The sequence below is a fragment of the Pseudomonas sp. NKUCC02_KPG genome (assembly GCF_019345465.1).
In the GTDB taxonomy this organism is placed as follows: Bacteria; Pseudomonadota; Gammaproteobacteria; order Pseudomonadales; family Pseudomonadaceae; genus Aquipseudomonas.
The window spans coordinates 1-55,040 of the sequence record NZ_JAHKRC010000004.1; the positions used below are offsets into that span (position 1 = coordinate 1).

Annotated in this window: 60 protein-coding genes, 5 tRNA genes and 1 pseudogene (1 of these 66 running past the window's edge); 34 read left to right on the plus strand and 32 right to left on the minus strand. The window is 56.7% G+C overall.

Annotated elements, in window-relative coordinates; all coding sequences use genetic code 11:
* The first annotated feature begins 409 nt into the window (after positions 1 to 409).
* Positions 410 to 691 (plus strand): hypothetical protein, encoded by a 282-nt coding sequence (locus tag KO536_RS06265; RefSeq protein ID WP_133077248.1) that lies wholly within the window; start codon positions 410 to 412, stop codon positions 689 to 691.
* An 18-nt stretch (positions 692 to 709) separates the two neighbouring features.
* On the opposite strand, the pseudogene KO536_RS24505 reads toward KO536_RS06265, so the two are convergent.
* Positions 710 to 846, minus strand: a pseudogene (locus KO536_RS24505) (LysR family transcriptional regulator); the annotation flags it as partial.
* Positions 847 to 922: 76 nt separating this feature from the next.
* On the opposite strand from KO536_RS24505, the gene KO536_RS06270 reads away from it, so the two are divergent.
* From KO536_RS06270 to KO536_RS06290, 5 genes are all read left to right on the plus strand, one after another.
* The gene (locus tag KO536_RS06270; protein WP_133077247.1) at positions 923 to 1,384 is read left to right on the plus strand and encodes a GNAT family N-acetyltransferase; all 462 of its coding nucleotides are present in this window, start codon (positions 923 to 925) and stop codon (positions 1,382 to 1,384) included.
* A 55-nt stretch (positions 1,385 to 1,439) separates the two neighbouring features.
* Positions 1,440 to 2,375, plus strand: a complete 936-nt coding sequence (locus tag KO536_RS06275) for a LysR substrate-binding domain-containing protein (protein ID WP_133077246.1) — start codon at positions 1,440 to 1,442, stop codon at positions 2,373 to 2,375.
* Positions 2,376 to 2,543: 168 nt separating this feature from the next.
* On the plus strand, positions 2,544 to 3,998 hold the full coding sequence (tcuA, locus tag KO536_RS06280) for an FAD-dependent tricarballylate dehydrogenase TcuA (protein ID WP_133077245.1): 1,455 nt from the start codon (positions 2,544 to 2,546) through the stop codon (positions 3,996 to 3,998).
* Positions 3,985 to 5,142: a tricarballylate utilization 4Fe-4S protein TcuB gene (gene tcuB / locus KO536_RS06285; RefSeq protein WP_219261475.1), complete on the plus strand. Its 1,158-nt coding sequence runs from the start codon at positions 3,985 to 3,987 to the stop codon at positions 5,140 to 5,142. The genes tcuA and tcuB overlap by 14 nt, the downstream gene beginning before the upstream one ends.
* 47 nt (positions 5,143 to 5,189) lie before the next feature.
* Positions 5,190 to 6,491, plus strand: a complete 1,302-nt coding sequence (locus KO536_RS06290) for an MFS transporter (RefSeq protein WP_133077243.1) — start codon at positions 5,190 to 5,192, stop codon at positions 6,489 to 6,491.
* Positions 6,492 to 6,516: 25 nt separating this feature from the next.
* Here the strand turns inward: KO536_RS06290 and KO536_RS06295 are convergent, their stop codons facing one another.
* Positions 6,517 to 7,014, minus strand: a complete 498-nt coding sequence (locus KO536_RS06295) for a GNAT family N-acetyltransferase (protein ID WP_219261476.1) — start codon at positions 7,012 to 7,014, stop codon at positions 6,517 to 6,519.
* A 38-nt stretch (positions 7,015 to 7,052) separates the two neighbouring features.
* Positions 7,053 to 7,826 carry a ParA family protein gene (locus tag KO536_RS06300; RefSeq protein ID WP_133077241.1) on the minus strand — a complete coding sequence of 258 codons (774 nt, stop codon included), beginning with the start codon at positions 7,824 to 7,826 and terminating at the stop codon, positions 7,053 to 7,055.
* 216 nt (positions 7,827 to 8,042) lie between these two features.
* Between KO536_RS06300 and KO536_RS06305 the strand changes: the two genes are divergently transcribed.
* Positions 8,043 to 8,789 (plus strand): outer membrane beta-barrel protein, encoded by a 747-nt coding sequence (locus tag KO536_RS06305; RefSeq protein ID WP_133077240.1) that lies wholly within the window; start codon positions 8,043 to 8,045, stop codon positions 8,787 to 8,789.
* Positions 8,790 to 8,945: 156 nt separating this feature from the next.
* Positions 8,946 to 9,608: a hypothetical protein gene (locus KO536_RS06310; protein WP_133077239.1), complete on the plus strand. Its 663-nt coding sequence runs from the start codon at positions 8,946 to 8,948 to the stop codon at positions 9,606 to 9,608.
* A 173-nt stretch (positions 9,609 to 9,781) separates the two neighbouring features.
* Here KO536_RS06310 and KO536_RS06315 read toward each other — a convergent pair whose 3' ends face one another.
* Complete coding sequence (locus tag KO536_RS06315) at positions 9,782 to 10,210, minus strand: MarR family winged helix-turn-helix transcriptional regulator (RefSeq protein ID WP_133077238.1); 429 nt, start codon at positions 10,208 to 10,210, stop codon at positions 9,782 to 9,784.
* A complete protein-coding gene (locus tag KO536_RS06320; protein ID WP_133077237.1) occupies positions 10,200 to 10,631 on the minus strand; it encodes an SRPBCC family protein in 432 nt (143 codons plus the stop codon). The genes KO536_RS06315 and KO536_RS06320 overlap by 11 nt, the downstream gene beginning before the upstream one ends.
* A gap of 503 nt (positions 10,632 to 11,134) precedes the next feature.
* Between KO536_RS06320 and KO536_RS06325 the strand changes: the two genes are divergently transcribed.
* The 6 genes from KO536_RS06325 (at position 11,135) to KO536_RS06350 (ending at position 15,981) form a co-directional block, all read left to right on the plus strand.
* Positions 11,135 to 12,091 carry a site-specific integrase gene (locus KO536_RS06325; RefSeq protein WP_219261477.1) on the plus strand — a complete coding sequence of 319 codons (957 nt, stop codon included), beginning with the start codon at positions 11,135 to 11,137 and terminating at the stop codon, positions 12,089 to 12,091.
* A 253-nt stretch (positions 12,092 to 12,344) separates the two neighbouring features.
* Complete coding sequence (locus KO536_RS06330; RefSeq protein WP_219261478.1) at positions 12,345 to 13,124, plus strand: hypothetical protein; 780 nt, start codon at positions 12,345 to 12,347, stop codon at positions 13,122 to 13,124.
* A gap of 943 nt (positions 13,125 to 14,067) precedes the next feature.
* Positions 14,068 to 14,319 (plus strand): hypothetical protein, encoded by a 252-nt coding sequence (locus tag KO536_RS06335; protein ID WP_219261479.1) that lies wholly within the window; start codon positions 14,068 to 14,070, stop codon positions 14,317 to 14,319.
* Positions 14,316 to 14,462: a hypothetical protein gene (locus KO536_RS06340; RefSeq protein ID WP_219261480.1), complete on the plus strand. Its 147-nt coding sequence runs from the start codon at positions 14,316 to 14,318 to the stop codon at positions 14,460 to 14,462. Before KO536_RS06335 ends, KO536_RS06340 begins: the two co-directional genes overlap by 4 nt.
* Positions 14,463 to 14,620: 158 nt before the next feature.
* Positions 14,621 to 15,109, plus strand: coding sequence for a hypothetical protein (locus KO536_RS06345; protein ID WP_219261481.1), 489 nt, complete (start codon positions 14,621 to 14,623; stop codon positions 15,107 to 15,109).
* 305 nt (positions 15,110 to 15,414) lie between these two features.
* Complete coding sequence (locus KO536_RS06350) at positions 15,415 to 15,981, plus strand: hypothetical protein (RefSeq protein ID WP_219261482.1); 567 nt, start codon at positions 15,415 to 15,417, stop codon at positions 15,979 to 15,981.
* Positions 15,982 to 16,298: 317 nt separating this feature from the next.
* Here the strand turns inward: KO536_RS06350 and KO536_RS06355 are convergent, their stop codons facing one another.
* Together KO536_RS06355 and KO536_RS06360 are read right to left on the minus strand one after the other, a co-directional pair.
* A complete protein-coding gene (locus KO536_RS06355) occupies positions 16,299 to 16,505 on the minus strand; it encodes a hypothetical protein (RefSeq protein WP_219261483.1) in 207 nt (68 codons plus the stop codon).
* Entirely contained in the window at positions 16,502 to 17,185 is a 684-nt protein-coding gene (locus KO536_RS06360; protein WP_219261484.1) for a hypothetical protein, read from the minus strand. Before KO536_RS06360 ends, KO536_RS06355 begins: the two co-directional genes overlap by 4 nt.
* 245 nt (positions 17,186 to 17,430) lie before the next feature.
* Between KO536_RS06360 and KO536_RS06365 the strand changes: the two genes are divergently transcribed.
* Positions 17,431 to 18,000 (plus strand): recombinase family protein, encoded by a 570-nt coding sequence (locus KO536_RS06365; RefSeq protein ID WP_219261485.1) that lies wholly within the window; start codon positions 17,431 to 17,433, stop codon positions 17,998 to 18,000.
* Positions 18,001 to 18,305: 305 nt separating this feature from the next.
* On the opposite strand, the gene KO536_RS06370 is transcribed toward KO536_RS06365, so the two are convergent.
* Together KO536_RS06370 and KO536_RS06375 are read right to left on the minus strand one after the other, a co-directional pair.
* Positions 18,306 to 19,343, minus strand: a complete 1,038-nt coding sequence (locus KO536_RS06370) for a DUF4238 domain-containing protein (RefSeq protein WP_219261486.1) — start codon at positions 19,341 to 19,343, stop codon at positions 18,306 to 18,308.
* A 237-nt stretch (positions 19,344 to 19,580) separates the two neighbouring features.
* Positions 19,581 to 19,657: transfer RNA gene (locus KO536_RS06375), tRNA-Val, on the minus strand.
* Between the two features lie 184 nt (positions 19,658 to 19,841).
* Here KO536_RS06375 and KO536_RS06380 point away from each other — a divergent pair.
* The gene (locus tag KO536_RS06380) at positions 19,842 to 21,125 is read left to right on the plus strand and encodes an FAD-binding oxidoreductase (protein WP_133077231.1); all 1,284 of its coding nucleotides are present in this window, start codon (positions 19,842 to 19,844) and stop codon (positions 21,123 to 21,125) included.
* On the opposite strand, the gene KO536_RS06385 is transcribed toward KO536_RS06380, so the two are convergent.
* Positions 21,126 to 21,809, minus strand: a complete 684-nt coding sequence (locus KO536_RS06385; protein ID WP_133077230.1) for a peptidase C39 family protein — start codon at positions 21,807 to 21,809, stop codon at positions 21,126 to 21,128.
* Between the two features lie 224 nt (positions 21,810 to 22,033).
* Here KO536_RS06385 and KO536_RS06390 point away from each other — a divergent pair, with 224 nt between their 5' ends.
* Positions 22,034 to 22,201, plus strand: coding sequence for a hypothetical protein (locus KO536_RS06390; protein ID WP_219261487.1), 168 nt, complete (start codon positions 22,034 to 22,036; stop codon positions 22,199 to 22,201).
* A 60-nt stretch (positions 22,202 to 22,261) separates the two neighbouring features.
* Here the strand turns inward: KO536_RS06390 and KO536_RS06395 are convergent, their stop codons facing one another.
* Together KO536_RS06395 and KO536_RS06400 are read right to left on the minus strand one after the other, a co-directional pair.
* Complete coding sequence (locus tag KO536_RS06395) at positions 22,262 to 23,017, minus strand: TerC family protein (RefSeq protein WP_133077229.1); 756 nt, start codon at positions 23,015 to 23,017, stop codon at positions 22,262 to 22,264.
* Between the two features lie 30 nt (positions 23,018 to 23,047).
* Positions 23,048 to 23,287: a hypothetical protein gene (locus tag KO536_RS06400; protein ID WP_133077252.1), complete on the minus strand. Its 240-nt coding sequence runs from the start codon at positions 23,285 to 23,287 to the stop codon at positions 23,048 to 23,050.
* Between the two features lie 135 nt (positions 23,288 to 23,422).
* On the opposite strand from KO536_RS06400, the gene nhaR reads away from it, so the two are divergent.
* Complete coding sequence (gene nhaR, locus KO536_RS06405) at positions 23,423 to 24,322, plus strand: transcriptional activator NhaR (RefSeq protein WP_219261488.1); 900 nt, start codon at positions 23,423 to 23,425, stop codon at positions 24,320 to 24,322.
* Here the strand turns inward: nhaR and KO536_RS06410 are convergent.
* Positions 24,309 to 25,472 (minus strand): MFS transporter, encoded by a 1,164-nt coding sequence (locus tag KO536_RS06410; protein WP_133077227.1) that lies wholly within the window; start codon positions 25,470 to 25,472, stop codon positions 24,309 to 24,311. The two genes, nhaR and KO536_RS06410, sit on opposite strands and share 14 nt — an antisense overlap.
* Before the next feature lie 266 nt (positions 25,473 to 25,738).
* Here KO536_RS06410 and sstT point away from each other — a divergent pair, with 266 nt between their 5' ends.
* Positions 25,739 to 26,971, plus strand: a complete 1,233-nt coding sequence (gene sstT / locus KO536_RS06415; protein WP_133077226.1) for a serine/threonine transporter SstT — start codon at positions 25,739 to 25,741, stop codon at positions 26,969 to 26,971.
* A 56-nt stretch (positions 26,972 to 27,027) separates the two neighbouring features.
* Here sstT and KO536_RS06420 read toward each other — a convergent pair whose 3' ends face one another.
* Genes KO536_RS06420 through KO536_RS06430 form a run of 3 tightly spaced genes read right to left on the minus strand, consistent with a single transcriptional unit; the run spans position 27,028 to position 29,362 of the window.
* Positions 27,028 to 27,537 carry a DUF1993 family protein gene (locus KO536_RS06420; RefSeq protein WP_133077225.1) on the minus strand — a complete coding sequence of 170 codons (510 nt, stop codon included), beginning with the start codon at positions 27,535 to 27,537 and terminating at the stop codon, positions 27,028 to 27,030.
* Complete coding sequence (locus KO536_RS06425) at positions 27,534 to 28,178, minus strand: NTP transferase domain-containing protein (protein ID WP_219261489.1); 645 nt, start codon at positions 28,176 to 28,178, stop codon at positions 27,534 to 27,536. The genes KO536_RS06420 and KO536_RS06425 overlap by 4 nt, the downstream gene beginning before the upstream one ends.
* Positions 28,175 to 29,362, minus strand: a complete 1,188-nt coding sequence (locus KO536_RS06430; protein WP_219261490.1) for an XdhC family protein — start codon at positions 29,360 to 29,362, stop codon at positions 28,175 to 28,177. The genes KO536_RS06425 and KO536_RS06430 overlap by 4 nt, the downstream gene beginning before the upstream one ends.
* A 96-nt stretch (positions 29,363 to 29,458) precedes the next feature.
* Between KO536_RS06430 and KO536_RS06435 the strand changes: the two genes are divergently transcribed.
* Positions 29,459 to 30,118 carry a TetR/AcrR family transcriptional regulator gene (locus KO536_RS06435; protein ID WP_219261491.1) on the plus strand — a complete coding sequence of 220 codons (660 nt, stop codon included), beginning with the start codon at positions 29,459 to 29,461 and terminating at the stop codon, positions 30,116 to 30,118.
* On the opposite strand, the gene KO536_RS06440 is transcribed toward KO536_RS06435, so the two are convergent.
* From KO536_RS06440 to KO536_RS06455, 4 genes are all read right to left on the minus strand, one after another.
* A complete protein-coding gene (locus KO536_RS06440) occupies positions 30,112 to 33,672 on the minus strand; it encodes a molybdopterin cofactor-binding domain-containing protein (RefSeq protein ID WP_219261492.1) in 3,561 nt (1,186 codons plus the stop codon). The genes KO536_RS06435 and KO536_RS06440 overlap by 7 nt on opposite strands.
* A gap of 14 nt (positions 33,673 to 33,686) precedes the next feature.
* Complete coding sequence (locus KO536_RS06445; RefSeq protein ID WP_133077220.1) at positions 33,687 to 34,175, minus strand: (2Fe-2S)-binding protein; 489 nt, start codon at positions 34,173 to 34,175, stop codon at positions 33,687 to 33,689.
* A 176-nt stretch (positions 34,176 to 34,351) separates the two neighbouring features.
* On the minus strand, positions 34,352 to 34,816 hold the full coding sequence (locus KO536_RS06450) for a MarR family winged helix-turn-helix transcriptional regulator (RefSeq protein ID WP_219261493.1): 465 nt from the start codon (positions 34,814 to 34,816) through the stop codon (positions 34,352 to 34,354).
* Between the two features lie 150 nt (positions 34,817 to 34,966).
* Complete coding sequence (locus KO536_RS06455; protein ID WP_219261494.1) at positions 34,967 to 36,004, minus strand: 2,5-dihydroxypyridine 5,6-dioxygenase; 1,038 nt, start codon at positions 36,002 to 36,004, stop codon at positions 34,967 to 34,969.
* A gap of 338 nt (positions 36,005 to 36,342) precedes the next feature.
* Between KO536_RS06455 and KO536_RS06460 the strand changes: the two genes are divergently transcribed.
* The 6 genes from KO536_RS06460 (at position 36,343) to KO536_RS06485 (ending at position 42,101) form a co-directional block, all read left to right on the plus strand.
* A complete protein-coding gene (locus tag KO536_RS06460) occupies positions 36,343 to 37,491 on the plus strand; it encodes an FAD-dependent monooxygenase (RefSeq protein WP_219261495.1) in 1,149 nt (382 codons plus the stop codon).
* Complete coding sequence (locus tag KO536_RS06465; RefSeq protein WP_219261496.1) at positions 37,488 to 38,324, plus strand: alpha/beta fold hydrolase; 837 nt, start codon at positions 37,488 to 37,490, stop codon at positions 38,322 to 38,324. Before KO536_RS06460 ends, KO536_RS06465 begins: the two co-directional genes overlap by 4 nt.
* An 11-nt stretch (positions 38,325 to 38,335) precedes the next feature.
* Positions 38,336 to 39,091, plus strand: a complete 756-nt coding sequence (locus KO536_RS06470) for an Asp/Glu racemase (RefSeq protein WP_133077215.1) — start codon at positions 38,336 to 38,338, stop codon at positions 39,089 to 39,091.
* Between the two features lie 9 nt (positions 39,092 to 39,100).
* The gene (locus KO536_RS06475; RefSeq protein ID WP_133077214.1) at positions 39,101 to 39,751 is read left to right on the plus strand and encodes an N-carbamoylsarcosine amidohydrolase; all 651 of its coding nucleotides are present in this window, start codon (positions 39,101 to 39,103) and stop codon (positions 39,749 to 39,751) included.
* Positions 39,752 to 39,941: 190 nt separating this feature from the next.
* Positions 39,942 to 41,258 (plus strand): MFS transporter, encoded by a 1,317-nt coding sequence (locus tag KO536_RS06480; protein WP_133077213.1) that lies wholly within the window; start codon positions 39,942 to 39,944, stop codon positions 41,256 to 41,258.
* Between the two features lie 171 nt (positions 41,259 to 41,429).
* On the plus strand, positions 41,430 to 42,101 hold the full coding sequence (locus KO536_RS06485; protein ID WP_257622832.1) for a YceH family protein: 672 nt from the start codon (positions 41,430 to 41,432) through the stop codon (positions 42,099 to 42,101).
* A gap of 38 nt (positions 42,102 to 42,139) precedes the next feature.
* Here the strand turns inward: KO536_RS06485 and KO536_RS06490 are convergent, their stop codons facing one another.
* The gene (locus KO536_RS06490; protein ID WP_219261497.1) at positions 42,140 to 42,958 is read right to left on the minus strand and encodes a shikimate 5-dehydrogenase; all 819 of its coding nucleotides are present in this window, start codon (positions 42,956 to 42,958) and stop codon (positions 42,140 to 42,142) included.
* A 231-nt stretch (positions 42,959 to 43,189) separates the two neighbouring features.
* On the opposite strand from KO536_RS06490, the gene KO536_RS06495 reads away from it, so the two are divergent.
* The 3 genes from KO536_RS06495 (at position 43,190) to KO536_RS24245 (ending at position 44,184) form a co-directional block, all read left to right on the plus strand.
* Entirely contained in the window at positions 43,190 to 43,540 is a 351-nt protein-coding gene (locus KO536_RS06495; protein ID WP_133077210.1) for a hypothetical protein, read from the plus strand.
* A gap of 159 nt (positions 43,541 to 43,699) precedes the next feature.
* A complete protein-coding gene (locus tag KO536_RS06500; RefSeq protein ID WP_019826144.1) occupies positions 43,700 to 43,894 on the plus strand; it encodes a hypothetical protein in 195 nt (64 codons plus the stop codon).
* A gap of 95 nt (positions 43,895 to 43,989) precedes the next feature.
* Complete coding sequence (locus tag KO536_RS24245; protein WP_257622833.1) at positions 43,990 to 44,184, plus strand: hypothetical protein; 195 nt, start codon at positions 43,990 to 43,992, stop codon at positions 44,182 to 44,184.
* Here the strand turns inward: KO536_RS24245 and KO536_RS06505 are convergent.
* Positions 44,132 to 44,443: an AzlD domain-containing protein gene (locus tag KO536_RS06505; protein ID WP_133077208.1), complete on the minus strand. Its 312-nt coding sequence runs from the start codon at positions 44,441 to 44,443 to the stop codon at positions 44,132 to 44,134. The two genes, KO536_RS24245 and KO536_RS06505, sit on opposite strands and share 53 nt — an antisense overlap.
* A complete protein-coding gene (locus KO536_RS06510) occupies positions 44,440 to 45,135 on the minus strand; it encodes an AzlC family ABC transporter permease (protein ID WP_133077207.1) in 696 nt (231 codons plus the stop codon). The genes KO536_RS06505 and KO536_RS06510 overlap by 4 nt, the downstream gene beginning before the upstream one ends.
* Positions 45,136 to 45,338: 203 nt before the next feature.
* Here KO536_RS06510 and KO536_RS06515 point away from each other — a divergent pair, with 203 nt between their 5' ends.
* Complete coding sequence (locus KO536_RS06515) at positions 45,339 to 45,857, plus strand: Dps family protein (protein WP_133077206.1); 519 nt, start codon at positions 45,339 to 45,341, stop codon at positions 45,855 to 45,857.
* A gap of 216 nt (positions 45,858 to 46,073) precedes the next feature.
* Here the strand turns inward: KO536_RS06515 and KO536_RS06520 are convergent, their stop codons facing one another.
* Positions 46,074 to 47,015 (minus strand): class I SAM-dependent methyltransferase, encoded by a 942-nt coding sequence (locus tag KO536_RS06520; RefSeq protein WP_133077205.1) that lies wholly within the window; start codon positions 47,013 to 47,015, stop codon positions 46,074 to 46,076.
* 229 nt (positions 47,016 to 47,244) lie between these two features.
* On the opposite strand from KO536_RS06520, the gene KO536_RS06525 reads away from it, so the two are divergent.
* The 3 genes from KO536_RS06525 (at position 47,245) to pbpG (ending at position 49,316) form a co-directional block, all read left to right on the plus strand.
* On the plus strand, positions 47,245 to 47,796 hold the full coding sequence (locus KO536_RS06525; protein WP_133077204.1) for a DUF2975 domain-containing protein: 552 nt from the start codon (positions 47,245 to 47,247) through the stop codon (positions 47,794 to 47,796).
* A gap of 9 nt (positions 47,797 to 47,805) precedes the next feature.
* Positions 47,806 to 48,015 carry a helix-turn-helix transcriptional regulator gene (locus KO536_RS06530; protein WP_095036595.1) on the plus strand — a complete coding sequence of 70 codons (210 nt, stop codon included), beginning with the start codon at positions 47,806 to 47,808 and terminating at the stop codon, positions 48,013 to 48,015.
* 362 nt (positions 48,016 to 48,377) lie between these two features.
* A complete protein-coding gene (gene pbpG, locus KO536_RS06535) occupies positions 48,378 to 49,316 on the plus strand; it encodes a D-alanyl-D-alanine endopeptidase (RefSeq protein ID WP_133077203.1) in 939 nt (312 codons plus the stop codon).
* Between the two features lie 134 nt (positions 49,317 to 49,450).
* Here pbpG and KO536_RS06540 read toward each other — a convergent pair whose 3' ends face one another.
* The 8 genes from KO536_RS06540 to gltX all read right to left on the minus strand — a co-directional run bounded on the left by KO536_RS06540 (position 49,451) and on the right by gltX (position 53,916).
* Positions 49,451 to 49,903, minus strand: a complete 453-nt coding sequence (locus KO536_RS06540) for an Hsp20 family protein (RefSeq protein WP_133077202.1) — start codon at positions 49,901 to 49,903, stop codon at positions 49,451 to 49,453.
* Positions 49,904 to 50,026: 123 nt separating this feature from the next.
* The gene (locus tag KO536_RS06545; RefSeq protein WP_219261498.1) at positions 50,027 to 50,986 is read right to left on the minus strand and encodes a tRNA-dihydrouridine synthase; all 960 of its coding nucleotides are present in this window, start codon (positions 50,984 to 50,986) and stop codon (positions 50,027 to 50,029) included.
* A 73-nt stretch (positions 50,987 to 51,059) separates the two neighbouring features.
* Positions 51,060 to 51,494, minus strand: a complete 435-nt coding sequence (locus tag KO536_RS06550) for a thioesterase family protein (RefSeq protein WP_133077200.1) — start codon at positions 51,492 to 51,494, stop codon at positions 51,060 to 51,062.
* Between the two features lie 151 nt (positions 51,495 to 51,645).
* A tRNA-Glu gene (locus KO536_RS06555) sits at positions 51,646 to 51,721 on the minus strand.
* Between the two features lie 77 nt (positions 51,722 to 51,798).
* Positions 51,799 to 51,874, minus strand: a tRNA-Ala gene (locus tag KO536_RS06560).
* Between the two features lie 50 nt (positions 51,875 to 51,924).
* Positions 51,925 to 52,000 (minus strand) — tRNA-Glu (locus KO536_RS06565).
* A gap of 75 nt (positions 52,001 to 52,075) precedes the next feature.
* Positions 52,076 to 52,151 (minus strand) — tRNA-Ala (locus KO536_RS06570).
* A 283-nt stretch (positions 52,152 to 52,434) separates the two neighbouring features.
* Positions 52,435 to 53,916: a glutamate--tRNA ligase gene (gene gltX / locus KO536_RS06575; RefSeq protein WP_219261499.1), complete on the minus strand. Its 1,482-nt coding sequence runs from the start codon at positions 53,914 to 53,916 to the stop codon at positions 52,435 to 52,437.
* Between the two features lie 202 nt (positions 53,917 to 54,118).
* Between gltX and KO536_RS06580 the strand changes: the two genes are divergently transcribed.
* On the plus strand, positions 54,119 to 55,040 hold the 5' portion of the coding sequence (locus KO536_RS06580) for a 2-hydroxyacid dehydrogenase (RefSeq protein WP_219261500.1). 29 nt of this gene lie beyond the right edge of the window; only the first 922 of its 951 coding nucleotides appear in the window; its start codon is at positions 54,119 to 54,121; its stop codon lies off the right edge, out of view.

The following is a 55,040-nucleotide window of genomic DNA, read 5'->3' on the forward strand; positions in this document are numbered from 1 at the left end:
GCCCGCAAAAGCCGTTGCACAGGTCGCGAGCAGAGCGAGGCCGAAAGGTAAGAGCGCCGATGTTTTCAAAGACCAATACTCCAATCATTTCAAAGTCATTTGAATAGATTAAAACGTACTATAAATCTCATTTGTACTTGTTTTATGGAATAAAAACCTCGCTTCGAGCTATATCGAATGACACTGAAACCTCACCAGACAGGCTGCTCGCTTCGACGCAGGTTTGAGCGGTTAAACAGGGTTGGCGCTGAGCCCTCCCCTGGCTTGCCAGCGCGATACGTGTCACACGGATTTTATTTCCATGGCCAGGTGCTATTGCATAACCGCCAGAGTCCGGTAGAACCTTGGTGATCAGCGCAAGAATGTGCAGAGACTTGCCATCGATTTCGGCAATTGAAGGAAAAGCATCATGGATACGGAAAAACTCAAGACGTTGTTGAAACCCTGGCTCTCAGCAGAGACATGGCACAGCGGAGATCAAGTGGACGATCAACGCTTTCACCTGGCGTTAAAAAGCGCATTCGATGAATTTGGCGTACACATCAGCTCAGATGACTTTCAGCAGGCCATTGTGCTTTGCCTGCATGAGTACCGACCGAGGGACGTCACGTCATACGAAAACGATGTCGAAGAGTTCGCGCAGCGCGGCGAAGACATCGCCAGCTATCTGACCGACCTCAAGCCACATTGATTCTCCCGCCGCTTCACTGCGCCAGTCGCTCCCGGCCTGGCGAAAGTGCTCATCGAGGGTCTGACGATAGATGTCCTGACCCGCGAGGTTGAGAAGGCCACGCCGCGAAAATCCTCCATGGCCGCCAGCGGGTGGCCATGGGGCAGGATAACGACCCTGGAAGTAGGCTAACGTGTTGCGACACAGATGCCCGTCGGGAAGTATCAGATTCCGGCAACCAGAGAGACCGCCATGATCCGGCTAGCTGAAGCACACGATGAACCCAACATCCGGGACTGCGCCGAACAGGCTTACGCGCGCTATGTACCAGCTATTGGGCGCAAACCTGCGCCCATGGTTGCTGATTTTGCCGCGCAGATTGCAGCTGGCGCTGTCTACGTCGCGACGGATGAGCACTGCACCTTTCAAGGGTTCGTTGTGTTTCATGCCAGGGAGGAGCATATCCTTCTGGAGAATGTGGCCGTCCTGCCCAGCGCAACCGGACGCGGCGTGGGCAAATCGCTCATTGCCTTTTGTGAAAGCGCCGGCCGCGAGCGCGGCATGCAGGCCGTGCAGCTTTATACCAATGTGATGATGGCCGACAATCTCCTGATCTACCCCAAGCTCGGGTATGTAAACGTTGGGCAACGCACTGAAGACGGATTCAAGCGCGTCTATTTCGAAAAGCTGCTCACGCTTCCAGACTCGATCTGACCTGTGCGCCAGCAAACGATCAGGATTCAAATAACTGTTTCGCGGGACTCTGACATTGGAATTAAGACAGCTGCGCTATTTCGTCAAAATCATCGAGCATGGCAGCCTCGGGCGGGCGGCACTGGAACTGGACGTTGGGGTGTCAGCCCTCAGCCAGCAGATCTCCAAGCTGGAAAGCGAGCTGTGCACCCGCCTTCTGAATCGCACCACCACTGGCGTGACGCCGACAAGCGCCGGCCTCGGGTTTTTACACCACGCCCAACTGACACTGCGCCAAGCGCAAAACGCCATCATGGCCGCCCATCGCGGGCGAATGAGTGGCTACGTGAGCGTGGGCCTGCCGCCCACCACCGCAACCGTTCTTGCCTTGCCGTTGATCAACGCAATGCGTGCCCGGTATCCGGACATACAGCTGCATCTGGTAGAAATGCTATCCGGGCACCTGGCTGCACAGCTCAACGCCAGACAAATCGACCTGGCCATTCTGTTCCAGCTCGAAGGCGGGAAACGCTGGAGTGTCACACCCCTTCTGGACGAAAAGCTGTTCGTCATTGCCTCCCCCACTCTGCCCCAGGCTCCGTGTGGTGACAGCGTGCAGTTGGCAGACCTCGGTAGCTTGCCGCTGGTAATGCCCAGTGCACAGCACGGCTTGCGTTCAGGCTTGGTGAACGCGTTCGAGCGGCTCGGGCTAACACCCAATGTCATCATGGAAGTGGACGGTCTTGCCGTCCTGATGAACGCCGTCCGGGCCGGTCATGCTGCAACCATACAACCGGGCGCCGCCGCCGCATTGAAAGACGAGTCTGGACTCTCACTGGTCAGAATTTCCGATCCCCATGTGGGGCGACGCAACCTTCTGGCCACACTGGCTGAAGACGAATTGTCCCCAGCCGCGCTGGCAACCCGGTTGGTCATCGTCGACGTGGCGCGACAACTGGTGGTCGACAAACAGTGGCCAGGCGCAACGTGGATTGAGGAACAGGACCCTTGATTCCCCGTTCAACCTCGAGCTGAGCGGCATCGTGCACCGGTAAGTCTTTAGAAAAACTGAACACCCCGCGCCAAAAGCAGCCTTTCGGCCCTCCACCCTCGCCTCTATCGTGCCCTCAACTCGCAAGGAGCACCTCGTTCCCGCTTCCTTGCAAATCGAGGAGCGATAATGATCGATGTATTAATCGTGGGGGGTGGTAACGCAGCCTTGTGCGCCGCTCTGATGGCGCGAGAAGCTGGCGCCAGCGTGATGCTGCTGGAAGCCTCGGCGAAAATCTGGCGCGGGGGCAACTCCCAACACACCCGCAACCTGCGCTGCATGCACGACGAGCCTCAGGACGTGCTGATCGATGCCTATCCGGAAGAAGAGTACTGGCAAGATCTTTTGAAGGTCACCGGCGGCATTACGGATGAGAAACTCGCGCGCATCGCTATCCGTGCATCATCCACCTGCCGCGACTGGATGCGCTCCCACGGCGTGCATTTTCAGCCCCCCCTGTCCGGCGCACTGCACGTGGCGCGGACCAATGCTTTTTTCATGGGTGGTGGCAAAGCATTGATCAATGCGTATTACCGCAGCGCCGAACGCCTCGGTGTAAAAATCCGCTACAACGCCCAAGTCACCGACATTGAGCTGGACGACGATAAATTCGTCGCCGCCCACATTGGCGAGCACGAAGTGGATGGCCAGCCTGTGGCGGCTGAACGTATTGAAGCCCGGGCCTGCGTGTTGGCCAGCGGCGGTTTCGAGTCCAACCGTGAGTGGCTCCGCGAAGCGTGGGGGCAGAACGAACGCGGTGAATGGCCGTCCGATAACTTCCTGATCCGCGGGACCCGATTCAATACCGGCATTGTGCTGCGGCGCATGCTTGATCTCGGCGCCGATGTCATCGGTGATCCGACCCAGGCCCACATGGTGGCAATTGATGCCCGCGCGCCCCTGTATGACGGCGGCATCTGCACACGCATCGACTGCGTTTCGCTGGGGGTGGTGGTCAATCGCGAGGGCGAACGCTTCTATGACGAGGGCGAGGATTTCTGGCCCAAGCGCTATGCGATCTGGGGGCGCCTGGTCGCCGGACAACCGGGTCAGCAGGCGTACTCCATCATCGATCAGCAGGCCATCGGACGCTTCATGCCGCCCGTCTTCCCCGGAACCACGGCCAATACCCTGCAGGACCTGGCCCGCCAGCTGAAACTGCCTCAGGATCAATTCGTCAAGACCGTCGAGGACTACAACAACGCCTGTCGCGTCGGCACTTTCGACCACACCGCGCTGGACGACTGTCACACCCAGGGGCTGACACCTGCCAAGACCCATTGGGCCCGGCCGCTGGTCAAACCCCCTTTTTATGCCTACCCGCTGAAACCGGGTGTCACGTTCACCTACCTGGGCCTTGCAACCGACCACACCGCCGCCGTGCATTTCAACGGCAAGGCGAGCCCCAACCTGTTCGTGGCCGGAGAAATGATGGCCGGCAATGTACTGGGCAAGGGATACACCGCCGGCATAGGCATGGCCATTGGCACTGCATTCGGCCGTATAGCCGGTGCACAAGCGGCTGCCTCGGTGGGCTTTGGCGCTTTATCTGCGAACACGGAGTCTCGACATGCAACTGTTTGATCCCACGGCGTCGGGCGGTCTGATCCCGGTCCTGAACCTTGACGAAAGTGAAGTCCAGCGGCAGATGAGCATTTGTAATGCCTGTCGTTATTGCGAGGGCTTCTGCGCGGTTTTCCCGGCAATGACACGCCGCCTGGAGTTCACCCAGGCAGACATCCATTATCTGGCGAACCTGTGCCATAACTGCGGCGCATGCCTGCACGCCTGTCAGTACGCTGCCCCCCATGAATTCGAGGTCAATGTCCCGAAAGCCATGGCCAAGGTACGCCTTGATACCTACGCCGAATACGCGTGGCCACGCGCGATGGGCAAGTTGTATCAGCGCAACGGTCTGACACTGGCACTGGCGTCGGGAGCGGGCCTGGCACTCTTTCTATGCCTGACCCTGATGCTCATGGGCAACCTGTTCACCGCCATTCCTGGAGGTAACTTCTACGGGATTTTCCCGCACAACACCCTGGCGTTGATGTTTGGCGCGGTGTTCGGCTTTGCGGTACTTGCGCTGACCCTGGGTGTAAGGCGCTTCTGGCACAACATCTCACCACCCGCAGCCTCCCTGCCGTTAAAAACCTCTGCGGCGCTGGAGGCGACGGCCAACGTTGCACAACTCAAATACCTGGACGGCGGCCATGGCCAAGGCTGCAACAACGCCGACGATAAATTCACCCTGTGGCGCCGCCGGTTTCACCACCTCACTTTCTACGGCTTCCTGCTGTGCTTCGCAGCAACCGGTGTCGCCACGCTTTATCACTATCTGCTGAAGTGGTCGGCGCCTTATCCGGTGTCCAGCCTGCCCGTGATGCTGGGCATTGCCGGCGGCATAGGCCTGCTGATTGGCCCCGCAGGCCTGCTTTGGTTGAACCTGCGCCGCAATCCGGCCCACGGCGACGTGAATCAAAAACCCATGGACCTGGGCTTCATCGCCCTGCTGTTTCTGGTCAGCGCAAGCGGCCTGGCGCTCCTGGCGTTGCGCGAAACCAGCGCACTGGGCTTGACGCTGGCTATCCATCTCGGACTGGTCATGGCGTTTTTCCTGACCATGCCCTACAGCAAGTTCGCCCATGGAATTTTCCGCAGCGCAGCACTGCTCAAACACGCCATCGAAAAGCGTCAACCCAACCCGATTAACGCCGGCAGCGACTGACGGTCAGGTCACTCATTCCAATAACAATAGTGAGCACAACGGTAGCCATGATGAAAACTACAACGACAACACCCCGCGCCAAGGGGTCCAAACTGGGCGCCATCTTGCGGGTCACCAGCGGCAACTTTCTCGAACAGTTCGACTTCTTCTTGTTCGGGTTTTATGCGACCTACATCTCCCGGACGTTCTTTCCCGCCACCAGCGAATTCGCCTCGCTCATGATGACTTTTGCCGTGTTCGGCTCCGGCTTCCTGATGCGTCCGCTGGGTGCGATTGTGCTGGGGGCTTACATCGACAAGGTTGGCCGGCGCAAAGGGCTCATCGTGACGTTGTCGATCATGGCAGCCGGTACCGTATTGATCGCCCTGGTGCCGGGCTATGCCAGCATTGGCATAGCGGCACCGATTCTGGTGCTGTTGGGCAGGCTGCTGCAGGGCTTCTCCGCCGGTGCGGAAATGGGTGGCGTTTCTGTGTACCTCGCGGAAATTGCCACACCCGGTCACACCGGTTTTTACACCAGTTGGCAATCCGCCAGTCAGCAAGTTGCAATCGTCGTCGCAGCTGCGTTGGGCTACACCATCAACGCCACCATGCAAGCCGCTGAAATCGCCGACTGGGGCTGGCGTATTCCGTTCTTCATTGGCTGCGTGATCATCCCGTTCATTTTCATTATTCGCCGCTCACTGGAAGAAACCGAAGCCTTCACGGCACGCCACCATCGTCCAACGACCCGCGAGGTTTTTCGCTCGATGCGTGATAACTGGCGCACCGTGCTGGCAGGCGGTTTGCTGGCGTCCATGACCACAACCACGTTCTACCTGATCACGGTTTACACCCCTACGTTTGGCAGAACCGTACTGAACCTGAGCACCACTGACAGCCTGGTGGTGACTCTGCTGGTCGGCATCAGCAACTTCTTCTGGCTGCCTATCGGTGGCGCACTGTCTGACCGTATCGGTCGTCGGCCTCTGTTGCTGGCGATTTCCTTACTGTGCATCTTCACCGCCTACCCGGCCATGCACTGGCTGGCAGAAGCCGCCAGCTTCGAACGACTGCTTGCCGTTCTGCTGTACTTCTCATTCTTCTTCGGTATTTACAACGGCGCCATGGTCGCGGCACTGACCGAAGTGATGCCACAAAATGTGCGTGTGGTGGGGTTCTCGCTGGCCTTCAGTCTGGCGACTGCGGTATTTGGCGGCTTCACCCCGGCAATCTCGACCCTGCTTGTCCAGGCCACCGGGGATAAAGCTTCGCCTGCGTACTGGCTGATGTTCGCGGCAGTGTGCGGATTTACCGCGACAACGATTCTGTATCGTCGGCAAAAAACCCTAGCGGTCAGCGCCGTATAACAGAGGCTCGCTACATGTCACTCATTCACGGCGTGAGTTGGGTCTGAGTGACACAGGGGCGGTTAGCACTTTTCGTTTCGGGCAGGCGCTTCTCCATCGGCTGATAGACCAGCCCGGCAAACTCACCCACGTCCCCTGCGAGGCTGAATCCGTAGCTTTCGTAGGCGGTTACCGAAGACAGCGATGCACTGACGGTCACGGCTTCACCTCTGGCCTGCTCCAGTGCCGCGCTCATCAGGCGCATGCCGATGCCCCGACGCTGCCATCCCGGCGCGACAAACAGCATCGCCACGTGGCGTCCTTCCTTCAGCTCGATCAGCCCCGCTATCGCTCCATCAGCGACACAGACAAGCATCAGGTTGTCGCCCTCCATGCGGTCGGAAAACGCCTGCACTGCGGCCACCCTGACGAAGGTTTCAACACCCTGTGCCGACAACGAAGGCGCAACTGCCAACATGAACGCGTCCAGGCACAGGGCGCTGACGCGAGGCAGGTCATCGTGGGTCAGTTTGCGTATCTGCATAGTTGCTCATCCGGGACAGTATCAACCTTGCTCTTGGGTTAACCCGCCCGCTCCAACGCTGAAAAAAGGCTTACATATTCCAGTGACAGTTTATGCCGCGGCGCCAGATGAATCATAGGCACGGACGCCTCATGGGATTCACGCATTTTGATGGTGCTGCTCAAGTAGTTGGGCAACACAGGCATGCCCTCGGCGATCAATTCGTCAATAAGCATCCGGTGCAAGCTGGCGCGCCCTACGAACTGGTTGACCACCACGCCCTCGACGACCAGCGACTCATTATGGTCCGCCTGAAGCTCGGCCACTTGAGCGATGACGCTGTAGAGCGCCTGCCGGGAAAATTTGTCGCAATCGAAAGGAATCAACACCCGGTCGGCGGCGATCAGCGCACTGTATGAATAGAAGTTGAGAGTCGGCGGCGTATCGATATAAATACGCTCGTAATCCTGCGAAAGCTCCACCAACAAGCGGCGCAGTTTGTTGACCTTGAATTTCGACTCGAGTTTTGACTGGAGCTCAGCAAGCTCACTGTTCGCGGTGACCAGATGCAGGTTGTCATAGTGCGTTTCAGTGATGGCGACTCGATTCTTTTTGCTGGCCGGGCCGCTGGAGAGGGTTTGCTTGAAAAAATCAGCGATCCCCACAGGGATATCATCACCTGCCAGCCCCGTCAGATACTGGGTGGCGTTAGCCTGATGATCGAGATCCACCAGAAGTGTGCGATAGCCTTCAGCAGCACTCACAGCGGCTAGATTGCAGGCAATGCTGGATTTCCCAACGCCCCCTTTCAGATTGAATACAGCTCGGCGCATGAGACAGATACCTTGAGAAAATCCTCCCCTGATAATAAGAATGAAATATTTCAGTAATGTTTCTGCGCGACAAAATGTTTCAAGTATAAGACAGGCATCGCCACGACTTCCGACCTCGGGGTTTGGCTTTCTGGTTTGTGTTTTTGAACTTTTTCAGGAGTGCTATACCTAATCGCTCGCTCAATATTTTTATCAACGTCATGGAGACACTCGCTAATGCTTACTGCAAAACTGCTGCGTCACACCTGTGCCCTAGCGCTGTTCAGCGCACCACTGGCAGTGACGGCCGCCCCAAGCACCGACCCTCTCTTCACCATCGGTTTACTGGGTTCCTACAGCACGTTCGAGTTCGAAGGCGGTAGCAAGTCCGACAAGGAACATTTGGCCCAGGGTGGCGTGTTCGCCAACTATGGCAACAAGATGACCGCCGAATCCGGCTTCATTTACCAGCTCGGTGGTGAAGTCAAATACAGCAAGAAAAATGACGACAAGCTCAAGGAAGCCCAGGCCGATCTCGACCTTGGCTGGCGCGCCGCGCTGGATGCACGCAACTTCGTCGACGTGATTGTCGGCGGCGGTTACAACTGGACCCGTTTCGAGCCCGAAATCAACAATCTCGACACAAAGCTGACCCTTAAATCGCCATTTGCCAAGGTTGCACTGGGTTACAACCACCAGTTCGACACCTCGACCCTGCGCGCAGAAGTGGGTGTCCGCCGCTCGATCGATGGCCGCGCACGCCTGAAAGTCGACAACTTCGGCAGTGACAGCGTCGACATGAAAGACCGTACCAACCCGTACGCAGAAGTGTCGCTGCTGATGAACCAGAACGGTGACATGCCGATCAACGCGGGCGTGTACTACACCCGTACCGAGTACAAGATCGACGAAGATTCGCCGGTTGCCGACAACACCAAACTCAAGCGTGACGAGTTCGGCGTGAAGGTCGGTCTGGCGTTCTGATCCAACCCGGCAGGCCCCGTCGCTGACGGGGCCTGTACCAGCCGCAGCGCCCTCGCCGCTGTGTGCGTGACACCTTTTCGGACCGAGCATTCTTCCTGGTCAATGCGCCCAAAGACTTAACAGCATTCGCCTCGACCGACATAAGTAAGGATCACTATGTTCCGTAACGGTCAGATCATCACCTTCCCTGCCCTGGTCGCAACGGTATTGTTGCTTACCGGTTGCCCGCCTTCAGCCGAGTTCACACAGTGGCAACGCACTTCTACTTCCGTAGACGGCGTTAAAGCGGCCATGGCAGAGTGTGGGAACCCTGTAGGACGCTCATTGGACCGTTTACCGACAAACGAACGGGTGCTTCAATTCCAGTGCATGCAACGCCTGGGTTTTACGCGCAAAGACGGGTTTGAATTTTGTGAAGTCATGAGCGATGTTCCAGCCTGCGTGGAAGAAAGAAATGGTCATCCACTTGGCTTGTCCCAACTTGAAGCATTGCCGTTCGAAGCCGATGAAGGCTTTTATCCAATAAAACCCGATTCTGGCCGGTATGAAGACATGCAAGTCTCCTGGCGAAAAGCCGGCGCGTCACTCCACTTCTCGATGCAACACGCCAATAATCAGGAAGCACTACCCGTTATGTACGCCTGCGGATATCCGAAACCACTCGGGTCGAACCGTGAAGTTGCCAGCATCGGACGCACTGCCAAAGTGCAACGCTGCATGATTGATCACGGATTCGAACCGAAGGACAAAATGATGCTGGTGTGTCGGCCATATCCCACTGTGACGGGTTGTAAAAACAACGTTGAGAACAGTGGCTGATTTTATGATGCCTTCTATCCCGCCCCTTCTGGCTTGATCCGGATTATCCATTGGCGCGCTCAGCACCGGTGTCAGATTCAGTTGTTGCCATGGAGTCGACATATGCGTCCCTTACGAACAGGCCCGCACAAGGCGGGCCCGGGGGCATCACGTGATGATTGTCAAACAGGCATTCAAACGCTGGGTTTTAGAAAAAACTCACTGTCGAAGGCTTCAACAACAGGTATCGCAACACGCAATCGACGATGGCCCTCTTCGCTAAGTGAAACCAGGTTTGCGCGCTGGTCGTGCGGGTTTGTTTGCTTTTCAATAAGCCCGTCCTTTTCCAGACGAGAAATGATTTGCGAAATATGCATGCGATCCATGCCGGTAAAACTGGCAATGCCATGTTGAGTAATCGGCTCGCCCTCTCTTGTCAGCCAGCCACTTACAGCCAGGATGGCGAACTGTGGCTGGGTAAGACCCAAAGGTTTCAAGCGAGCGTTGAGTTGACGCTGCCAGTCTAAAAAGTCACGCCAAAGCCGGAATCCAGGGCTGTCGTTTGGTCCTGCAAAGACGGAACCACTCCAGCGCCCCTCGACACCATCCTGATTAGCACTCACGGGAACGTGCCTGGGCTTCACAAGACTTCTTGAGCCCCTGCATCGTGTTGGGCATCGATGCCTGGATTGATCTACCGACCAGGTATCGAAACAGAAAACTCAGCGGCCCGCAGAATTCAACCCAGTGGGTTGCGACAGTGCCCCCCTCCACTTCGGTAAGCAGGTGCCCGAATTCCATGCGGCATAAAGGCAAACGGCTTTGCACCGAAAACGACTTGCCCTCGGTCATTTCGACAATCTGAATGTTGGCCTTGGGTCCCACCTTTGGCTTAAGCCAGCCTTTGGCGCCCAACTCAAGACCGCCGGGCAAGCTTGCATTGCTCACCTCTGGGTCCCAATCGGCCCAGCCCGCCGCATCTTTATACAAACGGAACACTTGCGCGGGGGTCGATCTAATCTCAATAGACTCTTTGATTTCCATGGCCTTTGCCTTGCGTCAGTCACATTAGAATAATTGTAAATGCATTTACAATCAAACACCATAGGCCTTGATCTGGCATAGAGAACGCTGTCGAAATTCTCAAAGTTCAGTACAAAGCTGGACTGCATGCTCATCGCTGACCCGAGTACGATCAGCACACCCTTGCGGTACGAATAAGGCTCGACCAAAGAACAATGGGTCACGCGGACGCGAAGATGACCAAACACTATCAGGACGGGCACACAGAGAAAGGTATCGAGTACCTGGAGGCGGGAGCTGATTTGGCGTTCTGAGGTGGGGGGTTTTGCAAATCGAAGACAACAAAAAAGGGCCCACCTTTCGGTGAGCCCTTCTAGACCGCCCAGCAGAGCGGATTTTGTTTGGTAGGCGCGATTGGACTCGAACCAACGACCCCCACCATGTCAATGTCTGCTTGCGCAAGCTGCAAGCCTTGCTGCTCTTGGATTTCACAGAACGCCCATTCACATTATGAGGCGTCAAAAATGGCCAACATTCGCTTACTTCCATCAGGCAACTGGAACGCTCAGGTACGAGTCAAAGGCAAATCTCCCCAATCCAAAACCTTCAGCACCAAAGCAGCGGCAGAGTCATGGGCCAGCCAGATTGAAGCCGTGACAATGGATCACAAGCACCACACCATCTATACGTTGGGCATGACCTACTGCGAAACCATGCTCAGAGGCAAAGGCAGCTATCAACACGCTCTAAAGGTTGTTGAGCACCTTGGTAGACAATTCACCCAGCCAATCCAAGACATCACTCCGAAGATGATCAACGACTTCAAAATCATGCGACTGAAGACGGTGAAACCTTCAACGTGCAGGATACAGCTCGCTTTCATGTCTCGATTTTACCGATTCGCAAAGCGCGAATTGCTGATCAACATTCACAACCCGGTGAGTGACATTGCGCTGCCAAAGCCAGACAGATCCTCTGACAAGGTGATTCGTGCAAGCGAGCTTGAGCGGTTGCTGGCAAAGCTATCTCCCACCATGCAGCTCATTGTTGAACTGGCGTATGAAACTGCCATGCGGCGATCTGAAATCTTGAAGCTGACGAAAGACTGCCTACATCTACAAGATCGCATTGCCGATGTAATCGACGGGAAGAACGGCACTCGCTCAGTCCCCCTCACCCACCGCGCTGTAGAAATACTTCGGCTAGCCCAGCTATGTGCAGCAGTCGGAGGCCACCCGCACAACCTGATCTTCACAGTCACCCCTCACGCAGTATCTCAGGCTGTGAGGCTGGCACGGGTTAAGGCTGGCTTGGATAGCAGCGTCAAACTTCACCAGCTTAGGCATACGCGCATCACTAACGTAGCCAAGAAAGGATTCAACAATGCTCAGATCATGATCGTCTCAGGACACAGGGACACACGATCTGTTGCACGCTACTCACACCTCAATGTCAGGGACGTTTTGCACCTGATTGACTGAAATTTGAGCAGTACTTTGCAAGTGGCTCTCCAACACATCAGATAGCATCAAGAATCACTTGCATAACAGCGAGGGCTGTGTATAATCCCTCCCTCGCATCAAACTGCGACAGACATCCGAAACCCCCAGCGCGACCACTGCGAAATCAGTGCATTGCAGATGGGGGTTTTTTGTGTCTGCTATTTACCCAAAACCTAACCGGCAGAACCCTAGAGGATTGCCTATGAACTGAACTTGAACAGGAGATATTCCAATGCAGCACGCACTCGCCTCAAATTTGACATCCGATACAAACGACCAGCCCCGCCTTAAAGACTCAAACATTCTTGAGTTCCCTCGCCCCCCTGCCAACGACGACTCACAAGCAGAGCAGCTCCAGAAAGACCGAGTAGTCCGCCTCCGCATGGAAGGCATGTCATATGCCAACATCATGCAAGAGACCGGCTTGCCCGAGCGCAAGATTAAAGGCTACTGCAAGGATGTCGCGAAGGGTAAGGCTGTAACCACACCCTTTGAAAGATCCGTAGAACGCGCCCTACCACTTGCCATCAGGCCATACGGTATTCGCGACTATGAACTACGTGACATCCTTCACCGAGAGTATGGAACCATTTGGGATGACGACAAAAAGAAGCATGTCAGCAACTACGATAGCAACGTCGTTAAGCGCGTCAAAGATAGGGTGCGGACTCGTGCAGAACTAGATTCTCGCAACGCGCTTTTCGTGATGGACTGGGTTAACGAGGATGCACCCAGTGCTTCGAGGCAGTATCTGGAAGCTTGCGCTATCGAACTGAAGAGCCAGATTGAAGCCTGTCTAAGCCGGTTTATGGAAAGTCATGCAAGCCAGTGGAGAGAAGACACTGAAGCAGCCGATTATGCCCAAGAAAAACAACGGTATGCGGCGGAGAATTACCTACTTAAGCTGGCAATCCCAAGCTACGGGCAAGGTGAGCCAGTGAGCAAGCTACTGAAGCGCTCGACAACCCTCACTGACACACTGGAGGAACGACTAAATGTCGAGATGAGCTAAATAGAGGCAGAAGACAGGCATCTGAAATTCAGAACTGATATCACTTGTCCGGCACGCGACCACCATACTATAAGAGTCGGACAAGCCTCCCCTTACAGCATCTGCTGTGAATAATACCTTGTCCGGCTTGCGACCACTATGTAATACATAATACTGCTTCCACAGCAGACGCTGTGAATACTGTGGCATTTGATCTTAGCGATCCACCCACCACCGACCTGACGGTCGAACACTGCACCAATCAATGATTACCACAATCAAAGCTGTCGCTTTTTATCTTGACTCTGTTTATGTGCAATGCACATGGTATGCCATACACTAACAATCAAGATCAAAAGCTTACAAGCCTTTCTGCCTATATGGCAGATGACCGGCAAAGCGTAAAGCGAAAGCCTTGTGGTGGTAGTGCTGACGGCAACGTCAAAAGCATACTCAGCCCTGTGCATCAGCACAGAATATACACATACGCGACTCAATCAACTTAAGTGCATCGCAGTTGATCCGGATTAATGTGTCCCGGCAAGCTCTTTCATCATTTCCAGTGATCCTCACTGAGAGTTACCGTTATCACTTTCACAACCAAAGCTGCCAACTTATCAGATAGAGTAAGACAATGAAATTTATCATAGTCTTTAGCTATTGAGCAATGCAGGTCTATTGACAACAGCTATCAATTGTAGTATACTTGTTTCATAAGGAAGAAACACGTTCCGACCCTCCCGTATTCCCTTCTAGCTGTGCGTGAGTCGGTCTGAAAGTTATGGCCCACCGCATGCGGTCATTGCTGTTAGTTGGCACTCCCTCTTTTGCCAGCTACAGCCTTCCTTCCCAATCTATCAATACATAAGACACCACATGCGCAATGCTGTGGTGTTTTTCTGTGCACCATCTAAAACATCCGTACACCAACCCCATACCTATAACCTAGAAAGGAGGATGACACATGTCCAACAACAAACTGTGCTTGCACTGTGGAAAACCACTGATCAACAAACGAGTTGATACCAAGTACTGCAATGCAGTCCATAGGGTTGCGCAATGGCGCATCAATCAAGAGCGCAGTGTTTCAATCAAAATAGCCGTGCCGAACGCCCAGTTCATTCAGTGGAAAGCTGAGGCTGATGTTAGCGGGCTTTTGATAAACGCCTTCTTGCTGAGCAAGATCATTAACACCAATCAAGGAGCAACAGCATGAACATCAAGCTTTCTGATAAGGCTTCTGAGCAACTCAGCAACATCATGTACTTGCTTGGCAAGCAGAATGCCAACTACGTAGTATCCCAGATGATCAATATCTTTGAACTCGATCTATCGAAGTCCAAGCCAAAGACAAAGTGATATCGGCAACAGGTCGCATATAAGCCGCACAGAGCGACGACATATCAAAATCCAACCCAACTTACCAGTAGAGTCGCAAGAGTCCTCACGAGGCCTCTCAGGAGCTTGTACGCCATGCCACTGGCAACTATTCAAACATCTAACATACGGAGTTATCAATGACCAACACCAATACAGACAAGATTGTAATCAAAGGCATCCCAGCGAAGTTTGATCCAAACGAGCTGGAACGTCGCCAGCAACAACATAAATTTGCATATCAACAAACGCAACAATGCTGCGAGATGGTTAGAGGAGCAATTCCCCAGCTATTCCTGCAAGCAGTTTCTGATAAAATTGCAGCAGGGTACAGCTTCTCAAAATACCCCATCAATATGGAGTCTTTGAATTATTTCGCGCACTTAGTGAAGCCACCAGCAATGCAGGAAGTTGATATTGCAACCATCAATAATGACGTTCGCGACGCTTACAAGGCTGAACTTGAGGCCGATCACGCCAAGTATCAAAACCTCCTGCTTGAGCAGCTACTCCAAGTTGAGGAGCAGAAACAGGTGAAAGCGGCAGCATCTGCCAAAGAGAAGCTAATGGCACGTTTACAGAAAGAAGTGGCTGATTGTTATGCACCATTGGTCTTCCCTGACGCCTGATCGTAATCACGGTGGAATCACGGCGCTAACTACCCTGCCAATCGCTCAGATTTCAACGTAGAGCCCGCCATGTGCCGATTTCTATTGGCCATTACCATGCTAATGTTAAGTGCACCCGGTGCGAAAGCCTTTTCTTGACGTAATACCATCTGCCATCGAATTAAGTCTGAAATACATCACCAGAAATTCCTACAAGGGCTTATGTGGTAGCAACCCTGTACGATCTCTCACAAGATAGGATTTCACACCTACAACTGTTTCTGCTTAGGTGGTAGCCTGCATGGCAGTCCACATGGAGATTAGAGATGAGTTTTGACTGGAACCTGTTATGGGAGGGAGCACCTGCATGGATTCAGGCAATTGGCTCAGTAGCAGCAATAGTATATGCAGTCAGGATCTCGAGAAGTTCGATCAATCATGCTGCATCGGCAAAGCGTAAAACCATCTTTGCCATTGCGGAGGCTGCCCATACGCATGCGTGTAACATTCGCAAAGCGATAGACGTTATGGGGTTTAACTCAGGCAACAATATTCAAATCTACGCGGTATATGACAAAACCATTATTGAGGGCGTGGTCAAGGCTCTCCAAGGAGTTCCCATGCATGAGCTAGGCTCAAGCAAGGCAGTGATTGCAATGCTTAGTCTTACCGATCAGATGGTGTTTCTTGGCTCCGCAGTCGAAACCCTTATACAGGGCCCATATAAACACCCAGTACTGGGCAAGACATTAGAAGACAACTACAGAGACGATTATGAAAAGCGTCAAGAGCTAGCCGCTTCGGGGTTCTCCGTTTTACAACAGAACGTCAGAGTACACTTGACCAAAATTGATCAGGACTACGAGGCACTAAAGGAGTCATTAAGGGGTTAAGATCATTTATCCACTCGCCGCGAACGCTCAGCTGAAGTAAACCTCTATTGGGCGTCAGGCAGATCACTCGCGGTCGTGGCTTGCCTGATAGTCGCAGTGATGGCGCTGCTGCCACAGTCAAACGTGAACATGCTCACAACCTTGCAGAGTTCTTTGAGAAGCCTTCAGTGCGCCGCTGGAGCGTGCTTAACAAGCCACTGATTGAGCCAAACCTTCAGTACAAGCACAAAACGCCGATCACAGATGCACCAGACGACTTCTGACCTCCGCTATACGCTTCAGCTACACCACGTTAATCACAGATCCTCCAAGGCTGATCAGGATTGGCCTTCAGTGCCCGGCAGCTTTTGCCGTTGCTCTTTAGCCAGTGAGCGATAAGCGAGAAAGCTCTTGATGCTTTTGCCGTCATGCCCGCACACCCCCTTCCCGTATACGCCAATCACAACATTGGCAATCAGCCCTCCCTGAACTCCTAATTGATCAACACAAGCTTTCAGTACAAAGCCGATTGAACCACCGCTCATTGTGTGGGATCAATCCCTAACGAATACAGTTGCTCTTTGAATTGCGGCACTACTGCTTGGCAATAGACATTGCCGCCAGTATTCCGAAACAAATTCAGGGAATATCGATAGGTAATAGCATTCGTTACTGGACCAACATAATCATGCCTCATTGCTCTTAGATCATCAATGTGCGAAGCATTGCCTGTAGCGTCCTTCAATAACTCGCAATACTTTACAAAAAGCTCTATTGAATCCTCGGTTGCTGCAGCCTTCGGATTGTCAGCTCTTCGCTGCTCTGCCTGCTCTCTCTTTCTGTTGCCTTCTATGGCCTTGGCTTCGGCTACCGACTTCTGCCGTCCAATGTGATGTTCAACTTCTGCTCTGATGATGTCGTAGTTGATGTCACAACGAGCCATAGAAGGGCCACCGTTATAGACCAAGTAAACAACACCATCCTTTTCGTCATACCGCAAATAACCTTGCAGGCGTTTAGCGGGCGTTAATGGTCCTGAAGCAACGCAGTTGTCAAGGTACTGTAGGCCAGTTGAGTGAAAGCCTTTCAGATATATGCCATCCCATCGCTGATATCCAGCTTCAGGTGTGTAAACGACATAACCCTTTGTAGGATTGTCGTAAGGCTTGGCAGCTATCTTTTCTTGAGCGACACACCCAACGACAATCAGGGTTAGAGGCAGCATTAGAATCTTGTGCAATTGTCGTTATCCCAGTCATCAGAGTCACGACCTCATAGTGCAGTACAACGCTATGAATGTCACCACAGGCACTCTCAAGCCAAGGGAGTGCCCAGTATCAACAAACGACCGTTTAACGACACCAGTGAAACAGGGTGCATTCTGGTATCGCAAAATAAGGGTTGCCAGTACTTTACGATACCTATATCGTGATACCACTTTAAGCGATACCACTTTTCAAGGAGATAACCATGTCACGCACCTTCCTGTACTGCCGAGTCAGCACCGCAACACAGTTCACCGAAAACCAAGTGCAGGAAGTGAAAGCCGCAGGTTTCGACGTACAACCCGGTCGAGTGATTGAGGAAACTGTGTCAGGCAGTGTTGCCGCTAAGGAGCGTGCTGGCTTCCAAAAGCTGCTTGAGCGCATGGAAAATGGAGACGTGCTGATCGTCACCAAGCTTGACCGCTTAGGTCGCAACGCTATGGACGTGCGCCAGACAGTTGAAAGCCTTGAAGCCACTGGTATCCGTGTTCACTGTCTCGCACTCGGCGGTGTAGACCTCACCAGCCCAGCGGGCAAGATGACCATGCAGGTGCTGGGTGCAGTGGCTGAGTTTGAACGTGACCTGCTGATCGAGCGCACACAGTCCGGTTTGAAGCGTGCCAAGGCCGAAGGTAAGACGTTGGGTCGCCCCAAAGCTAACGACACCACAGCCGCCGTACAGGGCCTCAAAGTCGATGGCATGTCACAGTCAGAAGTGGCATCAGAACTTGGAATCGGCATTGCCACAGTTAAACGCCACTGGAACAGAACATAACCCACCTTTGGGCCAATCAGACGCGCCAGCACCGAAGCAATGGGTGAGCCAGGGTTAGGTGCTTAACGTCGGTTACACGATGCTGTAGCCGTTGAAACAATGGCGATTGATCGACCCCCTGATGGTGCAACTGGGTAGCGCAGGGGGATTTTGTTTTCATAAGAGTGGGTGTTCAGCTCAGGATGTCCGAGTGGTCGAGCCATGATCCTATCCCTACCGGATTTACAAATGCGGTTTGCGAAACTGATCAGTTTGAGACAGCACAAAGGACTTAAGGACTCAGGTAAGAGCTCGACCACAGACCACTAACACCAAAAAGGTAAGCGTCCATCTATTGATGGCAATTGCTTATGCGCCAGATCCGGATGAGCTTTTTGGTAGCGCCGTCCAATATATTTTTGGAAGGGCAGAATGGCATTCTCGGAATCACCGATGATGTGCGTCTTTGCCTGAGCCGCAACTTTTGTATTGAGCTCCACCACTGTGACCTCATCAACCACATTCCGCCCCCGAGCAAACCGGTCGGAATCGCAGATGATGTAAGCGACTCGCGGCGAAATCGCGTAGTAGAGGTCGGAGTACTCAGGCGCGGCGAACTCAGTCTCAGATACACACGAATGCACGTTGACGACAGGTTGGTCGGACGTGATGAAAGGCACCCGAGTATCATTTATCAACAACGCATGCTTAGCATAATTACGACCCACGTATAGGTCATACCCGATATTCATCCCGAACATGTAGCTCAAGAACCACCACGCATGCGCCATAGCCTCGACCATATCAATCTCTATGGCATTGCGCCGAGGCAGAGCTTGGATGACGCTATCACGGAAAGTTTTCGTGCGGGATATCTGGTGTCCGAAAAACACCATGAACTCAATCATATGTGTCTTATCCAATAGCACATCGAGTTGCTCATCGGCCAAAGCAGCTAATACTGGCCCTGCCTTACTTTCATGGGAGGCGTGAAGGTTTTCCAACAGGTTGCATTTCAGCGCATGGAGGTGCTGCTCCACTTCCTGTATCCGAATACCAGACTTACGGTAAACAGCTTCATCATGCTGCATTTTCAGAAAGTCATTAAGGTACGACACGTGATGGCGCTGGAGATGATCTGGGCTTAGCTGTGAATAACCCTTGATCACCTCGATTTGCTTGTGGTTAAGCGGGGTGATTTTGTAGAAGAAATCTTCAACAACTATGCCGCGCACGCTGTCGTGCGCAATCCTACCAGTCTTGGTGGTGTAGAAAACATTCCTAGTACCACTACCCCAGCGAGTCAGATAGTTTGCCCAGACATAATGGTGCCGCTTCTTGGCGTCAAATTCATTGCGAGGCATGAGCGTCCATTCCGTAGTGTGCCACTTCCTAAACTCTCAACCTGCGATCCTCGCGTCAAGCTCAGGGGGCTCTTACACAGAGGAGCAAGCTCAAAAACAGCCACCGACAGGCATTCACATTGCCCCGTGTGAACGAACCCGATATTTTGTGAACGTTCTGCATGAAATTCAAGACAACAAAAAAGGGCCCACCTTTCGGTGAGCCCTTCTAGACCGCCCAGCAGAGCGGATTTTGTTTGGTAGGCGCGATTGGACTCGAACCAACGACCCCCACCATGTCAAGGTGGTGCTCTAACCAACTGAGCTACGTGCCTGCTGTGGGGTCGCATTCTATAGATTTGCGGAGGGGTGTCAACACCTTTTTTGCAGCTAACCCTATGAATAGTCGAATTTTTTATTTTTCCCGCAAAAAAGCTCATTCGCCAGTGGCTGGCGGGGGGATTTCAACTCAGGTAGCATCGGTTTCACTCGTAAAAAATATAAAACAGAGGCTGCAGAATGTCGAACACTCACTATCCCCAGTCCTACTATGCGGCTTCAGCTAATCCGACTCCTGAGCGCCCTGCCCTGCAGGGCGAGGTTGAGGTGGACGTCTGTGTAATCGGCGCCGGCTACACCGGGCTGTCGAGTGCGCTGTTTTTGCTGGAGGCCGGTTTCTCGGTCGCCGTGCTGGAGGCCGCGAAGGTGGGGTTCGGTGCCTCGGGGCGCAATGGCGGCCAGATCGTTAACAGCTACAGCCGCGATATCGATGTGATCGAGCGCACGGTGGGAGCCAAGCAGGCACAACTGCTGGGGAATATGGCCTTCGAAGGCAGCAAGATTATTCGTGAACGCGTGGCCAAGTATCAGATCCAGTGCGATTTGAAAGACGGCGGTGTGTTTGCTGCGATTACTGGCAAGCAGATGGGTCATCTGGAAGCTCAAAAGAAGCTCTGGGAACGCTATGGCAATACGTCCCTGGAACTGCTGGATCAGCGCCGGATTCGTGAAGTGGTTGCCTGCGACCAGTATCAGGGCGGGCTGCTGGACATGAGCGGCGGGCATATCCACCCGCTCAACCTGGCGCTGGGTGAAGCGGCCGCGGTCGAGTCCCTGGGCGGCAAGATTTACGAGCAGTCACCTGCGATTCGCATAGAGCGCGGCGCCAATCCTGTGGTGCATACGCCCCAAGGCAAGGTCCGGGCCAAGTTCATCATCGTTGCGGGCAATGCCTACCTGGGCAATCTGGTGCCCGAACTGGCGTCCAAATCCATGCCCTGCGGCACGCAGGTAATCACGACCGAGCCGCTGAGCGAAGAGCTGGCAAAAACGCTGCTGCCCCAGGACTACTGCGTCGAAGACTGCAATTACCTGCTCGACTACTATCGCCTGTCCGGTGACAAGCGCCTGATCTTTGGTGGTGGCGTGGTGTATGGCGCGCGGGACCCCGCCAATATCGAGGCGATTATCCGGCCAAAAATGCTCAAGGCCTTCCCGCAACTCAAGGACGTAAAAATTGATTACGCCTGGACGGGTAACTTCCTGCTGACGCTGTCGCGCCTGCCTCAGGTCGGCCGCATCGGTGACAACATTTATTACTCGCAAGGTTGCAGTGGCCACGGAGTGACGTATACCCACCTGGCCGGCAAGGTACTGGCCGAAGCCCTGCGCGGCCAGGCCGAGCGCTTTGACGCTTTTGCCGACTTGCCTCACTACCCGTTCCCCGGCGGGCAACTGCTGCGTACGCCGCTGACCGCTTTGGGTGCGTGGTACTACAGCCTGCGGGACAAGTTCGGCTTCTAACTAGTTGTGCGACCCCAGAGTCTTGATGGCCGTGGCCCCTGCCTGCTCCTGACCGGAGCGGGACAGGTCATTGGCCACTTTCAACCAGCGCGCCTTGTCTACATTGGCTGGCAATTGTGTCGGCGACAGGATCAACACTGCCCAGCCCCCGGCATCCTTCCAGGCTGACTCGAATGCCTTGAAGTCCATCACGCGTCGACGCTCCATGCCTGCCCGCAACAACACCGTACCCTTGGCGCGGTTGTAACCCACCAGCATTGCATAGCGCGGCTCTGACCAGAGCATTCCGTCGCTGAAGCGCACCATGACCGGATAACCGGCCGCTACTTGGGCCAATAACGCCGACAGGGATGTATCCAGCGGGTACACCATCAACCCGTAGCCAGCGGCCAGTTGTTCTATGTTGCCTTGCAACGACGCCTCGCCGCCCGGCAGTTTCAGCGGCTTGACCAAAAGGCCCGGGGTGATTCTGATCCGTTGCTCACCGAGCATCCCGGCCAGTGTCTGCGGAGCGCCTTGATTGGCGTTACCGCGAAAAAAGGGAACGCCATTGAGCTCGACGCGTTCCGGCAAACGCCGAAACTCGGGCGACTCGACACTGGCACACCCCGCCATCGCCAACACAAACACAAACAACGCTGCCAGCCACATTCGTGCTGATCTCAATCCAGTCACAGCCTGCATATTCCCTCGCCTTGAATGAACGCCAGACCGCAAGGCCTGCCACGGCCGTCGATCATAGGGCGCCAATAAGGCAAGGTATAGCCTTAAGCCACAGCCCAATCGACGTGATAGAGCAAATCGGTTAGTCCAGCACGACCTTCGGTCAATAGACTGCAACACTGCACAGACTAGACTGTCCCTTGCTTAGTGTGTGTTTGAGCCCGTAGGGGACAAAGGAGGCACTGATGAGCCCGATAATCACTATTTTCCTGCTGATCACAGGCTGGCTGGCCGTTGCCGGCGCCATGCTATGGGGCCTGATGCGCATCAGCCGCCATCACCATCCGCAGGTGCAGGCCAAACCGCAAGACACCCCTGAAAAACCGGTAACTGGCGCAGCAAGCGCACATTGACTCCACAAAAAAGCCGTCCACCCCATACAGGGTGGACGGCTTTTTAACAGCAATGTGCGTTTATTTCACCAGGGCTGCCTGACGTTTTTCCCGTACCCGCCGCGCCAGAATGTTAAGTGTCTCAACAGTGGCCGAGAACGCCATCGCCGCATACACGTAACCCTTGGGCACATGAGCACCGAAGCCTTCGGCGATCAGGGTCATGCCGATCATGATAAGGAAGGCCAGCGCCAGCATTACCACAGTCGGGTTGTCATTGATGAACTTGGCCAGGGGCTCCGAAGCCAGCAACATCACCATCACCGCCACCACCACTGCAATCACCATGATCGGCAAGTGCTCGGTCATGCCTACTGCGGTAATGATGCTGTCGATGGAGAACACCAGGTCCAGCATCAAAATCTGACCGATAGCCGCGGCAAAACCCAAGGTCACTTTCGATGACACGCTCTCGGTTTTTTCTTCCTCCTGCGGGGTCATGCTGTGATGGATTTCGCTGGTGGCTTTCCACACCAGGAACAGACCACCGGCAATCAGGATCATGTCCTTCCACGAGAAGGCCTTGCCCAACACTTCAAACACCGGCGTAGTCAGTTGAACGATGTAGGCAATGGTACCCAGCAAGCCCAGACGCAGAATCAACGCCATGCCGATACCGATACGACGGGCCTTGGTGCGGTACTGCTCAGGCAGTTTGTTGGTCAAAATCGAGATAAAGATCAGGTTATCGATGCCCAGCACGATTTCCATCACGATCAACGTGGCTAAAGCGACCCAGGCTGCGGGGCTGGCAGCCAGTTGTAAAAGATATTCCATAGGTGTGCTCGGACTCTGCAGTAAGACTGGTTAGATAGCTTTGGACGATTTTTCGTTTTCTTGCTCAGGCTTTTCTTTTTCAATCAGTCCACCCGTGGCATCGCTGAGCGCTTGCTCAGCAGCCTTGTGGGTGTCATCAATGGCCTGCTTGGCGGATTCAGCCGTTTTGCTCAACATCTGTTGCGCCGCTTTTTCTGCCTGATCGCAACCGGTCATGAGCAACAAGCCTGCCGACAACAGTAGTGCAACACCTGATTGTTTAATGTTCATGATCATTTTCCTCTCTAAATCGGCGGCCACCTGAGTGGCTTGCGCATGACGCGGGATTCTAGAGGGTTGAACACTTCAGGAAAATTCGTATTTATAAGCGCTATACTTCGATTTTTACGAAGTGTTGCAGCGCTGATGCTAAATTACCGTCAACTTCATTACTTCTGGGTCGTCGCCAAAACCGGCAGCATTGTTCGCGCCTGTGAGCAACTGAACCTCACCCCGCAGACCATCAGCGGGCAAATCAGCCTGCTGGAGGACACCTATGGCCTGCCCTTGTTTCGACGGGTCGGGCGCCAACTGGAGCTGACCGAGACCGGCCGCCAGGTATTGCCCTATGCAGAACAGATCTTTCAGCTCGGCAGCGAACTGGAAAGCATGCTGCGCATGGCGCCTAAAGAGCAGCAGATTCTGTTTCGGGTAGGCGTGGCCGATGTGGTGCCCAAATCGATCGTGTATCGCCTGATCTCGCCGACCATGGAACTGGATGAGCCGATCCGTATCACCTGCCGCGAAGACAAACTTGATCGGCTGCTGGCAGACCTGGCCATTCAACGTCTCGATCTGGTTATTTCAGACAGCCCGATGCCCTCCCACCTGGACATCAAGGGTTTTAGCCAGAAACTGGGGGAATGCGGTATCAGCTTTTTTGCCACCCCGGCCCTTGCCAGAGATTACTCAGAGAACTTTCCCCATTGCCTGCAAGGCGCTCCGCTGCTGATTCCAGGACCCGAAACCGTGTTGCGAAGCCGCTTGTTGCGCTGGCTGGCCGAGCAGCAGATACAGCCGCGGATTGTCGGTGAATTCGATGACAGCGCGTTGATGCAGGCCTTTGGCCAGTCCGGAATTGGCGTATTTATTGCGCCGAGCGTGATTGCCCAGGAAGTGATACGCCAGTTTGACGTCGAGTTGATCGGCCACACCGAAGCCGTGACCGAATCGTTTTACGCCATCACCGTCGAGCGAAAAATCCGTCATCCCGGCATCGTTGCAATCACCGAGGGGGCCCGACGCGAATTGTTTACCCCGCGCTAGCGCACACGGGGCGCACCTTGGCGGTCATCAGCAACATGGCCAGCAGAATCGAGATCAAGATAAACCCGGCAGCCGCATACCCCAGGCTGCCCAGGCCATAGTTATCGATGACCCGCCCACCTACCATCGCGCCCAGGCCGATCCCCAGATTGGCCCCCGCAATATTCAGCGACGCGGCAAATGCCGGCGCATGGGGTGCAACTTTCATCAGGCGCACATGGCTGACCAAGAACATGGCCGCCTGCGTCACACCCCAGATACCCATCGCCGCCGCAAGGCCCAGGGTTGAATGAATGCTCGGCACCAGCGCCACCAGCCCGCCGATCATGAAGGCACAAAACACCATCGAGGCAATCAGCGGGTGGCGATCCACCATCCGTCCGCCCAACGAGTTGCCGAGCAGGCCTACGGCGCCAAAGCCCATCAGGCACCAGCCCACCAGCGTGCCGTCGAAACCTGCCAGACGCTCAAGGATATCGGCCAGATAGGTGTAGGCCGTGAACATGCCGCTGAACACCAGCACTGAGAGCACGATGTGACCCATCATGAGCGGGCTGCGCAGCAGGGCAAATTGCGATCGCAGGGTGACGCTTTCTTTTACGCCATGGGTAGCCGGCAAATACATCCACAGCAACAGCGCCTTGGCCAGTGCGACAACGGCCAGAATGCCGAAGGCACTGCGCCAGCCCCAGGCATCCGAGATCAGGGTGCCTACCGGGATGCCGAACACTGTCGCACAGACGATTCCGAACCCGATTTTGGCAATCGCCCGCCCGGCGTAATCCGGGCCTACGATGTCCACTGCCGTTTCGCTGGCCAGGGCCCAGAACACCGGCAAACCCAGTGCCGGTAACAGTCGCGCAAATGCCATCACCCAAATATTCGGCGCCAGTGCCGCCACGGTGTTGGCGAAGGCGAACATCAGCAAAATCGAGATAAACAGGCGTTTGCGCTCAAAGCGCGCGCAGTAAGCAGTCAAAAACGGGCCAAAGGCCGCAACCGTAAAGGCAAACAGGGTCACCAGCAAACCGGCCTGGGGCACGGTGACCTCAAGGTCGCGGGCAATCGAAGGCAGCAGGCCAACGATGACAAACTCGGTAGTAAGCACAGTAAAGCCGGCCGCAGACAGCAGCAGGATGGGCAACAGCATGAATAACTCCAGAGACAACGAGACCAGCGAAAGCCCGAAAGGCCCGCTGATTTGAAGAAAAGTGTGGGGATGCACAATGTTAACAGAATGATTCAACGTGAAGCCATGCTACTCCGGACACGTTCTATCTCTGATGTGGCAGATCGCCCCTACGTAGGAAAGCACCTACATCTCTATGATAAAGTTCGCCCCCCGCCGACTGCGTCGATCAGCCTGCCCGTTTGCCGCTGATCGCCCCACAGTTTTCAATGACTAGAGAACCCCTTATGACTGCCGCTCCACCCACCCTGCTGCAAAAGCTCAAGAGCACCAGCCTGGTCACTCAGATTGTCATCGGGCTGATTGCCGGTATTTTGCTGGCCTGGCTTGCGCCTTCCGCAGCCCTTTCGGTGGCCTTCATCGGCAAGGTGTTCGTCAGTGCCTTGAAAGCCGTGGCGCCTATCCTGGTGTTTGTGCTGGTCATGGCCTCGATTGCCAACCACAAGCACGGCCAGGAAACCCATATTCGCCCGATCCTTGTTTTGTACCTGTTCGGCACGTTTGCTGCCGCAGTCGTGGCCGTTATCGCCAGCATGATGTTCCCGTCGACCCTGGTTCTGGCCACTGAAAACATCGCCATTGCCGCCCCGGGCGGTATCAGCGAAGTGCTGCAAAGCCTGCTGTTGAGCGTGGTCGACAACCCGGTCAACGCGCTGGTCAATGCCAACTTTATCGGCATCCTGGCGTGGGCCATCGGCATGGGCATAGCCATTCGTCATGCTGGCGACACTACCCGCACCGTGCTTAACGACCTGTCCAACGGCGTCACCCTGATCGTGCGCGTGGTTATCCGTTTTGCACCGCTGGGGATTTTCGGCCTGGTGTCTGCCACCCTCGCCTCTTCAGGCTTCGGCGCATTGCTGGGCTACCTGCACCTGCTCACGGTACTGATGGGTTGCATGCTGTTTGTGGCGCTGGTGGTCAACCCGCTGATCGTGTTCTGGAAGCTGCGTCGCAATCCCTATCCGCTGGTGTTCCTGTGCCTGCGCGAAAGCGGGATTACCGCGTTTTTCACCCGCAGTTCGGCGGCCAACATTCCAGTGAACATGGCATTGAGTGAGCGCCTGGGCCTGCACGAAGACACCTATTCGGTATCGATCCCGCTGGGTGCCACCATCAATATGGCGGGCGCAGCGATCACCATCACCGTGTTGAGTCTGGCAGCCGTGCATACGCTGGGGATTGCGGTGGATATTCCGACAGCCATCCTGCTGAGCGTGGTGGCCGCCATTTGCGCCTGCGGCGCGTCGGGTGTGGCGGGAGGCTCGCTGCTGTTGATTCCGTTGGCGTGCAGCCTGTTCGGCATTCCGAGCGAGATTGCGATGCAAGTCGTGGCGGTGGGCTTCATCATCGGCATCCTGCAGGATTCGGCAGAAACCGCGCTCAACTCGTCCACTGACGTACTGTTTACGGCTGCGGCCTGCATGGCCAAGGAAGACTCAACCCTGCAGCAGGGCTGAGTCAATCAGCAAAACCTGTGGGAGCCGGGTTTGCCCCGCCTCCACAGGAGATTTGCTTAGAACGCGCCCATGTAATCGCGCTTGCCGATTTCAACGCCGTTGTGGCGCAGGATCGCGTAAGCAGTGGTCACATGGAAGAAGAACTGCGGCAGGCCGTAGGTCAGCAGATAAGCCTGGCCGGTGAAGCGTTTTTCTTTCGGCGTGCCCTGACGGGTGATGATTTCGATGCCTTCCTTGCCGTCGATTTGCTCGGGCTTGATCCCGTCAACAAAGGCCAGCACTTTGCTGATCAGCGCCTGCAGGTCAGCAAAGGTCACTTCGCTGTCGTCGTACTTCGGCAATTCGATTTCAGCCAGACGGCCCGAAACACCCTTGGTGAAATCAACGGCGATTTGAACCTGACGCACCAGCGGGAACATGTCCGGTGCAAGGCGCGCCTGCAAGAATACGCTCGGGTCGATGTTCTTGGCCGTTGCGTGAGCTTCAGCCTTGGTCAGAACACCGCTCAGGGCGTTGAGCATTTGTTTGAACACGGGAACGGAAGCGGCGTACAGAGAGATAGTCATGAAAGTCTCGACAGTCTGTGGGCGGGATTGGATGTGCGGCGATTATAGACACGCCAGAAGTCATCTGGTGTATCAAGATCAACCATCACCCACTCACTGGCGACTTCTACCGCCATGACCCTGTCACGGCACTGACTCAAGAGCCCCCACGCCCCTTCATCGCCTGCAGCTTCCCTGAGCCGCGACACACAGCCCGGCACCCAGAGCACGGGATTGCCGCGCTTTCCGTTGAAAACCGGCGCAAAACCCATAAACCCCCGGTTTGTCTCAAAGGCGTCAACCAACCGATCGATCACCCTGGCGCTGACTCCTGGCATGTCGGCCAGGCAAAAAAGCACGGCCTGCTGGCGGCTGACTGCCTGCGCCCCCGCACGCACCGACGCGCCAATCCCTTCAGCAAAGGCTGGATTGAGCACAAACTCCACAGGCAGGTCGCACAGCACCTGCCGAACGCATTCGGCTTCATGACCCACAACCACCAGCACCTTGTGGCAGCGGGACGCCAGTGCGGCCAGCACAACATGCCTGACCATTGGTTGACCCTCGATTGTCAGGAGCAATTTGTTCTGAGCACCCATCCTCCGACTCATGCCTGCCGCCAGTATCACCGCCACCACCGGCGTGCTCGTCAACCCGATCATTTGCAGCCGCCTCCTGCGACCTGCAACGACTCAGGCAACACAGTGAGATGAACCTGTGTGGCCTCATGAATCGTGGTCTTGCGGTGTTTCAACATCCCTCCCTGGCGCCGGTTCAGGCAGGCGCTGATTTCACTGACAATGGCCAGGGCAACACTCTCTGGTGTATCGCCGCCCAGATCCAGCCCCATGGGGTAATGAACGTTCGCCCCTGCGGACCCGGCCCCCATCTCGTGAAGCAGGCGCTCAGTGCGATCTTTAGGCCCCAACTGGCCGACATAAGCCGGCGCACAGGCCAGGACGTTTTTGAGCCAGTGCCTGTCCTGCCGATAGCTGTGGGTCATGATCACCACCGCCGCGCCGTCCACCACTGCCTGTAAATCGAACGCCTGATCGATGGGCGCGACCAGAACGTGCCTGGCACCGGGGAAACGCTCGGCGCGGGCGAAATTCGCCCGCCCGTCCACCACATGCACCTGCCAGTTCAACTCACTGGCAAAGCGCACCAACGGCTGGGCGTCGTTGCCTGCGCCAAAAATCACCAGCCGGCGCTGGGGCGCGATGTACTCAAGCAACACCTCAATGGCGCCCGTACCGCTGTCATAGATCATCCGCGACGACTTCTTGCACCCAAGGGTCGCGAGCAAATCCGCCTGAACCTTGCTTGCGAGGACCTCACAATGAAACCCCTCGCGAAGTTGCGACTGGGCGCTCAGCCCCAACCGGGCACCCATTTTGACCCGACGCCTGTCTTCTGCCGACAACACGGTCGCCAGCGCGGCGGGCTGACCGCTTGTGCGTACACCGTGCAGCAGTTGGTGCAACAACGATGGCTTGCCCGCTTCACAGCGTTCAAGCAGTACATGCACCGTGCCGTTGCAGCCCAGGCCAAATGTCAGCTCCGCGCCCTCTTCATCGAGGTCATCATCGTCCTGCGCCGCCGTGCTGTAGCAGCGAATCACCGGCTCCCCAGACTCGGTCAACCACCAGGCCTTCCTGACCAGTTCCTGCTCAAGGCACCCCCCGCTGACCGTACCCACGGCCTGGCCGAAACGCGGTATGAGCATCCTTGCACCGGGCCGCCGATAAGCCGAACCTTCTACCTTGACCACCGTGGCCAGCACCACATCGACATTGCCTCTGTCGGCCTCATCCAGCGCATCAAGCAAGCAATACAAATCAGACATCACCGCCGCCCCCAGCCTTATTCAGTTAATTGCCGTACCATCGCCGCAGTTTCTTCGTTAAAAACAGCGCCACACGTCATCGTGGAGGACAACAGCGTGAACAAAAAAACCGGTGTCCGGGCCCACCAGGCCGACCAGACCAAAGCGCGCATTCTCAAGGCCGCCATTACCGTGTTCGCCCGAGACGGCTATGCCGGTGGGCGCATTGAGCAGATATCCAAAGAAGCCGAGTCCAACGACCGGATGATTTATTACTACTTTTCCAGCAAGGAAAATCTGTTTGTCCAGGTGCTGGAGCACACCTACGAGGCCTTCAACCAGGCCGAAAGCCTGCACCGCCCCGACGCATCCAGGCCGGTCGAGGCCTTGCGCCAACAGGTGGCGTTTTTCTGGAACTATTACGTTGCACACCCTGAATTCGTAGCCATCCTGACCATCGAAAACCTGCACAAAGGCAAACACGCCAGGCAATCCCACGAGATGGGGCGCCTGTCGGCGACCACTGTCGGCGTGATCCGGCCAATCATCGAGGAAGGCCAGCGCCAAGGGCTTTTTCGCAAGGACGTCGACATCAACCACGTTTATTTGATGATCGCCTCGCTGTGCTATTTCTATAATTCGAACCAACACACGCTCACCTCCTTCCTGGGTCAGGACCTCGCCGATAAAGGCCAGCAGCAAGACTGGCTGACGTTTATCAGCGATCTGGTCATACGCGGTGTCATGACCCTGCCGGGCGCTGCAACCGTTCAATGAGTACCCGGGTTTGCCCGCACGTGCGCCACCTTCTGCTGCAACCCCTGCCAAGCAGGTTCGGCCGGGGCAAAGCGGTGGCGCAGGTACGCCGCCAACTCGCTGATCTGACGATTCGACAGGCTGTCCTTGAAGCCGGGCATGTAGCCAAGGTCTGCCGTGGCGGGCGTTGGGATGCCCTGCAAAATCACTTTCAGCAGGTTGTCAGGCAGCGCGCTGTGCACGTTGCTGTTACTGGCCAATGACGGGCTGACGCCAAACAGTTTTGGTCCCAGTCCGTCGGCATGGCAGGCCTGGCAAGCACCCTCGAAGACTCGCTGGCCATTGCTCAACGCCTGCGCGTCAATGCGAGCTTCGACTTTTGGCTGCGGCTCGGGAGCGGCTTGCGCATCCGCACTCAGTGAGGCCAGGTACACCGCCATTGCCCGGCGGTCGGCATCAGGCAGCTTTGCCAACTCACTGACCACCGGCCCCATGGGCCCGGCCGCGACCCCATGGGCATCGGAGTAACCGGTACTCAGGTAGGTGAACAGCTGATTTTCGGTCCATGGCGTCGGCGCCTTGGACAAGCCATTGAGCGCCGGAGCCTCCCAGCCATCTACCATGCCCCCAGCCAGAAAGGACGCGCCGCCCTTCTGCGCGCCCATCAAGTTGCGCGGCGAATGGCAGGCAGCACAGTGTCCCAGGCCATTGACCAGATAAGAGCCGCGATTCCATTGAGCGCTGCGCTGCGGTTGCGCCTCGACTTCACCCGAGCGCAAAAAAATCGCATTCCAGCCCGCCATCAACGGCCGCATATTGAACGGGAACTGCATGTCGTTGGCTTTGGCCGGCTGGCTGACTGGCGCCTGCGACATCAGATAGGCATACAGCGCCTGCATGTCGGCATCGTCAATATTGCGAAAAGAGGTGTAAGGAAAGGCCGGGTACAGATGCTTGCCGTCACGGCTGATACCTTCGCGCATGGCACGCTCGAACGCCGTGTAAGACCACTTGCCGATACCGGTCTCGGGATCGGGAGTGATGTTGGTGCTGTACAGCGTGCCAAATGGCGTCTGCATCTCGAGCCCGCCCGCATTGGTCACGCCGCCCGGAGCTGTATGGCAGACCGCACAATCACCCACCGCCGCCAGCAACCGCCCGCGCTCCAGGGTAGCCGCCGACCAGGTACCCAATGCAGGAGGTGCGATAGGGGCGATTTCGGCACGCCATGGCAATGCCGTGGCGGCCATGCCGACCAATGCACCGAACCCGGCAACCAACGGCGCAAACCACCACTTTGAACGCTTGGGTTTTATCTCTTCGGGGGCTGGCCCCGCCGCCTCCTGTGAATGCTTGAGCGCCGCCAGCACCCGCTCCGGGGTAATCGGCAGTTCCCGGAATCGAATGCCGGTGGCATCAAAAATGGCATTGGCGATGGCAGCCGCACTGGGCACACCCGCCGACTCACCGGCCCCCATGGGGGGCTCGTGCTGACGCGGCATCATCAGCACATCAATTTTCGGCACCTGCTTGAACGTCAGAATTGGATACGCGCCCCACTCCTTGCTGCTCACGGTGGACTCTTCGAACGTGACGCGCTCCTTGAGTACGCGGCTGGTGGCCTGAATCACATTGCCGTGGATCTGATGCTGCACCCCGGCCGGGTTGACCATCATCCCTGCATCATGGCCGATCACCACCCGTGTTACCGAGACTTCACCACTGAGCCGATCCACCGCCACATCCGCGACCCACGCCGCCCATGCCGCCCCAAAGCCTGGGAACTTGCTATGTATATAGCGGGCGTAGGCAAAACCGCGGCCGCGCAGGATATTGTCCTGTTCCGGGGTTTGCATGGGCTCGGTACGCGCCACCCAATCGGCACGTGCGGCCGTAGCCCTGACCAGCTCCGAAGCCCGATCATCGTGCAAATAGCGCAAGCGGTATTCGACAGGATCCACCTTTGCGGCGAAAGCCAACTCATCGATATACGACTCGTGGGCAAAGGTATTGGGCAACGCCGACACACCGCGCATCCACGACGCTCGCACGATCGGCGACATGTCGTTGATCGTGACGCGCATGTGCTCGAAATCATAAGGCGGGATCGAAGTCCGATCTCCCATCTCGAACATCGCCGCCACAGGTTCAACACGCCCCGTCAGGAGCAAGGCAAGGGTCGGCGCACCGTTCGAGGGGTAACTGGTTTGAAAGTCATAACCGGCCACACCGCCGTCGGCATTGATCCCGCCGTCCACTTCCATCAACTGCGCCGAGCCCTTGGGCTCCCAAACGTGCTCCTGCTCGCGGGTCAGTTGCACGCGTACCGGCAGGCCCACGGCCCGGGACAACAGCAACGCATCGGCGCACACATCATCCGCGCAATTGCGCCCATAACACCCCGCCGCCTCCATCCGAATAATCTCAATGCGCTCTTCGGGATACTCCAGTAACCAGGCCAGGTCCGCGCGCAGCAAATGAGGGTTTTGCGTGCCAGACCACACCCGTATCTGCTCTGGCTGATAATCCGCCAGACCACAGGAGGGACCAATGGAGCCGTGGATCTGATAGGGCCACAGATAGGTGCGAGGCATGCGTTCACTGGCCTGCGCCAATGCCTGTTCGACATCGCCCTTGTCCAGCACCACACGCTGCACCCGAGGATTGTCGCGGATCGCCTGCTCTACATCATCCATGTCGGGGAGCTTTTGATTCCAGGCTTTCCAGGTGACTTTCAGCATCTGGGCAGCCTTCACGGCCTGCTCTTCACGCAGGGCGACCACACCCACGAAGTCGCGGATCACCACCACTTTGACGATGCCCGGAATATGCGCGATGGACGACTCGTCCACCTCCAGCAGGCTATTGCCGACAAACTCGCCACTGTCCAGCCCGGCATAGGGCGGGCGGATCACCCGGCCATGCAGCATGTCCGGCAGGCGCATGTCATGCACATAGATCAGCTCGCCCGTGGCTTTGGCGGGGATATCCACCCGGGCCGAGGCCTTGCCTACCAGTCGATAGTCTTGCACCGCCTTGAGAGGCGCATCGCCGGAAATACTCAGCACATGACGCTCGCTCCCGACCAGACTGGCAAATGAAAGCTGGCGTCCGTCGGCACTTTTGACCATGCCACGTTCGGTTTGCAAAGCCGCCGCCTCAACACCCAGTTGCTGTGCGGCCCGGGCCAGTAAAAAACGCCGTGCTTCAGCGGCTGCGTTGCGCAAAGGGATTGCCGTGATCTGAATGGTGGCACTGGCAATGGTTGCGCCCTGATTCGGTGCACTGTCGGTATCCCCCAGCACCATGCACACCTGCTCCAGCGCCAGATCCAGCTCTTCGGCCACGATCTGCGCCAATGAGGTACGAATCCCCGTGCCCAAGTCCACATGGCCGTTAAACCCATATACCTGGCCGTCATCGTTTACCGCAATAAACAGACCCAGCTCCTTGGGCTTGACCACCGGCACACCGCCCTTGGCCACCGGACCCGAGGGGGGCTGGATCTGATCGACGATCAGCAAAACGCCAGACTTGGCCAACAACTGATCACGGGTGAGCGTGGTAAGGGTCATAGTCATCAATCCGTTCAGGGCTTTGGACGGGCGGCAAGCATGACCGCACGCATAATTTCGATATGGGTGCCGCAGCGACAGAGGTTGGCTGACAGTTCGTTTCGAATCTGCTCTTCGCTGGGGTGCGGGTTGCGATCAAGCAATGCCTTGGCAGTCATGATCATGCCGTTCATGCAGTAACCGCATTGCGCCGCCTGCTCATCAATGAACGCCTGCTGGACCCGGTGCGGGTGCTCAAGGGTGCCGATACCCTCAAGGGTGGTGATGCTGCGCCCCTGCGCGCCAGCCAGTGGGAAAACACAGGAGCGGGCAGCTACCCCGTCAATGATCACCGTGCACGCCCCGCACTCGCCCAGGCCACAGCCGTACTTCGGGCCGTTCAGCTGCAAATCGTTGCGCAGTACCAGCAGCAAGGGCGTATCGGCCATTGCAGTGACCTCAACCCGCTGCCCGTTGACTTCAAGTGTTACCGTTTTGACAGGCGCGAGGGTTTGATCGCTCATGCAAGGCTTCCCCAGGTAGCAACGTCCGCACTGTTTGAGCGGATCTTATTAAGTGTTTACTTCATGAAAAGCGCGTCCCAAAGGCCTGCATATCCAGAGCCTCTGTTACCGCGAATTTGATGAAGTAACTACTTCACCAAATAAAGGCAAGAACAATGCCAAAGGGCATAAATGGTTTAATCGGCGCTCTCATCGACCATTTTGTGCAGTAGATACAGCATCGCTACCCGTTCGGCCGGATTGAGCCTGCTCATGGTCAACTCGCTCACTTGAGCAGCATGGGGCTGGGTTTCGCGCACCAGTTGCTCACCCGCCTCGGTGAGGCTGACGATGACCTTGCGCTTATCCTGTTGCGCAGGCTTGAGAGCAATCAGGTCGCGAGCCTGAAGGCGCTCGACAATCCCGCGAATGGTCGCCTGATCCACTGCCGTGGCCTTGATCAGCTCGCTCAAGGAGCTGGGCCCATGATCATGCACCGCGCACAGGGTAATGAACTGTACGGCGGTCAATTGCGAGTTGCCGATGTTCTGCTGAAAAATAGCCATGTTGCGCTGGTAAGCCTTGCGCAACAAATGACCTACCTGCTGGGAAAAGTCATAAGTCACAGGATTGCCTGATTGCTTGTCTGTCGTATCCGGCACAGCGGCCTCTATCAAGTGAAGGGTGAGTGGTGAGATGACCTTAACCTGCGCGAGCCACTCTGTCGCCAACCCCTGTGGGGGCTGGCCTGCTGGCGAAGGGCATTAACGATCACCCGTGGTTTGGATAATCGCGGCGCGCTTGTGCGGCTTCTACTGGGGTGCAACCACCACCCCGCCCGTGACCACCGCCAGGTCATCCAGATAAATATCACAATGGCGCAGCGGGATATCCAGGTGGCATGGCGTCTTGCGCGTGCCCCCGACCTCGGTGTTGGGCCCGGTGGAAAACAGGAAGTTACCCTCGAACGCCCGGGCATCCATGCACATTCCGTCGTTTTTGTCGTGCAGGCCCATGGCAGTCCATTGGGCACGCGGCTGCAGCCCCCAACCAATATGGGAAATGCCGTACACCTCAGGATCGTTGAAGTACTTCAGGTAATCGCGCAGGTATTCGGCCTCAAAGCCGCCATGAATCGAGGTAATGAAGCCCTGATCGATTTCCAGGGTGATCTGTTCGCGCGAGTAGTTCTTGAACGGCAGGACGATATCACCCACATCGATCACCAATACACCCTGCGCCGTCTCTTCATTGGGCCACGAGAACAGAAAACCGCTTGGCCAATGATCCCAACGCCCCGGCTCATCGGCAAACCCATACTCGGTTACCGCCGGATACTGCCCCAGCTGCGCCTTGAAATCACTGCCGGCTCTGGATTTGACATGAATGGAGCGCGCCTGTTTAAGCAGTTTTTCTGCCGCCATCACCCGCTCTTTGTCCGCCAGAGTGGGCAGCATGCGCGCCAGCACCTCAGGCGGCTCAACCGCCAGCAGAATGCGCGTGCCGGTCTTGAGGATCTGCTCCTGCTCGGGGGAATGCAGCAACATCATGGTGTCGACCACCAGATCTGCCGCCTCCAGCGCCCGTTGCGCCGCAATATTGCCCGTGAGCGCGGTGTCCCCGCAGTAAGCCGTCATGTCATTGCCCATCGCCATCGGATGGTTGAACGAGGGCAACTCCACTGCATACACCTTCGCACCCAGGCGCTGAGCCGCTTCCATCGCCGCCCTCACCGTGCGCGGGTTGGAGTAGTGACTTTTCAACACTGCGACGCTTTGGGTCGCATCCACTTTTGACAGTTTCAACACGTGCTCAAACATCTGAGTCAGTTCGCAGTCGCTTACCGGCATTTGGGGTTCCTCTCAATTGACTCGCTGAATGTGTTGAGTGCATCACCCCCTGCCCTTGCAGTCAGCGTTGCATCCCACGGTTCAATTTAAAGCGTACACACTATTTAGCGTTGATAGCTCATTATTTTCACACTTGATTCGAAAAAATAAATCGCCGTTACATACTCACACAACCCAAGCAAACAGTAGTTACCAGCCGTTACACCAACTCCATTCAGGCTGTTTTTATTTTCAAAGGGCTCTATGCAAATCAAAAATAAATAGCGTATACACTGTAAATGACTGGCAATCACAAACCCGACTCTTGCCAGCAACACCCTAAAAAAAGGAAGCCTTGCATGCCCATAAAACAAAAAATCGCCATTGTCGGTGCAGGTCTGGGAGGTGCTGCGGCAGCAACGCTGCTGCAAAACGCCGGATTCCAGGTCGATATTTATGAGCAGGCCCCCGCGTTTTCCCGCATTGGCGCGGGCATCCACATGGGGCCGAACATCATGAAAATCTTCCGCCGCATGGGCATCGAACAGAAGTTAAGCGACATGGGCTCGCACCCTGACTTCTGGTTCAGCCGTGATGGCGCCAGCGGTGACTATCTTTCTCGCATCCCCCTCGGTGAATTTGCCCGCAAGGAATACGGCGCCGCCTACATCACGGTTCACCGTGGCGACTTGCATGCACTGCAAATGTCGACCATCGCGCCGGGCACCACCCACTTCAACAAATGCCTGACTCGCCTTGAAGAAACCGACAACCTGGTGCGCCTGCACTTCAGCGACGGCACCAGCACCGAGGCCGATATCGTCATTGGCGCCGATGGCATCAACTCAAAAATCCGTGAAGAATTGCTTGGCGCAGAAAAGCCGCTATACAGCGGCTGGGTGGCCCACCGCGCGCTGATCCGCAGCGAAACACTGGCCAAATACAACCTGAACTTCGAGAACTGCGTGAAGTGGTGGAGCGAAGATCGCCACATGATGGTCTACCACACCACTGCCAAGCGCGATGAGTACTACTACGTCACAGGCGTGCCGCATGCGGCCTGGGATTTTCAGGGCAGTTTTGTCGACAGCAGCCGCGAAGAAATGCGTGAAGCGTTCGCCGACTACAACCCGACTGTCCAGGCACTGATCGAGTCCAGTGAAAGCGTCAGTAAATGGCCCCTGCTCAATCGCAACCCGCTCCCTCTCTGGAGCCGTGGCCGCCTGGTATTGCTCGGCGACGCCTGCCACCCCATGAAACCGCACATGGCCCAAGGCGCCGGCATGGCAATTGAAGACGCTGCCATGCTGACCCGCTGCCTGCAAGAAACCGGTCTGAGCGATTACCGCACCGCTTTCGAACTGTACGAAGCCAATCGCAAGGATCGCGCCTCACGGGTACAGGCGGTGTCCAATGCCAACACCTGGCTGCGTACCCAGGAAGATCCGGCCTGGGTTTATGGCTACGACATCTACAGCCACTCACTTGAATCGGAAGCCCTGGCATGAGCACCTTTATCCACGGCGCCAATGTCCAGGCCAACGGCATACGCCAGCATTACCTGCGCTATGGCGGGCAGGACAACGGTACAAAACCGGTTCTCTTGCTGATTCCCGGCATCACCAGCCCGGCCATTACCTGGGGCTTCGTGGCCGAACGGCTGGGTGAACATTTCGACACGTACGTACTCGATGCCCGGGGGCGCGGCCTTTCTTCCAGCGGCACCGGCCTGGACTACGGCACCGACGCCTGCGCTGATGACATCGCCGCCTTTGCCCGGGCAATGGGCTTTACCCACTACCACCTCGCCGGCCACTCCATGGGTGCGCGCTTTGCCGTACGCAGCGCGGCACGCAACCCGGCCGGGCTGCTAAGCCTGGTACTGATCGACCCGCCTGTCTCCGGCCCCGGTCGACGCGAATACCCAAGCAAGCTGGCGTGGTACGTGGACTCGATCCGCCAGGCCGTGACCGGGATGGATGCACAGGCCATGCGTGCCTTTTGCCCGACCTGGACCCTGGAGCAACTGCAACTGCGCGCCGAGTGGCTGCACACCTGTCATGAACCCGCCATCGTTCGCGCTTTTAACGACTTCCATGAGGTGGACTTCCATCAGGACCTGCCGAAACTGGCGGTGCCCACCCTGCTGATGGTCGCCGGACGAGGTGGCGTGATCCTGGATGAGGACGAAGCAGAAATCCTCGACCTCAACCCTGCCATCAACATTGCTCGTGTCGAGAACGCTGGCCACATGATCCCGTGGGACGACCTTGAGGGTTTCCTCGCCACCTTTGGCGAGTTTTATGACCACCCCCCGACCCGCACTCAGCGCACCGTTTAAGGAGACATCCCGTGATCAAGCCTTACCGTATCGGCCAGATTGTGCCGAGTTCCAACACCACCATGGAAACCGAGATCCCGGCGATGCTGACCGCACGCCAGTTGATCCGCCCGGAACGCTTTACCTTTCACTCCAGCCGCATGCGCATGAAACAGGTGCGCAAAGAAGAACTGGCAGCCATGGACGGCGAATCCGACCGCTGCGCGATCGAACTGTCCGACGCCAGGGTCGACGTTCTGGGTTACGCCTGCCTGGTGGCAATCATGGCCATGGGACTGGGCTACCACCGAAAATCCGAGCAACGCCTGACCCTGGCTACTGCCGAGAATGACGGAAACGCCCCGGTCATTACCAGCGCCGGCGCCTTGATCGACGGCCTCAAGGTAATGGGTGCGAAAAAAATCGCTATCGTCGCGCCTTACATGAAACCACTGACCGAACTCGTGGTGGATTACATCCGCGCAGAAGGCTTTGAGGTGGTGGACTGGCGCGCCCTGGAAATCCCCGACAACCTGGAAGTGGCCCGCCACGACCCGGCCAACTTGCCCGCCATTGTCAGCAGCATGAACCTTGAAGGCGTGGACGTGATCGTGCTGTCGGCCTGCGTGCAGATGCAATCACTACCCGTGGTTGCCCAGGTTGAAGCGCAAACCGGCAAGCCGGTGCTCACCGCCGCCATTGCCACCACCTACGCCATGCTCAAGGCCCTCAACCTTGAGCCCATCGTGCCGGGTGCCGGGGCTCTGCTGTCCGGCGCATACAAATAGGAGCGGGTCATGACCGAGCACCACAATGAACAGCAAAGCGCAGACGCCAACTATCAAGGTGTATGGGGCCATCGCATAGGCTTTGGTAAAAAGCCTGCGCTGCTGATGATCGACTTCATGCAAGGCTACACACAAAAAGATGCGCCGCTGTTCGCACCCGGCGTCGTCAGCGCTGTGGCCGAAAGCGTCGAACTGCTAACCTGCGCGCGCAAAAATGCAGTGCTGGTGGTGCATACCAATATTCGCTACCACCCCGGTCACTTTCTTGACGGCGGCATCTGGGTAAAAAAGGCCCCGGTCATGCAGGACATGGTGGAGGGCAACCCGCTGGCCGCCTTCTGCGAAGAGGTGCTGCCAACCCCGGATGAAGTCGTCATCAGCAAGCAGTACGCCAGCTCGTTTTTCGGCACCAGCCTTGCATCACTGTTGCGTGCCCAGGGCATCGACACTGTGGTTCTGGCAGGTTGTTCGACCAGCGGGTGTATCCGGGCAACGGCGGTGGATGCAGTGCAGCACGGCTTTCGAACCATCGTGGTGCGCGAATGTGTCGGTGATCGCCACAGCGCCCCCCACGAGGCCAACCTGTTTGATATCGACAGTAAATATGGCGACGTCGTCAGCAAGCAGGAGGCCATGAATCACTTCACCAAAACTGTTTAGGCAACAACTGGCAGACAGGGATATCTGCCATAGAACCAGGCCGTAGAGCACTGGTCACCATTACTGAGCAAGGGCCCTCACCAGGCCTGCCCAGTCTTCTGACACTGCCTTTGGAAGCCGCTTCACGAGCCTGCCAAAGCACTGATCGCGGCTACACAACAACCATAAAGTCACCGCCAGGAAGACACACATGCCCTCTGCAAATGCTGGTACTACCACCGCGACCGTTATCGCGGACCCGGTCCAGGTGCTCTATCGCAAGATCACCTGGAAACTCATCCCCTTCCTCTGCTTCTGTTATCTGGCGTCCTACCTGGACCGGATCAATATTGGCTTCGCCAAGCTGCAAATGCTGGGTGACCTGCAGTTCAGCGAAACAGCGTTCGGCCTTGGCGCCGGGCTGTTTTTCGTCGGCTATATCATTTTCGAGGTGCCGAGCAACCTGGCCCTGGAGAAAGTCGGTGCCAAGATCTGGATTGCCCGGATCATGATCACTTGGGGCCTGCTCTCGGCCTGCACCATGCTGGTCACCACCCCCACCCAGTTCTATGTTGTGCGCTTCTTGCTGGGCGCGGCCGAGGCCGGCTTTCTGCCGGGCGTGCTGTACTACCTGACCACCTGGTTTCCAACCCACCGCAGGGGACGCATCATCGCCCTGTTCATGATCGGCATGCCGCTTTCAAGCGTGATCGGCGGACCACTTTCGGGCTGGATCATGGGCGCGTTCGACAACACGGCAGGGCTCAAGGGGTGGCAGTGGCTGTTTATCATCGAGGCGATTCCCAGCGTCTTGCTGGGCATTCTGACGTTCTGGGCCCTGCCCAACAGCCATCACACCGCCAAATGGCTTAACAACGAAGAAAAAGCACTGCTTGAAAACGAGCTGCGCAAGGACGACGTCGAAGGCAAAAACAGCAAGCACAGCTTTCGCGACGGCTTTTTCAACCTCAAGGTCTGGATGCTCGGCGGTATCGACTTTTCCATCCTGCTCAGCGCCTACGCCATGGCTTTCTGGATGCCCACCTTCATTCGCAATGCGGGCGTGGCCGACAACTTCCATATTGGTGTACTGACCGCCCTGCCCAGCGCCGCCGCCCTGATTGGCATGCTGTTGATTGGCGCCAGTTCAGACCGTCATCGCGAACGCCGCTGGCACATCATCGTGCCCTTCCTGATCGGTGCGGCCGCCATGGCCGGTACAACTTTCTACAGCCATAACGTCTTTGCCACCGTTTTACTGTTCGCCATTGCCTCGGCCGCCATCATCGGTGCCGTGCCGGTGTTTTTCAGCTTGCCGGCAACCTTTCTCAAAGGGCGGGCAGCGGCTACGGGGTTTGCCCTGGCGTGCTCGCTGGCCAATATCGCCGGACTGGTGAGCAACTCGCTGATGGGTATCGCCATTGACGTGACCGGCAGCGGCTCAGGGGCGCTGTGGTTCTTCGCAGGCTGCCTGCTCCTGAGCAGCCTGCTGGTGATCGCATTGCCAGCCAAACTGGTCAACCGCTGACAGCCCCGGGAGCGGGCTTGCTCGCGATACCTGCATCGCGACATGCCCGGCTCACCGCACTATGACTGCCACGAGCAAGCCCGCCCCCACAGGTTTGACGCGGCAGTCGCCCTATCGTGCAAAAGACTCCACAATGACCGCTGGCAACGGTTACTCAATTTGGAGAAGAAAATGGAAGTTCCCGCTAGTCAGCTTTCAGAAAACACACAGATCGAATCTGACTCCGGACCTCTGCTCAACAGCATCGAGATCCGGATTCTCGGCTCCCTGATCGAGAAACAGGCCACCAACCCTGAAACCTACCCCCTGACGCTCAACGCGCTGGTTCTGGCGTGCAACCAGAAAACCAGCCGTGAACCCGTGCTCAATCTCACTCAAGGACAAGTCGGACAAAGCTTGCGCGCACTCGAAGGTCGCGGCTTTACCCGGCTGGTGATGGGCAGCCGTGCTGACCGCTGGGAGCATAAGGTCGACAAGGCGCTGGAACTGGTGCCTGCCCAGGTGGTGCTGCTGGGCCTGCTGTTTCTGCGGGGCCCGCAAACCCTGAACGAGCTCTTGACCCGCAGCTCGCGCATGCACGATTTCGAAGACACTGAACAGGTTCAGCATCAACTGGAGCGCCTGATTGCCCGTGATCTTGCGCTGCTGGTGCCTCGCCAGAGCGGCCAGCGCGAAGACCGCTACATGCATGCACTGGGCGACCCGGCTGACATCGAGACAATCATGGCCAGCCGTCAACAACCTGCAGAGCGCAGCAGTGGCTCCACGGTATCGCTGGAGCGCTTCGAAGCACTTGAAGCGCGCATCGCAGTGCTAGAGGCTCGCCTGGCAGAGCTGGAGTAACGCGGGTGTCGGGCGAGGTCACTCGCCCGACCCTGCAATCAGCTGCGGGCAAACGCCACCGCAGCCTGGAACTGCTCGGCGGACGGTCGAACGCCGGTGTACAGCACAAACTGCTCCAGTGCCTGAATTGCAATGACCTCAAGGCCCGTAATCACCTGCTTGCCCTGGGCACGACCACGCACGATCAATGGCGTTTCAACCGGGATCGCCACCACATCAAAAACGATATCGGCCTGATCGATGGCATCTGCCTCAAAGGCCAGGTCGTCGGCTTCAGCCCCGCCCGCCATGCCCACCGGCGTGACATTGATCAGCATCCGGGGCCTGTGCGCAGCCAACTCCGACTGCCACTCGTAGCCACAACTTGCCGCCAGCGCCCCTCCTGTCGCTTCGTTTCGCGCCACGATCACACCCTTGCGATAGCCACCGTCGCGCAACGCCGAAGCCACGGCCTTGGCCATGCCGCCACTGCCACGCAATGCAAAAGTGGTGTCCTTGGGCACCTTGTGACTGTCGAGCAATTGCGCGATGGCGATGTAATCCGTGTTGTAGGCCTTGAGGTGCCCGTCAGTGTTGACGATGGTATTGATCGACGCGATGGCACGGGCCGATGCGTCCAGCTCGTCCACCAGCTCAATGCACGCTTCCTTGAAAGGCATGGACACACCGCAACCACGAATCCCCAGGGCGCGAATACCGGTCACTGCCCCCTTGAGGTCTTTGCTGCTGAAAGCCTTGTAGTAAAAGTTCAGGCCCAGCTGTTCGTATAGATGATTATGAAAACGCAGTCCGAAGTTCCCCGGTCGGCCCGACAGCGATATGCACAGTTGGGTGTCTTTATTCGGATTCATTTGCATGCTCATCTCCTTGCTGAATGCTTTTAGATGGACGGCACAAGCCGTACCGGAAATTTTGTTAGATCATATTGCAGCTGCAAGCGCTGAAACGTCTCAGCGCCCGCAGACCTTACACAAAATTTACCAAAGCGCTTCGCAGTTTTTTAATAAAACACGGTCTTAACGTTATCCCCGCGATTATCCGTGGCCTGGTGCAGGCCAAAAGTCGGGGCTGAAATTCGAGGAATCGTCATGATGCGTACCATCCCCAAAGTCGCTTTGCTTATCGGCGCTCTGGCTGTCGCAGGCCAGGCATCTGCTCATGGCGGTTGGGGGCCCGGACCTGCCATTTTTGGCGCGGTAGTCGGCGCCGCAGTTGTAGGCTCAATCATTGCTGGCCCCGAGCCACGCCCGGTTTACGTTCAGCAACCGGTCTATGTCCAGCCGCAACCTGTTTACGTTCAGGCCCCACCGGTCTACTACCAGCCACAACCGGTGTATGTCCAGCCGCCTCAGCCCGTTTATTACCAGGGCTACTACGGTCGGCCACACCCGGCGTACTACGGCCCGCCACGGGGCTATTACGGCCCGCCGCGCTGGTAACACCGGCGCAGGCAAACCGGCAGGCTTTTGCAGCTGCCGACAGGGCCCAATTGACACTGTGAATGTCGCGGATGAGACACCCTAGTGGCCCGGACTGCGGCATTATGGAGCGCCACTGGCGCGATCATCGGCACACTCATAAAAACAAGGACGACCTTTATGCCTACACAAAACCCGCACCACATCGTCGGGCTCTGCACTTCAAGCAAGGTTTACAACACCCTGACCGAGCTCAAGCAGCTCGAAGGCCATCGCACCGCCAAGCTGGTGTCACTGCTGGCCCAGCACCTCGTACGCGAGGGATTGCTGAGCGATCAGGAAGTCATGCACATGCTCGACCAGGTGGTTGACTGACACCTCACCGACATCAATGACGACTATCACGCGCAATGATTTTTTGCGCAGCGGCCCAGCCCGTAAGGTAGCGACATTGTTTGAAGGAGGTGTTTATGCCCAAGATTCATGTCATGTCGGTCATCGGCAGTGCAGTCCCCGCTCCGCTTCGCGCGGACGGCCTGCTGGCGTGCTGGTACGTGGTCAGTGACGGCGTTGCCCTGAGCGGCCCCTTTACTTCCCGCGCCGCAGCGCAAATCAAAGCCACCAGCGAAACAGATAGAACAGCCCCACACTCAACGCGACACTGAGCAGTACGTTGCGACTCCAGAGCATAAGCCCTATGGCGCACAGCCCGGCCAGCAGGTACGGGTTGCCCAGGCTCAGGTCGACCTCATGATTCTTGACGAAGATGATCGGCCCGCAAATCGCCGTGAGCATCCCCGGTACCGCGAACCCCAAAAACTCCCTCACCCCACGATTCAAGCGAATCGGCAGCCGCGGCTCCAAAAACAGGTAGCGGTTGAAAAACAGAATCAGCGTCATCCCGGCAATAATGATCCAAATCATGCCCAGTACCCTCCCAGCCGCTTGCACAGATAACCCGCGACCATACCCGCCAGCCCTGCCAGCACAATGGCCGACTCCCACTGCCAGTAACTGAACAGCACCACGCTCAACAATGAGACCGCCACGCACACAATGGTTGGAACATTGCGCACGATGGGCGTAATCAACGCTATGAAGGTTGCGGCAATCGAGAACTCAAGCCCGAGTTGGTCCAGTCCCGGGATACTCTTGCCCAGCACCACGCCCAGAAGGGTGAAAATATTCCAGCCCACGTACATGCACAGCCCCACGCCCAGCGCGTACCAGCGATTGAACGTCTTCTGGTCAAACGGGCTGACCAGGGCAAAGAACTCATCGGTCAGCAAAAAGCCCAGCCCCAGACGCCATCTCGGTTCGAGTGGCGCCACCACCGGTCGCAAATGCATGGCATAGAGCAAATGTTGTGACGTCAGCAGCAAGGTGGTCACCAGGATCGAAATCGCACTGGCCCCTCCTTTGATCATGCCGATCGCCACCAATTGCGCCGCACCGGCAAACACAAAAAGCGAGAGCCCCTGGCTTTGCGCCGGGGTCAATTGGGCATCAATCGCAGTGGAACCCGCCAGCAACCCCCAAGGGGCACACGCCAGCGTGAGCGGAAGACAGGCCATGGTGCCGCGCACAAACGCGGATCGAGCAAGGGAATCAGACATTACAAACATTCCGGCAGTAAGCAGCCGCAAAGGGTCGCAACCTGACAGAAGAAAGTCTTGAACGATCTTGCTCAGAGGCCCTCAAAACTTTACGCGGGCTGTTTGAGACGCCCCGACGCGTTTGACGAGAGGCTGATCCTGGTCTTTAGTCAGCCGCACTCAAGTGACGTTATTCCGATCAACCGCTGCCACGAGGAACCACCATGACAGACCTGAAATCCGCGAAGGAAAGCAGAAAGGCCGATCTGCGGACACCTTCGGCACTAAGCGAAAAAGCCTGTATCAACATTGCGGCCGAAGTGAATGCGCTGCTGGCTGATACATTCGCCATTTACATGAAAACCAAGAACTTCCACTGGCACATGTCCGGCCCGCATTTCCGTGACTTTCATCTGCTGCTGGACGAACAGGCCGATCAGATCTATGCGACCACCGACGCCATTGCCGAACGCGTACGCAAGCTGGGGCGCACGACCATTCGCTCGATTGGCCATATCAAAAAGCTCCAGCGCCTGCTGGATAACGATGCCGACTTCGTAACCCCGGAAGACATGCTGGCAGAGCTGCGCGAAGACAACATCCAGCTGGCCGCGTACATGCGTGAAACCCACGACATGTGCTCCGAACTCGGAGACGTGGCCACCACCAGCCTGCTGGAAAACTGGATCGATGAAGCCGAGCGCCGCGTGTGGTTCCTGTTCGAGTCGTCGCGCACCAAGTAACCGGCAAATTTTGTAGGAGCGGCCTGCTCGCGATACAGGCGACGCGGTTCGGCCAGGGCACCTGGTCGATGCCATCGCGAACAAGCCCGCTCCCACAAGAAAGATGAATTTTGTTTCACAGTCTTTGAGCGCAGCGGGCGGTATATTCGCTGCGCTCATTGCTCATTCAATGTACCCCTTGGCCCGCAACTCCCCCAGCGGGCCTTTTTTTGCCCGTCAAACGCCCTGTTTGAACACCAGCGCTTTCAAACCGCATTCTGCGTCGGCATCAGGAAACTCCGGCGGGTTATCCAGGCGCTGGACAAAACGCAGGCTCGGCGCATCAAGGGTAACGCCATCGATCAGGAAGTCCGAACCCAGTGCCGGGTCGTTCATGCAGGCCAGTACCGTGCCGTTTTCGCTCAGCAACTCAGGCAACCGGCGCACTACCCGCTGGTAATCCTTGGTCAGCAGAAAGCTGCCCTTCTGAAACGACGGCGGGTCGATGATCACCAGATCATAAGGGCCGGTGCTTTTCACCTTACCCCAGGACTTGAACAGGTCATGCCCCAGGAACGTCACCTTGCTCATGTCATGCCCGTTCAACCGATGGTTGTCGCGCCCACGGCTCAGCGCCGCACGGGACATGTCGAGGTTGACCACATGCTGCGCACCGCCTTCGATCGCGGCCACTGAAAAGCCGCAGGTATAGGCAAACAGATTCAAGACCCGTTTGCCCTCGGCGTTGGCCCGCACCCAGTCCCGACCGTAACGCATGTCCAGAAACAGGCCGTTGTTCTGCTTGCGGCCCAGGTCCACTCGATAGCGCAACCCGCCTTCGGTCAGCGTCCACTCATCAACCGCCTCACCCACCAGCCATTCAGTGTCGCTCTGCAGCGTATAGCGATGTTGCAGCACCAGCGTGTGGGCCCCGCTGGCTCGCCATGAAGGGGACTGCACGAGCGTCATCAACAGCTGCTTCAAGGCGTTCAGATGCCCGGCATCGGGCTCCTTGAACAACGAGACCAGTACCACGCCTTGCAGCCAGTCGACTGTCAACTGCTCAAGCCCCGGCCAGCACCGCCCGCGCCCATGAAACAAACGCCGGGTTTCTTCGGGCGCAGCGTCCAGAGCAGTCAATAGGTGCAAATGCAGAGTGGTTAACGCTTCAGGAGTCATCAGGCCGGCCGGTCAATTTCAAGGGCCGGCATTTTACACAATTGCACAGCCCTGCCTAATCAACACCGCGCGCATCTGCATCCGCCAAAGTCATTTCTACATCCATGAAATTATCGTTTTACAATCATTTATTATCGAATTACGATATCAAGGCCTTAAAACATCGCCTACCGTTTCTGCGCAGAATCCGGGCACTTAATCATCATCAGTACTACAGAAGGACTTTCAGATGAAAACCGATCACCTGGCCGATCGCAGCAGAACCCTGGCAACCGCCACCCTGGCGCTCGTGGTGGGCATGCTCCTGGCCAATATCGCTTACTGGATCTTCCCCAACGTCATTGGCACCTACGTCGGCGGATTCAGCCTGAGCGCCATGACCAAAACATTGAACGCAGACATTCTGCAGATGCCCTGGTGGCAAGTCGCAGGGGCCATTGTGCTGTCCAGCATCCCCCTGCTGATACTGGCCAAGGGTTTGCTGGCGCTGCGCAGCCTGTTTCTGGCCTACAGCAACGGGGAATACTTCTCGGCGGAGTCGGCTGAACTGCTGGGGAAAGTAGGCAAGAGTGTCGCTTCATGGGTGCTGGCCTGCCTCTTGCTGACACCGGTCATGAGCGTCTGGATCACATTTTTGCGCCCTGACGGCGAGCGTTTGTTCACCATCAGCTTTGAACCGTCGCATCTTGTTGCCTTATTCCTCTCCGCTTCTCTTATGATCATCGCCCGCAGCCTATACAACGCCTGTTCGATGGCACGGGAAAATCAGCAGTTTGTTTAAGAGGCCAAGATGCCGATCGAAATTAAGCTGGACGTCATGCTGGCCATGCGCAAGGTCAAATCCAAGGACCTCGCGCAAATGGTCGGCATTACCGAGCAGAACCTGTCACTGCTCAAGCAAGGGAAGGTCAAAGGTATAAGGCTCGCCACCCTGGAAGCCATTTGCATCGCACTCGATTGCCAGCCGGGGGACTTGCTGCACTATCGAGCTGAATCCTGAAGCACCCGTTCACGCCTGTGGGGCCACAGCCTCACAGGCGTCGAACCTGATAAATCCCCGCCTCCTGCGTTACTGACTTTTCGCGGCCTCCAGAGCCAGGGTCGAACGCTCAAGTCGTTCAGCCAGCCAACAGCATTGCACTGCTAGGCTCGCCCGAGCACGAATCCCTGATTCGCCAGCACCTCCCGTTGAGGCCTGCCAGCTGCACTGGCACCTCGAAGCCCCGGCCATGAATATTCTCTGATAAACCCTGCGAAATCAGGCATTTCTGCCGCTATTGATCCATACTGACAAAATGTAACGTTATGTGTGTAACAGCCGTTGCAGCCCGGTACTTCCCAACCATCCTTGAGTCATTCTGCGTGAAAATTCATCTTTCTATTTTGAGCCTGTGTTTAGTTCTGGCAGGCACCAGCGCCTCTTCAATCGCCGCAGCGGCTGAAAGCATTTCGGCCCCAAGGGATACCTCACAGCTGCATATCGCCTCAGGCAGCGCGATGCTGATCGACCTGCAGACCAACAAGGTCATTTTTGCCAGCAACCCTGACGCCATCGTCCCCATCGCCTCCGTGACCAAACTGATGACCGCCATGGTGGTGCTGGACGCCAAACAGTCGATGGATGAATACATTTCGGTCAACATCAGCGACACGCCAGAAATGAAGGGCGTGTTTTCCCGGGTCAAGATTGGCAGCGAACTCTCGCGTCGCGAAATGATGCTGATCACCCTGATGTCATCGGAAAACCGTGCTGCTGCCAGCCTTGCCCATCACTTCCCGGGCGGCTATGTGGCGTTTATCGCAGCCATGAACGCCAAGGCCAAAAGCCTGGGCATGATGAGCACCCACTACGTTGAGCCGACCGGCCTGTCGATTCACAACGTGTCCACCGCGCGCGATTTGAGCAAGCTGCTGGCAACGGCACGGCACTACCCGATGCTCAGCCAGTTGAGCACCACCAAAGAAAAAACCGTGGCGTTCCGCAAGCCCAACTACACACTGGGCTTTCATAACACCGATCATCTGGTCAAAAAGGACAAGTGGAATATCAAGATCACCAAGACCGGATTTACCAATCAGGCTGGACACTGCCTGGTGCTGGTAACCGAGATGGGCAATCGCCCGGTATCGCTGGTGATTCTGGATGCCTTTGGCAAATACACCCACTTCGCCGATGCAGGGCGGATTCGCAACTGGGTTGAAACCGGTAAAAGCGGCAGCGTGCCCGACGTAGCCTTGCGCTACAAAGCCGACAAGAACCTGCAAAAACACCAGTTGACCGCAGGTCAGGCTGGAAAGTGACGTTCTGGACATGAAAAGCAGGCACTTGCCCCGGGGAGAGGTCGGGGACAAATGCCTGCGTGCTGCTCTTGATATTCATCCGGATAAAAAGAACCCCGCCTGAAGACGGGGTTCTTTTTCAGCACGTGCTCAGATCAGTTTTGCAGAGCAGGCTGCGAATCCCCATTGATCGGGATGCGTTTGGCTTTTGCCTCTTCCGGCACCACCCGCTGCAGGTCGATGCTCAGCAAACCATTGCTCAGGTTTGCGCCTTTGATCTCGATATGGTCGTCGAGACGGAAGGACAATTTAAATGCCCGCTGTGCAATGCCTTGATGCAAGAAGGTCACGCCTTCTTCGCTGGTGCTTTCACGTTTACTGCCGCTCACGGTCAGCACGCCTTTCTCAACTTGCAGGTCCAGATCATCCTGCTGGAAGCCTGCAGCCGCAACCACAATGCGATAGCTGTCTTCACCACGTTTTTCAACGTTGTAAGGTGGGTAGCCGCCGCTCGAATCGTTGCGTAAAGCGGTTTCAAACAAATCACTAAAACGGTCAAAGCCGACAGAATTACGGAACAGTGGCGCCATTGAAAATGCGTTGCTCATAATTTCATCCTCCTGATTTCAGCGAGATTTTGTTACGCGACCCGGTTTCGGCATCGCGTACCCCTTAGATAGGGACCGTCAAAACCGTTTCAAGGGTTTTTCTGAAAATTTTTTTCAGCCGTTTCAGGCAGCGTCAGCAGGCGGGTTGTTGACCATATGCCGGACCTTCTCACAGTCGGTTTCACGGCGCATGGCATTGAACAGCAGCACGGCTTCAGGGTAGTTGCGGGTCAGCATGGCCAACCACTGCTTCAGGCGCCCGGGGGCTGAACGTGGCGTCAGCTGGGCTTCGGCCTGCGCCCAGAAATCGCGGATCATGGGCTGCAAATCAGCCCAAGTCATCGGCACCACTTCAACACCGGCACGGGCTGCGGCAATTTGCCGGGCCAGATCGGGCCGCGACACCAGGCCGCGACCCAGCATGATGTCTTCAGCACCGCTGATTTCGCGGCAACGGCGCCAATCTTCAACCGACCAGATATCGCCATTGGCAAACACCGGCACCTTCACCGCTTCCTGTACCTGGGCGATGTACTCCCAATGGGCAGGCGGCTTGTAGCCATCCATCTTGGTCCGCGCGTGCACCACGATCTGGCTTGCGCCCCCTTCGGCCAGGGCAATCGCGCACTCATTGGCGCTGTCTGGCGTATCAAAGCCCAGGCGCATCTTGGCGGTCACCGGGATATGCGCAGGCACAGTGCGTCGCACCTGCAGCAGGATCGCATGCAGCAGTTCGGGCTCCTTGAGCAGCACCGCACCACCACGGGACTTGTTCACGGTCTTGGCCGGGCAGCCAAAATTGAGGTCAATCACCCCGGAACCCAACTCAACGGCCAGCGCCGCGTTGTCGGCCAGACAGGCCGGATCAGAACCCAGTAACTGTACGCGCAACGGCACGCCGGAACGCGTCTGCGCACCGTGCTGCAATTCGGGGGCGAATTTATGGAAGTAGGCTTCCGGTAACAACCGCTCGGTGACCCGAATAAATTCGGTCACACACCAATCAATACCGCCGGTGCGGGTCAGGACATCACGCAGGATGTTGTCGACCAACCCCTCCATCGGCGCCAAAGCAATTTGCATGGGTGACTCTCATGAAAAACGTGCGGCAGTTTACGCCGTTATGTGGGCAATCGGTATGAGCAGGCGCTGCTGATCAGGCCGTGACGACAGCCGGACCATAACCTTCAAGGAACTCGGGCGGCAGGCGCTTGGCCTTGCCCGTGGACAGCTCGATGCAGACAAACGTGGTTTGCGCACGCAACAGGGTCACGCCATCGCTGGGGCGCACAAGCTGAAAGTGGCGGGTCATGCGCAAGCGCTGGTCACAATCGACAATCCAGGTTGCCAATTGCAGCTCATCGTCTTCATAGGCACTGGCCAGATAATCGATTTCATGGCGGGACACCGCCATGGCGCGATCAAGGCGACGGTACTCGGTGAGATCCAGCCCCAGACGCTGCGAGTGGCGCCAGGCACAACGTTCCAGCCAGACTACATAGGCCGCGTTATTGGCATGACCGAACCCGTCGATGTCTTCGGCCTGAACGGTCAGGTCAATGATGAACGGTGCTGCCAAATCCCAACTCATGCCTTGTCTCCCCCTAAAAAAATAAGGAGCGCAGTGTAACGCAGAGGGGGCGGCTGCAAGCTTCGAGGCGAGGAATATAAAAACTGCAGACAAACAAAAGGGCCATTCAATAATCGAATGACCCTTATAAATCCCGCATAGCGGGTAATCGTGGCGTCCCCTAGGGGACTCGAACCCCTGTTACCGCCGTGAAAGGGCGGTGTCCTAGGCCACTAGACGAAGGGGACACAAACCCTTCTAACAGTGATCAGCAGCAAGTGCTGATCGATTCAATGCCAGTGTGGCCCGACATTGAACTGTAAATTGGTGGAGCTAAACGGGATCGAACCGTTGACCTCTTGCATGCCATGCAAGCGCTCTCCCAGCTGAGCTATAGCCCCGATTTATCGCCTGGCGGCGGAGCATCACCGAAGTGCTGCTTCTGTAAAACTGGCGTCCCCTAGGGGACTCGAACCCCTGTTACCGCCGTGAAAGGGCGGTGTCCTAGGCCACTAGACGAAGGGGACACAAACCTTCTAACTGATCAGCGCTGAGTGCTGATCGATTCAATGCCGGTGTGGCCAGACATTGAACTGTAAATTTGGTGGAGCTAAACGGGATCGAACCGTTGACCTCTTGCATGCCATGCAAGCGCTCTCCCAGCTGAGCTATAGCCCCAGACAGTCACTGCAGCGTGTTGTTGCTGCTTGTTTCGTGTTGCTGTGTGGACGGGGCGCATATTAAGACTGGATGGATAGGCTGTCAAACTTATTTTTAAACTTTTTAAAAAAAATTTGCCGTGAGAACAACCACTTACCTTCCCTGCCCCGTAAATACTGGCCCAAACCCACAAAACCTGTAGTCGCTGCCAAAGGCTGCGAAGGGTTGCGGAGCAACCCGTTTTCCTGGAAACGCCACTGAACCCCTCGCAGCCTGCGGCAGCGACTACAAAGAAAAACCGTTAACCCATGGCGTTAAACAGCTTTTCCCACTCTTTGTTTTCTTTCTTCGACACACCGCCCAGCAGGTCGAGTGCCTGGCGCAGACGGAAACGGGTCAGGTCCGGCCCCAGAATCTCCATCGCGTCCAGCACCGACACCGAGCTTGCCTGGCCGGTGATCGAAGCGAACATCAGCGGCATGGCATCACGCAGCTTCAGCTCCAGGGACTCGACCACGGTCTGGATGCAGCCGGTGATCGCGTCCTTTTCCCACTGACGCAGGCTCTCCAGCTTCCACAGAATCAGCTGCATCAACTGACGCACTTGTTCGTTGGACAGCTTCTTGTGCTCGAACAGCTTGGCATCGAGCTGCAAGCCGCCCGAGAAGAAGAACCCGGCCAATGGCGCGATCTGGCTAAAGGTTTCAACCCGGCCCTGAACCAGCGGCGCGATTTTCATCATGTACTCAGGGTTCAACGCCCATTGCTGCACGCGGCTGGCGAACTCTTCCAGCGGCAGGTCACGCAACCATTGACCGTTGAGCCACGACAGCTTCTCTACGTCGAAAATCGGGCCGCCCAGCGAGACGCGGGACAGGTCAAAGTTATCGACCATTTCCTGCAGCGAGAACTTCTCGCGCTCGTCCGGCATCGACCAGCCCATGCGGCCCAGATAGTTGAGCATCGCTTCAGGCATGAAGCCCATGCGCTCGTAGAACGTCACCGACGTCGGGTTCTTGCGCTTGGACAGCTTGCTCTTGTCCGGGTTACGCAGCAGCGGCATGTAGCACAGCTGCGGTTGCTCCCAGCCGAAATACTCGTACAGCAGGATCAGCTTGGGCGCTGATGGCAGCCACTCTTCGCCACGCAGCACGTGGGTGATGCCCATCAGGTGATCGTCGACCACGTTGGCCAGGAAGTAGGTCGGCAGGCCATCGGTCTTCATCAACACTTGCATGTCCATGCGATCCCACGGGATCTCGACATCGCCGCGCAGCAGGTCCGGCACAACGCACACGCCTTCGGTCGGCACTTTCATGCGGATCACGTGGGGTTCGCCAGCTGCCAGACGGGCCGCTACTTCTTCTTTGGACAACAGCAGCGCACGACCGTCGTAGCGCGGGGTTTCGCCCTTGGCCATTTGCTCGGCGCGCATCTGGTCCAGCTCCTCGCTCGTGCAGAAGCACGGGAAGGCATGACCCATGTCGACCAGTTGCTGGGTGTATTTCTTGTAGATCTCGCTGCGTTCGCTTTGACGGTACGGGCCGTGCGGGCCGCCAACGTCCGGGCCTTCGCTCCAGGTAATACCCAACCAGCGCAAGGCGTCGTAGATCTGCTGCTCGGACTCGCGGGTCGAACGCAATTGGTCGGTATCTTCGATCCGCAGGATAAATTCGCCGCCATGCTGCTTGGCAAAGCAGTAGTTGAACAAAGCGATGTAAGCGGTGCCGACGTGGGGGTCGCCGGTAGGCGATGGCGCAATGCGCGTGCGAACGGTGGTCATGGGCGGTCTCGAAGTGGAGATAAAACAAAGGGCGAATGGTAACAGGCCGACCCGGCTTGGCTCCAGCGCAGGACTCGGCCCATCCGCCACACGGCTGAAAAAAGCCTGAATAGAGCGCCCGGATCGAATGGGTGCCGCGAAAAACAGCACAGACCGGTGTTAATCTCGGTCCATTCTTGACATCCCTTGGCTGGAGATACCCATGTCCCGAGTTGTGCTGGTGCTGGTAGAGAGCGTTAACGATTATCTGCACATGCTTGAAACCCAAGGCTACGAACTGATCCTGGCGCCCACCCCCGCCAGCCGCGCCCAGGCCATAGCCCAGCACGGCGCCCGCATCGACGCCGTGCTGACCCGTGGCCCGCTGGGCCTGCATGCCGAAGAAATGGCTGCCCTGCCCTTGCTCAAGATCATCTGCGTGATCGGCGCCGGCTTCGAGCAGGTCGACCTGCAAGCCGCCAGCAACCTTGGCATTACCGTGACCTTCGGCGCCGGGGCCAACGCCTCGTCTGTGGCCGACCACGCGATGGCGCTGTTGCTGAGCGCGGTGCGCGGCATCCCCCAGGCCGACGCCAGCATCCGCCGCAACGAGTGGGTCAAGGTGCGCCAGCCCTCACTGTCGGGCAAACGCATGGGCATCATCGGCCTGGGCGCGATCGGCCAGGCCATCGCCAAGCGTGCGGCCTGCGGCTTTGACATGAGCATCAGCTACCACAGCCGCCAGCCGCGCCCCGACTCGCCCTACACCTACTGCGTCAGCGTGCTTGAACTGGCCGCAGCAGTGGACTTCCTGATGATCGCCACGCCCGGCGGCAGCGCCACCCACCACCTGATCGACGCTCCCGTGCTCGATGCTCTGGGCGCAGACGGCTACCTGATCAATATTGCCCGTGGCAGCGTAGTCGACACCGATGCCCTGATCAGCGCCCTGGCCACAGGCAAAATCGCCGGGGCCGGGCTCGACGTGTTTGAAGACGAACCCCTGGTGCCGGACCCGCTCAAAACCCTCGGCAACGTGGTCATGACTCCCCATGTGGCTGGCCAGTCACCCGATGCGGTCGAAGCCACGGTGCAATTGGTGGTCGATAACCTGCAGGCTTTTTTTGCCGGCAAGCCCGTCCTCA

Coding starts and splice junctions, on each gene's coding strand:
- KO536_RS06265 (WP_133077248.1), top strand. CDS start 410: ATGGATACGGAAAAACTCAAGACGTTGTTGAAACCCTGGCTCTCAGCA.
- KO536_RS06270 (WP_133077247.1), top strand. CDS start 923: ATGATCCGGCTAGCTGAAGCACACGATGAACCCAACATCCGGGACTGC.
- tcuA (WP_133077245.1), top strand. CDS start 2,544: ATGATCGATGTATTAATCGTGGGGGGTGGTAACGCAGCCTTGTGCGCC.
- tcuB (WP_219261475.1), top strand. CDS start 3,985: ATGCAACTGTTTGATCCCACGGCGTCGGGCGGTCTGATCCCGGTCCTG.
- KO536_RS06290 (WP_133077243.1), top strand. CDS start 5,190: ATGATGAAAACTACAACGACAACACCCCGCGCCAAGGGGTCCAAACTG.
- KO536_RS06295 (WP_219261476.1), bottom strand. CDS start 7,014: ATGCAGATACGCAAACTGACCCACGATGACCTGCCTCGCGTCAGCGCC.
- KO536_RS06300 (WP_133077241.1), bottom strand. CDS start 7,826: ATGCGCCGAGCTGTATTCAATCTGAAAGGGGGCGTTGGGAAATCCAGC.
- KO536_RS06305 (WP_133077240.1), top strand. CDS start 8,043: ATGCTTACTGCAAAACTGCTGCGTCACACCTGTGCCCTAGCGCTGTTC.
- KO536_RS06310 (WP_133077239.1), top strand. CDS start 8,946: ATGTTCCGTAACGGTCAGATCATCACCTTCCCTGCCCTGGTCGCAACG.
- KO536_RS06320 (WP_133077237.1), bottom strand. CDS start 10,631: ATGGAAATCAAAGAGTCTATTGAGATTAGATCGACCCCCGCGCAAGTG.
- KO536_RS06325 (WP_219261477.1), top strand. CDS start 11,135: ATGGCCAACATTCGCTTACTTCCATCAGGCAACTGGAACGCTCAGGTA.
- KO536_RS06330 (WP_219261478.1), top strand. CDS start 12,345: ATGCAGCACGCACTCGCCTCAAATTTGACATCCGATACAAACGACCAG.
- KO536_RS06335 (WP_219261479.1), top strand. CDS start 14,068: ATGTCCAACAACAAACTGTGCTTGCACTGTGGAAAACCACTGATCAAC.
- KO536_RS06340 (WP_219261480.1), top strand. CDS start 14,316: ATGAACATCAAGCTTTCTGATAAGGCTTCTGAGCAACTCAGCAACATC.
- KO536_RS06345 (WP_219261481.1), top strand. CDS start 14,621: ATGACCAACACCAATACAGACAAGATTGTAATCAAAGGCATCCCAGCG.
- KO536_RS06350 (WP_219261482.1), top strand. CDS start 15,415: ATGAGTTTTGACTGGAACCTGTTATGGGAGGGAGCACCTGCATGGATT.
- KO536_RS06355 (WP_219261483.1), bottom strand. CDS start 16,505: ATGAGCGGTGGTTCAATCGGCTTTGTACTGAAAGCTTGTGTTGATCAA.
- KO536_RS06360 (WP_219261484.1), bottom strand. CDS start 17,185: ATGCTGCCTCTAACCCTGATTGTCGTTGGGTGTGTCGCTCAAGAAAAG.
- KO536_RS06365 (WP_219261485.1), top strand. CDS start 17,431: ATGTCACGCACCTTCCTGTACTGCCGAGTCAGCACCGCAACACAGTTC.
- KO536_RS06370 (WP_219261486.1), bottom strand. CDS start 19,343: ATGCCTCGCAATGAATTTGACGCCAAGAAGCGGCACCATTATGTCTGG.
- KO536_RS06380 (WP_133077231.1), top strand. CDS start 19,842: ATGTCGAACACTCACTATCCCCAGTCCTACTATGCGGCTTCAGCTAAT.
- KO536_RS06385 (WP_133077230.1), bottom strand. CDS start 21,809: ATGCAGGCTGTGACTGGATTGAGATCAGCACGAATGTGGCTGGCAGCG.
- KO536_RS06390 (WP_219261487.1), top strand. CDS start 22,034: ATGAGCCCGATAATCACTATTTTCCTGCTGATCACAGGCTGGCTGGCC.
- KO536_RS06395 (WP_133077229.1), bottom strand. CDS start 23,017: ATGGAATATCTTTTACAACTGGCTGCCAGCCCCGCAGCCTGGGTCGCT.
- KO536_RS06400 (WP_133077252.1), bottom strand. CDS start 23,287: ATGAACATTAAACAATCAGGTGTTGCACTACTGTTGTCGGCAGGCTTG.
- nhaR (WP_219261488.1), top strand. CDS start 23,423: ATGCTAAATTACCGTCAACTTCATTACTTCTGGGTCGTCGCCAAAACC.
- KO536_RS06410 (WP_133077227.1), bottom strand. CDS start 25,472: ATGCTGTTGCCCATCCTGCTGCTGTCTGCGGCCGGCTTTACTGTGCTT.
- sstT (WP_133077226.1), top strand. CDS start 25,739: ATGACTGCCGCTCCACCCACCCTGCTGCAAAAGCTCAAGAGCACCAGC.
- KO536_RS06420 (WP_133077225.1), bottom strand. CDS start 27,537: ATGACTATCTCTCTGTACGCCGCTTCCGTTCCCGTGTTCAAACAAATG.
- KO536_RS06425 (WP_219261489.1), bottom strand. CDS start 28,178: ATGATCGGGTTGACGAGCACGCCGGTGGTGGCGGTGATACTGGCGGCA.
- KO536_RS06430 (WP_219261490.1), bottom strand. CDS start 29,362: ATGTCTGATTTGTATTGCTTGCTTGATGCGCTGGATGAGGCCGACAGA.
- KO536_RS06440 (WP_219261492.1), bottom strand. CDS start 33,672: ATGACCCTTACCACGCTCACCCGTGATCAGTTGTTGGCCAAGTCTGGC.
- KO536_RS06445 (WP_133077220.1), bottom strand. CDS start 34,175: ATGAGCGATCAAACCCTCGCGCCTGTCAAAACGGTAACACTTGAAGTC.
- KO536_RS06455 (WP_219261494.1), bottom strand. CDS start 36,004: ATGCCGGTAAGCGACTGCGAACTGACTCAGATGTTTGAGCACGTGTTG.
- KO536_RS06460 (WP_219261495.1), top strand. CDS start 36,343: ATGCCCATAAAACAAAAAATCGCCATTGTCGGTGCAGGTCTGGGAGGT.
- KO536_RS06465 (WP_219261496.1), top strand. CDS start 37,488: ATGAGCACCTTTATCCACGGCGCCAATGTCCAGGCCAACGGCATACGC.
- KO536_RS06475 (WP_133077214.1), top strand. CDS start 39,101: ATGACCGAGCACCACAATGAACAGCAAAGCGCAGACGCCAACTATCAA.
- KO536_RS06480 (WP_133077213.1), top strand. CDS start 39,942: ATGCCCTCTGCAAATGCTGGTACTACCACCGCGACCGTTATCGCGGAC.
- KO536_RS06485 (WP_257622832.1), top strand. CDS start 41,430: ATGGAAGTTCCCGCTAGTCAGCTTTCAGAAAACACACAGATCGAATCT.
- KO536_RS06490 (WP_219261497.1), bottom strand. CDS start 42,958: ATGCAAATGAATCCGAATAAAGACACCCAACTGTGCATATCGCTGTCG.
- KO536_RS06495 (WP_133077210.1), top strand. CDS start 43,190: ATGATGCGTACCATCCCCAAAGTCGCTTTGCTTATCGGCGCTCTGGCT.
- KO536_RS06500 (WP_019826144.1), top strand. CDS start 43,700: ATGCCTACACAAAACCCGCACCACATCGTCGGGCTCTGCACTTCAAGC.
- KO536_RS24245 (WP_257622833.1), top strand. CDS start 43,990: ATGCCCAAGATTCATGTCATGTCGGTCATCGGCAGTGCAGTCCCCGCT.
- KO536_RS06505 (WP_133077208.1), bottom strand. CDS start 44,443: ATGATTTGGATCATTATTGCCGGGATGACGCTGATTCTGTTTTTCAAC.
- KO536_RS06510 (WP_133077207.1), bottom strand. CDS start 45,135: ATGTCTGATTCCCTTGCTCGATCCGCGTTTGTGCGCGGCACCATGGCC.
- KO536_RS06515 (WP_133077206.1), top strand. CDS start 45,339: ATGACAGACCTGAAATCCGCGAAGGAAAGCAGAAAGGCCGATCTGCGG.
- KO536_RS06520 (WP_133077205.1), bottom strand. CDS start 47,015: ATGACTCCTGAAGCGTTAACCACTCTGCATTTGCACCTATTGACTGCT.
- KO536_RS06525 (WP_133077204.1), top strand. CDS start 47,245: ATGAAAACCGATCACCTGGCCGATCGCAGCAGAACCCTGGCAACCGCC.
- KO536_RS06530 (WP_095036595.1), top strand. CDS start 47,806: ATGCCGATCGAAATTAAGCTGGACGTCATGCTGGCCATGCGCAAGGTC.
- KO536_RS06540 (WP_133077202.1), bottom strand. CDS start 49,903: ATGAGCAACGCATTTTCAATGGCGCCACTGTTCCGTAATTCTGTCGGC.
- KO536_RS06545 (WP_219261498.1), bottom strand. CDS start 50,986: ATGCAAATTGCTTTGGCGCCGATGGAGGGGTTGGTCGACAACATCCTG.
- KO536_RS06550 (WP_133077200.1), bottom strand. CDS start 51,494: ATGAGTTGGGATTTGGCAGCACCGTTCATCATTGACCTGACCGTTCAG.
- gltX (WP_219261499.1), bottom strand. CDS start 53,916: ATGACCACCGTTCGCACGCGCATTGCGCCATCGCCTACCGGCGACCCC.